The organism is Paenibacillus sp. CAA11 (assembly GCF_003060825.1).
Lineage (GTDB): Bacteria > Bacillota > Bacilli > Paenibacillales > Paenibacillaceae > Fontibacillus.
Map to the genome: position 1 here is coordinate 2,020,857 of NZ_CP028922.1, position 57,671 is coordinate 2,078,527.

Annotated in this window: 50 protein-coding genes (2 of these 50 cut by a window edge); 37 read left to right on the plus strand and 13 right to left on the minus strand. The window is 48.0% G+C overall.

Annotation, left to right across the window (positions count from 1 at the left end; all coding sequences use genetic code 11):
• The 4 genes from DCC85_RS09535 to mmsB all read left to right on the plus strand — a co-directional run.
• On the plus strand, positions 1–1,130 hold the 3' portion of the coding sequence (locus DCC85_RS09535; protein WP_108465380.1) for a response regulator transcription factor. 94 nt of this gene lie to the left of the window's left edge; only the last 1,130 of its 1,224 coding nucleotides appear in the window; its start codon lies beyond the left edge, outside the window; it ends in the stop codon at positions 1,128–1,130.
• A gap of 219 nt (positions 1,131–1,349) precedes the next feature.
• Entirely contained in the window at positions 1,350–2,435 is a 1,086-nt protein-coding gene (gene chvE / locus DCC85_RS09540; RefSeq protein WP_108465381.1) for a multiple monosaccharide ABC transporter substrate-binding protein, read from the plus strand.
• 34 nt (positions 2,436–2,469) lie between these two features.
• On the plus strand, positions 2,470–4,002 hold the full coding sequence (gene mmsA / locus DCC85_RS09545) for a multiple monosaccharide ABC transporter ATP-binding protein (RefSeq protein WP_108467791.1): 1,533 nt from the start codon (positions 2,470–2,472) through the stop codon (positions 4,000–4,002).
• A 1-nt stretch (position 4,003) separates the two neighbouring features.
• Positions 4,004–5,167 (plus strand): multiple monosaccharide ABC transporter permease, encoded by a 1,164-nt coding sequence (gene mmsB, locus DCC85_RS09550; RefSeq protein WP_108465382.1) that lies wholly within the window; start codon positions 4,004–4,006, stop codon positions 5,165–5,167.
• A gap of 96 nt (positions 5,168–5,263) precedes the next feature.
• On the opposite strand, the gene DCC85_RS09555 is transcribed toward mmsB, so the two are convergent.
• Genes DCC85_RS09555 through DCC85_RS09565 form a run of 3 tightly spaced genes read right to left on the minus strand, consistent with a single transcriptional unit; the run spans position 5,264 to position 7,969 of the window.
• Positions 5,264–6,166, minus strand: a complete 903-nt coding sequence (locus tag DCC85_RS09555) for an ABC transporter substrate-binding protein (protein WP_108465383.1) — start codon at positions 6,164–6,166, stop codon at positions 5,264–5,266.
• 16 nt (positions 6,167–6,182) lie between these two features.
• A complete protein-coding gene (locus tag DCC85_RS09560; RefSeq protein ID WP_108465384.1) occupies positions 6,183–6,839 on the minus strand; it encodes an ABC transporter permease in 657 nt (218 codons plus the stop codon).
• On the minus strand, positions 6,836–7,969 hold the full coding sequence (locus DCC85_RS09565; protein ID WP_108465385.1) for an ABC transporter ATP-binding protein: 1,134 nt from the start codon (positions 7,967–7,969) through the stop codon (positions 6,836–6,838). The genes DCC85_RS09560 and DCC85_RS09565 overlap by 4 nt, the downstream gene beginning before the upstream one ends.
• Before the next feature lie 315 nt (positions 7,970–8,284).
• Between DCC85_RS09565 and DCC85_RS09570 the strand changes: the two genes are divergently transcribed.
• Together DCC85_RS09570 and DCC85_RS09575 are read left to right on the plus strand one after the other, a co-directional pair.
• Positions 8,285–9,247 carry a tyrosine-type recombinase/integrase gene (locus DCC85_RS09570; protein ID WP_108465386.1) on the plus strand — a complete coding sequence of 321 codons (963 nt, stop codon included), beginning with the start codon at positions 8,285–8,287 and terminating at the stop codon, positions 9,245–9,247.
• Between the two features lie 276 nt (positions 9,248–9,523).
• Positions 9,524–10,138 (plus strand): HD-GYP domain-containing protein, encoded by a 615-nt coding sequence (locus DCC85_RS09575; protein WP_234414400.1) that lies wholly within the window; start codon positions 9,524–9,526, stop codon positions 10,136–10,138.
• 77 nt (positions 10,139–10,215) lie between these two features.
• Here DCC85_RS09575 and DCC85_RS09580 read toward each other — a convergent pair whose 3' ends face one another.
• The gene (locus DCC85_RS09580) at positions 10,216–10,773 is read right to left on the minus strand and encodes a PadR family transcriptional regulator (RefSeq protein ID WP_159081831.1); all 558 of its coding nucleotides are present in this window, start codon (positions 10,771–10,773) and stop codon (positions 10,216–10,218) included.
• Positions 10,774–11,064: 291 nt separating this feature from the next.
• On the opposite strand from DCC85_RS09580, the gene DCC85_RS09585 reads away from it, so the two are divergent.
• From DCC85_RS09585 to DCC85_RS09635, 11 genes are all read left to right on the plus strand, one after another.
• On the plus strand, positions 11,065–11,907 hold the full coding sequence (locus DCC85_RS09585; RefSeq protein ID WP_159081832.1) for an aldo/keto reductase: 843 nt from the start codon (positions 11,065–11,067) through the stop codon (positions 11,905–11,907).
• 266 nt (positions 11,908–12,173) lie between these two features.
• Complete coding sequence (locus tag DCC85_RS09590) at positions 12,174–12,716, plus strand: GNAT family N-acetyltransferase (protein WP_108465388.1); 543 nt, start codon at positions 12,174–12,176, stop codon at positions 12,714–12,716.
• A 59-nt stretch (positions 12,717–12,775) separates the two neighbouring features.
• The gene (locus DCC85_RS09595; RefSeq protein ID WP_108465389.1) at positions 12,776–14,011 is read left to right on the plus strand and encodes a spinster family MFS transporter; all 1,236 of its coding nucleotides are present in this window, start codon (positions 12,776–12,778) and stop codon (positions 14,009–14,011) included.
• A 49-nt stretch (positions 14,012–14,060) separates the two neighbouring features.
• Complete coding sequence (locus tag DCC85_RS09600) at positions 14,061–14,459, plus strand: hypothetical protein (RefSeq protein ID WP_108465390.1); 399 nt, start codon at positions 14,061–14,063, stop codon at positions 14,457–14,459.
• 37 nt (positions 14,460–14,496) lie between these two features.
• Positions 14,497–15,003, plus strand: a complete 507-nt coding sequence (locus tag DCC85_RS09605) for a GNAT family N-acetyltransferase (protein ID WP_234414401.1) — start codon at positions 14,497–14,499, stop codon at positions 15,001–15,003.
• Positions 15,004–15,029: 26 nt separating this feature from the next.
• Positions 15,030–15,776 carry an SDR family NAD(P)-dependent oxidoreductase gene (locus DCC85_RS09610; RefSeq protein WP_108465391.1) on the plus strand — a complete coding sequence of 249 codons (747 nt, stop codon included), beginning with the start codon at positions 15,030–15,032 and terminating at the stop codon, positions 15,774–15,776.
• Positions 15,777–15,792: 16 nt separating this feature from the next.
• A complete protein-coding gene (locus DCC85_RS09615; protein ID WP_234414402.1) occupies positions 15,793–16,722 on the plus strand; it encodes a Gfo/Idh/MocA family protein in 930 nt (309 codons plus the stop codon).
• A 20-nt stretch (positions 16,723–16,742) separates the two neighbouring features.
• Positions 16,743–17,669: a coiled-coil domain-containing protein gene (locus tag DCC85_RS09620; protein WP_108465392.1), complete on the plus strand. Its 927-nt coding sequence runs from the start codon at positions 16,743–16,745 to the stop codon at positions 17,667–17,669.
• A gap of 247 nt (positions 17,670–17,916) precedes the next feature.
• Positions 17,917–19,614 (plus strand): glycoside hydrolase family 13 protein, encoded by a 1,698-nt coding sequence (locus DCC85_RS09625; protein ID WP_108465393.1) that lies wholly within the window; start codon positions 17,917–17,919, stop codon positions 19,612–19,614.
• Between the two features lie 308 nt (positions 19,615–19,922).
• Entirely contained in the window at positions 19,923–20,834 is a 912-nt protein-coding gene (locus DCC85_RS09630; RefSeq protein ID WP_108465394.1) for an NAD(P)/FAD-dependent oxidoreductase, read from the plus strand.
• A gap of 160 nt (positions 20,835–20,994) precedes the next feature.
• Positions 20,995–21,678 (plus strand): PsbP-related protein, encoded by a 684-nt coding sequence (locus tag DCC85_RS09635; protein ID WP_108465395.1) that lies wholly within the window; start codon positions 20,995–20,997, stop codon positions 21,676–21,678.
• Between the two features lie 61 nt (positions 21,679–21,739).
• Here the strand turns inward: DCC85_RS09635 and DCC85_RS09640 are convergent, their stop codons facing one another.
• Positions 21,740–21,934 (minus strand): hypothetical protein, encoded by a 195-nt coding sequence (locus DCC85_RS09640; protein WP_108465396.1) that lies wholly within the window; start codon positions 21,932–21,934, stop codon positions 21,740–21,742.
• Between the two features lie 166 nt (positions 21,935–22,100).
• Between DCC85_RS09640 and DCC85_RS09645 the strand changes: the two genes are divergently transcribed.
• Positions 22,101–22,610 carry a GNAT family N-acetyltransferase gene (locus DCC85_RS09645; protein ID WP_108465397.1) on the plus strand — a complete coding sequence of 170 codons (510 nt, stop codon included), beginning with the start codon at positions 22,101–22,103 and terminating at the stop codon, positions 22,608–22,610.
• A 189-nt stretch (positions 22,611–22,799) separates the two neighbouring features.
• The gene (locus DCC85_RS09650) at positions 22,800–24,128 is read left to right on the plus strand and encodes a hemolysin family protein (protein WP_108465398.1); all 1,329 of its coding nucleotides are present in this window, start codon (positions 22,800–22,802) and stop codon (positions 24,126–24,128) included.
• A gap of 77 nt (positions 24,129–24,205) precedes the next feature.
• Here the strand turns inward: DCC85_RS09650 and DCC85_RS09655 are convergent, their stop codons facing one another.
• Both DCC85_RS09655 and DCC85_RS09660 read right to left on the minus strand, forming a co-directional pair.
• Positions 24,206–25,186, minus strand: coding sequence for a TIGR03943 family putative permease subunit (locus DCC85_RS09655; protein WP_108465399.1), 981 nt, complete (start codon positions 25,184–25,186; stop codon positions 24,206–24,208).
• A gap of 38 nt (positions 25,187–25,224) precedes the next feature.
• The gene (locus DCC85_RS09660; RefSeq protein ID WP_108465400.1) at positions 25,225–26,220 is read right to left on the minus strand and encodes a permease; all 996 of its coding nucleotides are present in this window, start codon (positions 26,218–26,220) and stop codon (positions 25,225–25,227) included.
• A 311-nt stretch (positions 26,221–26,531) separates the two neighbouring features.
• Between DCC85_RS09660 and DCC85_RS09665 the strand changes: the two genes are divergently transcribed.
• The 9 genes from DCC85_RS09665 to pulA all read left to right on the plus strand — a co-directional run bounded on the left by DCC85_RS09665 (position 26,532) and on the right by pulA (position 38,667).
• Positions 26,532–27,665, plus strand: a complete 1,134-nt coding sequence (locus DCC85_RS09665; RefSeq protein WP_108465401.1) for a glucose-1-phosphate adenylyltransferase — start codon at positions 26,532–26,534, stop codon at positions 27,663–27,665.
• Between the two features lie 2 nt (positions 27,666–27,667).
• Positions 27,668–28,771: a glucose-1-phosphate adenylyltransferase subunit GlgD gene (glgD, locus tag DCC85_RS09670; protein WP_108465402.1), complete on the plus strand. Its 1,104-nt coding sequence runs from the start codon at positions 27,668–27,670 to the stop codon at positions 28,769–28,771.
• Positions 28,772–28,798: 27 nt separating this feature from the next.
• Positions 28,799–31,237: a glycogen/starch/alpha-glucan phosphorylase gene (locus DCC85_RS09675; RefSeq protein ID WP_108465403.1), complete on the plus strand. Its 2,439-nt coding sequence runs from the start codon at positions 28,799–28,801 to the stop codon at positions 31,235–31,237.
• A gap of 162 nt (positions 31,238–31,399) precedes the next feature.
• Entirely contained in the window at positions 31,400–32,467 is a 1,068-nt protein-coding gene (locus tag DCC85_RS09680; protein WP_108467796.1) for a FecCD family ABC transporter permease, read from the plus strand.
• The gene (locus tag DCC85_RS09685) at positions 32,464–33,498 is read left to right on the plus strand and encodes a FecCD family ABC transporter permease (RefSeq protein ID WP_108465404.1); all 1,035 of its coding nucleotides are present in this window, start codon (positions 32,464–32,466) and stop codon (positions 33,496–33,498) included. Before DCC85_RS09680 ends, DCC85_RS09685 begins: the two co-directional genes overlap by 4 nt.
• Positions 33,499–33,619: 121 nt before the next feature.
• Entirely contained in the window at positions 33,620–35,341 is a 1,722-nt protein-coding gene (locus tag DCC85_RS09690) for an ABC transporter ATP-binding protein (protein ID WP_108465405.1), read from the plus strand.
• 143 nt (positions 35,342–35,484) lie between these two features.
• Complete coding sequence (locus tag DCC85_RS09695; RefSeq protein WP_108467797.1) at positions 35,485–36,198, plus strand: TIGR00266 family protein; 714 nt, start codon at positions 35,485–35,487, stop codon at positions 36,196–36,198.
• A 241-nt stretch (positions 36,199–36,439) separates the two neighbouring features.
• Positions 36,440–36,661, plus strand: a complete 222-nt coding sequence (locus DCC85_RS09700; RefSeq protein WP_108465406.1) for a DUF2188 domain-containing protein — start codon at positions 36,440–36,442, stop codon at positions 36,659–36,661.
• Between the two features lie 35 nt (positions 36,662–36,696).
• Positions 36,697–38,667, plus strand: a complete 1,971-nt coding sequence (gene pulA, locus DCC85_RS09705) for a type I pullulanase (RefSeq protein WP_108465407.1) — start codon at positions 36,697–36,699, stop codon at positions 38,665–38,667.
• A gap of 79 nt (positions 38,668–38,746) precedes the next feature.
• Here pulA and DCC85_RS09710 read toward each other — a convergent pair whose 3' ends face one another.
• On the minus strand, positions 38,747–39,439 hold the full coding sequence (locus DCC85_RS09710) for a metal-dependent hydrolase (protein WP_108465408.1): 693 nt from the start codon (positions 39,437–39,439) through the stop codon (positions 38,747–38,749).
• A 108-nt stretch (positions 39,440–39,547) separates the two neighbouring features.
• Between DCC85_RS09710 and DCC85_RS09715 the strand changes: the two genes are divergently transcribed.
• Entirely contained in the window at positions 39,548–40,495 is a 948-nt protein-coding gene (locus DCC85_RS09715) for an MsnO8 family LLM class oxidoreductase (RefSeq protein WP_108465409.1), read from the plus strand.
• 49 nt (positions 40,496–40,544) lie between these two features.
• On the opposite strand, the gene DCC85_RS09720 is transcribed toward DCC85_RS09715, so the two are convergent.
• Positions 40,545–41,618 (minus strand): chymotrypsin family serine protease, encoded by a 1,074-nt coding sequence (locus DCC85_RS09720; protein ID WP_108465410.1) that lies wholly within the window; start codon positions 41,616–41,618, stop codon positions 40,545–40,547.
• A 135-nt stretch (positions 41,619–41,753) separates the two neighbouring features.
• Positions 41,754–42,011: a hypothetical protein gene (locus DCC85_RS09725; protein WP_234414404.1), complete on the minus strand. Its 258-nt coding sequence runs from the start codon at positions 42,009–42,011 to the stop codon at positions 41,754–41,756.
• Positions 42,012–42,301: 290 nt separating this feature from the next.
• Between DCC85_RS09725 and DCC85_RS09730 the strand changes: the two genes are divergently transcribed.
• From DCC85_RS09730 to rpoD, 3 genes are all read left to right on the plus strand, one after another.
• Positions 42,302–43,606 (plus strand): hemolysin family protein, encoded by a 1,305-nt coding sequence (locus DCC85_RS09730; RefSeq protein WP_108465412.1) that lies wholly within the window; start codon positions 42,302–42,304, stop codon positions 43,604–43,606.
• 282 nt (positions 43,607–43,888) lie between these two features.
• Complete coding sequence (locus DCC85_RS09735) at positions 43,889–48,793, plus strand: HAMP domain-containing protein (protein WP_108465413.1); 4,905 nt, start codon at positions 43,889–43,891, stop codon at positions 48,791–48,793.
• A 323-nt stretch (positions 48,794–49,116) separates the two neighbouring features.
• Positions 49,117–50,226, plus strand: coding sequence for an RNA polymerase sigma factor RpoD (gene rpoD / locus DCC85_RS09740; RefSeq protein ID WP_108465414.1), 1,110 nt, complete (start codon positions 49,117–49,119; stop codon positions 50,224–50,226).
• Between the two features lie 57 nt (positions 50,227–50,283).
• On the opposite strand, the gene DCC85_RS09745 is transcribed toward rpoD, so the two are convergent.
• Complete coding sequence (locus DCC85_RS09745; RefSeq protein WP_159081834.1) at positions 50,284–51,702, minus strand: sensor histidine kinase; 1,419 nt, start codon at positions 51,700–51,702, stop codon at positions 50,284–50,286.
• Positions 51,692–52,366, minus strand: a complete 675-nt coding sequence (locus tag DCC85_RS09750; protein WP_108465416.1) for a response regulator transcription factor — start codon at positions 52,364–52,366, stop codon at positions 51,692–51,694. Before DCC85_RS09750 ends, DCC85_RS09745 begins: the two co-directional genes overlap by 11 nt.
• Positions 52,367–52,543: 177 nt before the next feature.
• Between DCC85_RS09750 and DCC85_RS09755 the strand changes: the two genes are divergently transcribed.
• The 3 genes from DCC85_RS09755 to DCC85_RS09765 are packed head-to-tail and all read left to right on the plus strand — an operon-like array spanning position 52,544 to position 54,401.
• Complete coding sequence (locus DCC85_RS09755) at positions 52,544–52,861, plus strand: hypothetical protein (RefSeq protein ID WP_108465417.1); 318 nt, start codon at positions 52,544–52,546, stop codon at positions 52,859–52,861.
• 35 nt (positions 52,862–52,896) lie between these two features.
• A complete protein-coding gene (locus DCC85_RS09760; RefSeq protein ID WP_108465418.1) occupies positions 52,897–53,826 on the plus strand; it encodes an FAD:protein FMN transferase in 930 nt (309 codons plus the stop codon).
• Positions 53,823–54,401, plus strand: coding sequence for a ferric reductase-like transmembrane domain-containing protein (locus DCC85_RS09765; protein ID WP_159081835.1), 579 nt, complete (start codon positions 53,823–53,825; stop codon positions 54,399–54,401). The genes DCC85_RS09760 and DCC85_RS09765 overlap by 4 nt, the downstream gene beginning before the upstream one ends.
• 43 nt (positions 54,402–54,444) lie before the next feature.
• Here the strand turns inward: DCC85_RS09765 and DCC85_RS09770 are convergent, their stop codons facing one another.
• A complete protein-coding gene (locus DCC85_RS09770) occupies positions 54,445–55,632 on the minus strand; it encodes an AI-2E family transporter (RefSeq protein ID WP_108465420.1) in 1,188 nt (395 codons plus the stop codon).
• 219 nt (positions 55,633–55,851) lie between these two features.
• On the opposite strand from DCC85_RS09770, the gene DCC85_RS09775 reads away from it, so the two are divergent.
• Together DCC85_RS09775 and DCC85_RS09780 are read left to right on the plus strand one after the other, a co-directional pair.
• A complete protein-coding gene (locus tag DCC85_RS09775) occupies positions 55,852–56,259 on the plus strand; it encodes a NusG domain II-containing protein (RefSeq protein WP_108465421.1) in 408 nt (135 codons plus the stop codon).
• 183 nt (positions 56,260–56,442) lie between these two features.
• On the plus strand, positions 56,443–57,671 hold the 5' portion of the coding sequence (locus DCC85_RS09780) for a methyl-accepting chemotaxis protein (RefSeq protein ID WP_108465422.1). 823 nt of this gene lie beyond the right edge of the window; 1,229 of the gene's 2,052 nt are visible here — the first part of the coding sequence; the start codon lies at positions 56,443–56,445; its stop codon lies beyond the right edge, outside the window.

A 57,671-nucleotide genomic window follows, 5' to 3' on the forward strand; every position in this document is an offset into this window, starting at 1 on the left:
GTATGGAGGTGATCCATGAAGCTGAGGATGGAGAGGAAGCGCTGGAGCTGGCAGTTCAAAGCAAAATTGATGTGCTGCTGGTAGATATGAACATGCCATTTCTGGACGGGATCGGCCTGATGAAGCGGCTGCGGATTGAGCTGCCGGACTGCCGCTTCGTTATTATCACCGGACATGATGAGTTTGCGTACGCACAGGAAGCAATTCGGCTTGGGGTTGAGGATTATATTCTAAAGCCGGTTAATGCGGATCATCTATGGCAGGTGTTGTTCCATGTGAAGGAGGAACTCGATAATCTTCAGCGCCAACATGAATATTTAGAGAAGGCCTCCGAACAGTTAACTCGGAATATACCGCTGCTGCGTGACCGTTTTTGCAAGGACTGGGTTGAGGGACAGCTATCGCCCGATGAGATCAGGGAGCAACTTGAATTTCTGAAGCTCCCGGTCACCTGCCCACAGCAGCTTGGGGTCATCCGCTGGCCGGAGATGACAGCCACGCAGACGCTGACAACAGAGGGAGATCGGCAGCTGTTCCTATTTGCGATTGAGAATATCGCAGAGGAGCTGCTGCAGCCGAACCAGCACGTTATGTTCCGTGATCGGCAAGACATGATATGCTTCGTTCTGTGGGAAGCGGCTCCGGAGGAGACCGTTGTAGAAATAGAACGGAATGTCCAGCAGTATATGAAGGTAACCGTACAGGCCCATTTGCAGCGGATTCAACAAGGGTTATCATCATTAGTGGATGTCTACAGGTCATGCCGTGAGCATGTTTGCCGCGAGTCTCAGCTCTCTCCGCTGGCCCGGCGTGCAAGACAGGTGCTGCAGGAATATTACAATAATCCTGATCTTACCTTGGAGGGCCTGGCCGCAGCGCTTCAGGTATCGCCTGTTCACCTTAGCCGGGTGCTGAAGAAGGAGCTGGGCGCTTCTTTTGTTAACTTTTTGACCCAAATGCGGATTCGAAAGGCCATTCAGCTGCTGAATGCTACCAACGCCACCATTCATGAGATTGCAGAGCAGGTGGGGTATGAGAGCCAGCATTATTTCAGCACGGCTTTCAAGAAAGTGGTAGGGGTTTCTCCTAACCAATACCGCAAGGGAGCAGCCTTTCAAGCTGAAGAGTAACCTAAAGATAAGAATAAGTCCTTTAATAACGGATGCCTAAGTTTGTGCGGCGTCCGTTTTTTTGTATCAAAGAAAAGATAAAATTTTATAAAAAAAGTTGTTTTCCTGCAAAGACTGGGAATGTAAGCGGTGTTATTCTGTTGTCGTAACGATAAGTTAACGGATTGCGGCACAGTCGCCGTATTCCTACAGAAAATAATCGCGAAAAGGGGATAGCGCATGAGAAGAGGATTTATGTTTGTCTTAGTGCTTGCCTTGTTGTTCGCTCTGACGGCTTGCAATTTGGCCGAGAACAAAACGGGTAGCGCGGAGAAAGGCTACATCGGCCTGGCCATGCCGACCAAATCTTCAGAGCGATGGGTCGCGGATGGGCAGAACATGGCTCGTCTATTCCAAGAAAAGGGTTATAAGGTAGATCTACAGTTCGCCGAGGATGTTGTGGAGAATCAGATCTCGCAAATTGAGAACATGATTACGAAGGGGGTAGACGTTATTGTCATCGCCTCTATTGATGGGAACACGCTGACAGATGTGATTGCTAAGGCGCATGCCCAGGGGATTAAGGTGATCTCATATGACCGCTTGATCCGCAATACGCCTTACCTGAGCTACTATGCTACCTTTGATAATTTCAAAGTTGGGGTCCTTCAGGCATCTTACATTGAGAAAAAGCTGGGGCTGAAGGAAGGCAAAGGGCCGTTCAACATCGAGCTGTTCGGCGGATCACCAGATGATAACAATGCATACTTCTTCTACAACGGAGCCATGTCGGTGCTTAAGCCTTACATCGACTCAGGCAAGCTGGTGGTGCGAAGCAATCAGACCACTATGGCACAGATCGCAACACTTCGCTGGGATGGAGCGCTTGCTCAAGCCCGGATGGATAATCTGCTGAGCGCCCACTATTCCAGTGAGAACCTGGATGCGGTGCTGTCGCCATACGACGGTATCAGTATCGGGATTATTTCCTCCCTGAAAGGGATCGGCTATGGCACTAAGAATAAGCCGCTGCCCGTGATCACTGGGCAGGATGCGGAGCTGGCCTCCATTAAATCCATTGTAGCCGGGGAGCAGACCCAGACCGTATTTAAGGATACACGCAAGCTGGCGGCTCAGACAGTGAAAATGGCTGAGAGTATTCTGAACAATGAGCCTGCTGAAGTTAACGATACTAAATCTTATAACAATGGATTGATGGTTGTTCCGTCATATTTGCTTGACCCTGTTTCTGTAGACGCTTCCAATGTTGAGCAGGAAATTGTTGAGCAGCAGTATTACACGAAGGAAGAGATTGGGCTTAAATAAGCTGACTGCGAAAGCGGGGAAAGGAGCGAAAGCCATGTCAGAATTTATTCTGGAGATGAGAGGAATTACGAAGACGTTTCCCGGAGTTAAGGCGCTGGAGAACGTAAATCTCAAGGTACGAAAAGGCGAAATTCACTCCCTGTGCGGGGAGAATGGCGCAGGTAAATCGACGCTGATGAAGGTGCTGAGCGGCGTGTACCCGCATGGCAGCTACGATGGGCAGATTTTGTTTGAGGGTCAGGAGTGCCAATTCAAAAGCATCAAACAGAGTGAGGAACTAGGAATTGTCATCATCCATCAAGAGCTGGCGCTAATCCCTTATCTGTCCATTGCGGAGAATATCTACCTCGGCAATGAGCGTACTAAAGGTGGGGTTATCGACTGGAACGAGACTTTTGTCGGTACCCAGGAGCTACTTAGCAAGGTAGGGCTTAAGGAGAATCCTAATACGCTGGTCACTAATATTGGGGTCGGCAAGCAGCAGCTGGTCGAAATTGCGAAAGCGCTTTCCAAAAAGGTTAAGCTGTTGATTCTCGATGAACCGACGGCGGCGCTTAATGAGGATGATAGTGAAAATCTGCTGGAACTGATGCTGGAGTTTAAACGTCAAGGCATTTCCTGCATTCTGATCTCTCACAAGCTGAATGAGGTGTCTAAGGTATCGGATTCGGTGACCATTTTGCGCGACGGCAAAACGATTGAGACACTCGATATGAAGCGGGATGCAGTGAATGAAGACCGGATTATAAGCGGCATGGTCGGCCGGGATATGACCAGCCGCTATCCGGAACGCCATGCAGAGGTTGGTGATACGGTCTTGGAGGTTAAGAACTGGACTGTCTATCACGAGCATCATGCTGACCGCAAGGCGCTGGACAATATCAATATGTATATCCGCCATGGTGAAATCGTAGGAATTGCAGGGCTTATGGGCGCAGGACGTACCGAGCTGGCTATGAGTATTTTCGGCAAGAGCTATGGCCGGAATATCACGGGACAATTAATTAAGGATGGTAAGGAAATTAGCAACAATACAATCACTGCAGCTATTGATAACGGCTTCGCTTATGTTACCGAGGACCGTAAGGAATATGGGCTGATCCTGATGGATGATATCAAGCGCAATATTTCGCTCACCGGCCTTGGCAAGCTGACCCGTGGTACGGTGGTCAATGAACGAGAGGAAGTCTTAGTCGCTGAAGACATGCGAAAGCGGATGAATATCAAGGCACCTTCCATTCTTCAGAAAACCGGCAATTTGAGCGGCGGTAACCAGCAGAAGGTGGTGCTGAGCAAATGGATCTATGCCGAACCGGACATTCTGATCCTTGATGAGCCAACCCGCGGGATTGATGTGGGAGCGAAATTCGAGATTTATACCATTATTCACGAGCTGGCAGCCCAGGGCAAAGGGGTGCTGGTGATTTCCTCCGAGCTGCCGGAAGTCATTGGACTGTGCGACCGGATTTATGTGATGAATGCGGGGCGGATAACCGGTGAAGTAAACCGCGAGGAAGCCACGCAGGAAACGCTGATGAGATATATGACCAAGTCGGGAGGGGCCTAATATGGATACAATCTCAAAACTGTTTAAAAACAATATTCGGCAGTACGGAATGATCATTGCTTTAGTAGTTATTATGCTGCTGTTCGAAGTGTTGACCGGCGGCCTACTGCTCAAGCCGATTAACATTACGAACCTTATTCTGCAGAACAGCTATATCTTGGTGCTCGCGATCGGGATGGTGCTCATCATTATCACGGGGCATATTGACTTGTCGGTCGGCTCCATTGCGGCTTTTGTCGGTGCCATAGCCGCCATTATGATGGTGGATTGGGGTCTTCCAACCTGGGTTGCAGTGATCGCGGCACTGGTGATGGGCGGTCTGATTGGAGCCTGGCAGGGCTTCTGGGTGGCGTATGTTCGCATTCCTGCATTTATCGTGACACTGGCCGGGATGCTGTTGTTCCGCGGCCTGACGATGATCGTGCTGGAGGGGCAATCGATCTCGCCATTCCCTTCCGGTTTTCAGAAGATCAGCTCGGGCTTTATCCCCGACTTTGGCAGCTTCGGTACGAATATGGTTGCCGTTCTGGCAGGAATTGTACTCTCGGTAGTATATATTATCAATGAGCTTCGCCATCGCAAGGCACAGCAGAAATATAACTTCAAAGTCATTCCGCAAGGGCTCTTCTTGTTGAAGCTGGTACTGCTCGTGGCGGTGATCAATGTGTTTACCTTTATGCTCGCAAGCTACTCAGGAATCCCTAACATTCTGATTCTGCTGTTTGTCCTGATCGTGATTTACTCCTTTGTCATGAATAAGACGGTGATGGGCCGTCACATTTATGCTCTGGGTGGCAACGAGAAAGCGGCAGGCTTGTCCGGGGTAAAAACGAAAAAAGTTTCGTTCTGGGTGTTCGTGAACATGGGCGTACTGGCTGCTATTTCCGGCTTAATCTTCGCCGCACGTCTGAATGCAGCGACGCCAAGAGCTGGTACGAACTTTGAGCTGGACGCGATAGCTGCCTGCTTCATAGGCGGAGCTTCTGCCTCCGGCGGAATTGGCAACGTGTTTGGCGCGATCATCGGCGGTCTGGTCATGGGCGTTCTGAACAACGGCATGTCGCTGGTTGGTCTCGGAATCGACTGGCAGCAGGGGATCAAGGGTTTAGTGCTGCTGCTTGCGGTCGCGTTCGATATTTATAACAAGAATAAACGGTCGGCTTAAGCGGATAAGCGTCTCAGATTGGGAAGCCGGCTGTCCCTATAACGGTGAGAACCCCTATCTTTTTGAGACAGGGGTTCTTTTTTAGTCAGCATAGGCTTAACGAATTAATCCCTTTTGTTTAAGAAAGTCTGCGGCGATCTGCTCGGCCTTATATCCTTCGTCCACTTTGGCATTCATCTCCTGCATTTCCTTCTCACTGATCTGGTTGTGCAGTGTATTTAAGACTTCGGCAAGCTGCGGATATTGATTAAGAGTGTCTTGCCGTACAAGGGGCCCTGCATCATAAGGAGGGAAGAACGAGCGATCATCCACCAGCAGCTTAAGCTTGTTAATGCTGACCTGACCGTCCGTTGTGTAGGCGGTAACCACATCGGTATCCCTTTGTGCGATAAGACGGTACATAATTCCTGTGTCCATACCTTTGACTTTGCGGAAATTTAAGTTGTAGGCGTCGCGAAGCCCGGGGTATCCGTCAGGCCGGTCAACAAACTCAAAAGGGCAGCTAAGAGATAGCTTTGGAGCTACCTTGGCTACATCACTATAAGTCTGCAAGTTGAACTTCTGGGCGGTCTCTTGTTGAACCGCCAAAGTATAAGAGTTGTTGAATCCGAATGGAGATAGGAAAGCAAGCTTGTCTTGGTTTAGAAGCTTTCTTGTTATGGACAAGGTCTCCTCGGGAGATCCAGTCTTCGACTGATAGTAATTTTGCACAATAGTTCCCGTATATTCCGGGTATATTTGAATGGAGCCTTTCCGCAGGGCGGTCCAAGCAATGTTGGAACCCCCGAGGTTTGTTTTAAGCTTCACGTGAATATCTGTCTTATCCTCTATGACCAATGCCATTAGGTTGGCGAGTACAATGTTCTCCGTAAAGTTCTTGGAACCAATAATCAGATCTCCCCCAGCTTTGCCGGGAGCCGAAGGATTCTTCCCGCAGCTTGATAGGCAGAGCAGGGAGAAGATCACAGCAATGCAGACTGTTGTTTTCCTAAGATCCATAGCTTGGCCTCTCCTGTCATGATGGTTTTAGACCTGGAGGAGTGGTTCGTCTCTCAAGTGCTCCCAGCAGTAAGTCGAGTACAAGAGCGAGCATAGCTGCAGGCAGGGCACCGAGCAAAATCAACGCATCCAAATTACGAGATATCCCCAGGAAAATGAAATCTCCTAAGCCTCCGGCTCCAATAAAAGCAGCTAGTGTTGCTGTTCCTACATTAATTACAGTTGCTGTCCGGATGCCGGCCATGATGAAGGACAGGGCTAGCGGCAGTTCGACCTTGAACAGAATCTGCCTGCGTGTCAGCCCCATTCCGACAGCTGCTTCGATAATAGAAGCATTAACGTCCTTGATTCCTGTATAGGTATTGCGAATAATAGGGAGCAAGGAGTATAGAAATAATGCCGTAATGGCAGTGACTGGTCCAATCCCCAGCAAGGGGATGAGCAGCCCAAGAAGAGCCAGACTGGGGACAGTCTGCAAAATATTGGCGATGCCAAGCACGGTTCCTTTGAAGGCTTGATAGCGTGCGATTAATATTCCAGCAGGAATCCCGATAACCATGGCAGCTAGCATGGAGAAAAATACAAGCTCAATATGCTGCCCAATCGCTGATAGCAGATCACCCCATCGTAGAGACACCTGAGTAACAAATTGGTCCCAGAACGATCCTGTCATGCTTCTTCATCTCCTTCCCCTGCCCAATGACTGGCAAATACCGTAAGCAGTGTTCCCCTCGTTACAACACCTATCACCCGCTGATATTGATCTACAACAGGAATAACTCCATGCTTAGCTTCCGTAATAGCCATTAACGCATCCTTAGCCGTTGCTGTATTGGGAAGAATGGGGTGGACGGGGTGGACAATGGACTCGACCGTTAACTCATCCTTCAACCGAGTTTGAACTTCGTAAGCCGAAATAATCCCAACGAGTTTTCCTTGGTCGTTACTGACCAGCAGTGTGTCCGTTTTACGCTGCCGCATTATCGTTATAGCCTTCACTAATGAACGGGAAGGGGAGATTGTGGCTGGATTTTCCCTCATAATCTCAGTAACAGGGATAAACTCGGGATTTTGAAATATCCTCTTCTTCCCGATAAACTCCTCGACAAAGCCATGTGCCGGCTCACGCAACAGCATCTCCGGCGTATCAAACTGCAGCAATGAACCGCTCTTCATCACTGCAATGCGATCTCCAAGCTTCAATGCCTCGTCCATATCATGGGTTACAAAAACAATAGTTTTCTTCATTTCCTGCTGTAGACGCAGCAGCTCGTCTTGAATTTGTTCCCGTGTTAAGGGGTCCAATGCGCCGAAAGGTTCGTCCATCAAAATGATGTCGGGATCAGCGGCAAGGGCTCTGGCCACACCGACTCTTTGCTGTTGTCCGCCTGAGAGTTCCTTAGGATATCTTGTGGCATATTGGGAAGGTTCTAGCCCAACCATTACCATTAGTTCTTCCACACGCCGCTTTATTTTTGCGGGTTCCCATCCTTTTAGATCTGGAAGAAGGCTGATGTTTTGTTCAATAGTGTAATGGGGGAACAGCCCTGTCTGTTGGATGACGTAGCCGATGTTCCGCCGAAGGCGTACCGGGTCGATTTGGTTAATATTCTTACCTTGTAGGGTGATAACCCCTTCCGTATGACGTTCCAAACGATTGATCATCTTCATGGTTGTTGTTTTTCCGCAGCCACTTGGGCCAATAAGAACAATAAACTCACCGGCATGGATTTCAAAATTCAAATCTTTGACCGCTTGATAACCGTCTGAATAGGTTTTTCCAACTTGATCGAATTTAAGCAAGCCATACCCCACCTTTTCTTAAGGTAAGGTAAGTATGCCCGTAAAATTGGCATTTTATGTACGAACAAATAGTGCAATTTCAAAATAAATAGAGTCTTTTTACCTAGGGAAAAAGACTCTGGAGTACAATTGAAGTATAATGGTGTTATCCAAGTTTTGTAATTAGGATTTTGTTAAACCCTTTAATAACACGATTTTTGTGGATAAAATTGGGGGTTTAGAGTGATTTAACACACAACAAATAAGGCGAATTAATGAACGGTGGAGGATGTCGTACAATAACACTTATACGACACTTCAAGGAGGATACATCAAATGTACAACGAGAATACATCAAACGAGCAAATTTTAGTTCTAAAGACTCAAGGCAAAGTCTTTAATGATGAACAGATCGTTCAAATGTTTTTGACTACCACCTGTAGAACCTCAAACACTCAGAGGAATTATTTCCGGGCGATTGGGCATTTTCGTTCATTTATTAATTACAAACCATTAAATGAAGTCTCATGGAGGGATATTGAAGCCTATAAATTAAGCCTTTCTCAGGGGAGCTTTTCAATAACTAATAAATCATTGGCCCCTGCAAGCGTGGCAGCATCCATTGCACCTCTTAAATCATTTTTTAAATGGGGAAGTGACCCGAATATCGGATTTTTCTCAAACAATCCTACTTCAAGTGTTCGGATTCCACAGATTCCGGTCACAAGTCGTAAACATTTTTTAACTAAGAAGGAAGTGGGGCGTCTACTTCATACTCTGCACAAACAAAGCATGCGCAATTACTTGATAGGATTGTCTCTTGTACTCTTGGGATTGAGAGTTTCAGAAGCAGCGTCAATACGCTGGGAGAACTTCCAAAGTGATGCAGCGGAAACTTCAGTATGGCTAGAGCTTCAGCATACAAAAGGGGGGAAATCAAGAGAAATTAAGGTTCCTCGCAACCTGTGGGAAGTATTTGAAGAATATTTGAGCATAAGCCAAAAACGGAGTGATTTCAGCTTCAAGGACTTGGTATTCCCAATCTCAACTCGGCAAATAGAACGAATTATTCAAACCGCTGGAGAGCAAGCTGGCATTCAAAAAAAGCTGACTCCGCACTGGCTGAGACATACAAATGCCACATTGGCATTGTTAAGCGGGGCTTCACTACAGCAGGTTCAGGAAAGCTTGGGACATTCACATATTAATACGACGCAGCGCTATCTACATACGGTGGAACTCATGAAGAAGGGTGCACCAGATTTTGTACATGACTATATTCAAGAATATATAAAATAAATGTCGATAGGACTATAAACCCATTTGAAAATATAGTATTTTTCGCCTATAATGAATCGTAACTCCTGTTTTATATTTTTTGATATTATGTTAATTCTTGTCTCGAAGTGTCGTATAAGTGTTATTGTACGACATCGTAAGTTGACTTGTATTTTAATGCAAAAAATAGTCAAAATTATTTTTTGATAGATTCAAAGCAAAGTGACTAAGGGAGATGCTGCCTAACACCATAATCATCGTTGTGGAGTGACGCTTGACGAAGGAGGAAGCAGATAAGTGAATGCTATTAGCTTATCCCGCAGTAAAGAAAATATGCCTATACTTGGAGCCTTTGAAGCTGCAGATTGGATGTGCAGTCTTCGCAAAAAACATGAAGAGACGTATGCGCACTGTGTCAGAGTAGCCATGCTCGCAGAGAAATTAGCGGATCAAATAGAGCTTTCGGAGAAAGAGAAGAAAAGCTTGATGCGAGGCTGTTTCTTGCATGATATTGGTAAGATTATGATTCCAACTGAAATTTTGGATCATAAGGGCAAATTGAATGATACGCAATGGAAAATTATGAAGCTCCATCCGGTTCTGGGAAGTGAAATTGTTGGGGCTCATCCAGGAATTGAGGAAGAAATTGTGCTGACGGTGCTTCATCATCACGAGAGATGGGACGGAATGGGGTATCCGTACAATCTTCGGGGTGAAGAAATCCCCTTCTTCTCACGGGTCTGTGCAGTGGTGGATGCCTTTGATTCGATGCTTTCGGATCGTCCGTACAAGAAGCGCAAAACCATAGAGGATGCAAAGGCGGAGCTTAAGAAAGGGATGGCAAGCCAGTTTGATGCGTCTTTGGTGGATATCTTTCTCGATATGCCAAACGAGGTTCTGGATATTTATTAATTGTAGCAGTTGTACATAAAAATAATAAAAGGTCCGAATGCTGGAATTTACGCTCCTTCCATATTCGGACCTTTTCACTATTTATCGGATTTAATCGCTGGCTGCAGCTCTTCCAAAATAGAATTTACATCCTCTTTGAACTGAGCGATAGCCGTTTGAAACCGTGCCCAGTGACTTGGATGTCCCACGGTTGCTTTTTCTGTCTTGCTCACGAGAAGCATAAGCCCTGCCAGTTCTTCTTTGAAGGCTTTTCCATGCCCTTCACGTTCAAGTCTATATTTCTCGGCGCGATAGGCTGCAGCACCATATTCTTCTTGAATCGGTTTGCTCTTGAGAAACTGTCTGCCGGCCTCTTGAATCGTATATACTTTCTTGCCGTCCAGCATCTCCGATTGTATCAGGTTCCGCTGTTCCAGGGTTCGCAGCGTCGGGTAGATCGAACCGGCACTGGGAATATAAATCCCACCCGAGTTGTCGCCTAAAGCCTTAATGATCTGATACCCATATTTGGAGCCTTGTTCCAGCTGCTCTAATATGGCGTATTTAACACCGCCTCTTCCATAAAAGCGAGTTCGGCGTTCTCCTTTTTCAACGGTATTCGATTTTACCATCCTATTTTGATGTTGGTCGCTCACTTTAAATCCCCCTAACAAACATAGGCTACTCATATTATACGGTATATTAAATAGTATGAATAATCATGACGTTATCTCCTATATAGAATGAACTAAAGAAATGAATGTTATAGGGCCGTATTAGGTGTTAAATATAGAAAAGTCAATGTAAAACTTTAGTTCAACCTATATAGATATATCGGTTAGAGGAGGGGTTCTTTTTAATGGTATCAAAAAAGTGCGTACTTTTAATTATAAATGCCATCCGGCATAATAATAATGAAAACCAACCCAGAATGAGGAGGATTACACGTGGCACAAACATTACAGGACACAGTTAAACTTAACAACGGAGTTGAAATGCCTTGGTTCGGGCTTGGAGTATGGCAGGTAGAGGATGGAAGCGAGGTTATCAACTCCGTAAAGTGGGCCATCAAGCATGGTTACCGCAGTATTGATACAGCCGCTGTATATAAGAACGAAGAAGGCGTTGGACAGGCCATTGCCGAAGCTATGAAGGAAGAGGGCGTTAGCCGGGATCAGCTATTCATTACCTCAAAGGTATGGAATTCCGATCAAGGCTACGAGTCTACACTGGAGGCTTTTGAAGCAAGCTTAAAGCGTCTTGGTCTGGAATATCTGGATCTGTATTTGATTCACTGGCCGGTGAAAGGGAAGTATAAAGAGACGTGGAAGGCTCTTGAGAAGCTGTACAAAGAAGGAAAGGTACGTGCAATTGGGGTAAGTAACTTCCATGTTCATCATTTGGAGGATCTGCTGGGGGATGCAGAGGTTGTGCCTGCTGTTGATCAGGTCGAGCTTCATCCTTATTTAAGTCAATTAGAGCTTCGTAAGTTTGCGGAAAGCAAGGGTATCCAGATTGAGGCTTGGTCTCCGCTAGCTAACGGCCAAATCATTAAAGATGAGACGATTAGCAAAATTGCAGAGAAATACGGCAAGACTTCGGCACAAATCGTGCTTCGTTGGGATCTGCAAAGTAAAATTGTAACCATTCCAAAATCAGTGAAGGAGCAGCGCATTATCGAGAACTCCTCTGTTTTTGATTTTGAGCTGAGTGCTGAGGATATGGCTGCGATCGACGCTTTGAATAAGAATGAACGTACAGGTGCAGACCCAGACAATTTTAATTTCTAATAAGCAGCCAATAGGTGCAGTTCATGATAAAGGGCCGAGGAGATTTCTCCCGGCTCTTTTTTTGTACGATACTGTCTGTTCAAGTGATATCCTCATATGGCATGATAGTAATCATAGTAAAAGACGAAAGGAGGTTAAGGATATAAGAGCTAGTACATATCAGAGACGCTCTAATTTGGTAGATCAAATGCTCCCTGAAGCATTTCAACTCTTGTGAATTTCTGCTCACCTAGAAATAAATCAATAGCAGATCAGGAGGAATGAATATGCAAATTAGAGAAATGGGAATACATGAGGTTGGTAAATTAAAGGAAATAGATCGTTCTGAGCATATTTCCAAGGTATATCGGATGGGCAGCTTAGGGATTCAGGCTGAAGAGGCTAATCATGAATGCGGTTCCTGGAGTCCCTTAATGCTTCAGGAATTACAAGATCGGTTCGTAGACGAGCTACAGCACGGCGGAATTGCTTATGGTGCCTATGCTGGAGAGGACTTGGCGGGCTTTGCCGTCTTAGCTCATCGTTGGCTGGGCAAGCGAGAAGACGGCCTTCAAGTGGACCTGATGTATGTATCCAGATCTTACCGCAGGCAGGGTGTAGGCAAAAGGTTGATGCATGAATTAAAGCTTGAGGCAAAGCGTAGGGGAGCGAAGTTTCTCTACATCTCTTCTACAGAGACCGAGTCCGCGGTGAATTTTTATCGTCATTGCGGAGGGGGACTGACCGAAGAAGTGGACGAACGGCTGTACGCCAAGGAACCAGAAGACATTCATATGGTGATTGATTTGCAAAATACTGAACCGGTTTAATCGGGGATAACATTCATCGAGTACAATGCAAGCAAAAAGATAAAAAAGGAGCTTGCTTGATGAACGCGAAGAAGGCTTTTATTCTGTTTTTGCTGCTTAATATTCTAAATTATCTAGATCGAAATGTGACTTCAGGTGTGCTCCCCTTATTGCAGAAGGATTTTGCAGTCAATGATGCCATGATCGGCCTCTTGGGCACAGCCTTTATGATTACTTATGCGGTAGCTGCCATTCCCTTGGGCATCTGGTCAGACCGATGGAAGCCCCATAAGGTTGCTGCTATAGGAACGGCCGTTTGGAGCCTTGCGACAATTGGTTCCGCACTCGCTTGGTCGTTCTCTTCTCTTTATTTGTTCCGGTCCCTGGTAGGGTTAGGTGAGGCCGCATTTGTAACGACCGGGGCCAGTATCTTGTCAGGATTGTTCCCTGAGGGTAAAAGAGCTAAGGTGCTAGGCCTGTTCAATTTGGGTCTTCCAATTGGCAGCGCATTAGGGGTTACGCTTGGAGGAGCCCTTGGATCGCAGCTGGGCTGGCCGGCTGCCTTCACGATCGTTGGTTTGCCGGGTCTGGTACTGGCCTATTTTACATGGAAGCTGCCATCCGGCTCGATGACCGAGAACTCTCAAGCAATAACTGAGAAGAAGCTGGTATTGCGGCGTAAGGATATGCTTTCGCTGTTCCGCAACGCTCCATTCCTGCTTGCTTCATTAGGATATGCGGGAATTTCCTTTGCATTTGGCGCGATTGCTTACTTTGGCCCTACCTTATTCCACCGAGCATTTGGCTATTCTGTAGGAGCTTCGGGAACCCTCTCGGGAGCGATGGTGGTGGTTGCAGGTTTGCTGGGAGCACCGCTTGGTGGGATTATTGCCGATTACTGGCTGAAGAAGAACCCCAGAGGAAGAATCTATACCGTGTCGATTGCGATGCTGTTATGCGCTGTTTTTTTGGCGCTGGGAATGCAGCTTCTAAGTCTGCCGCTGCTGTTTCTGTCAGTCTTTTTCTTAATGTGGCATGTCGGTATTGCGTCGGCCATTATTTTTGACGTATCGCCCAAATCGATCTGGAATACTTCTCAGGCAACAGCGCTTTTTATAATGCATCTACTTGGTGATGTGTTCAGCACTTATATTGTGGGAGAGATATCGGATCACAGCGGTTTGGTGTTCGCGATTCAGACCTTATCTATACCCGTACTGCTTGCTTCGGTCTTCTTCTTCCTAATGATCTGGTTCGTACCTGTGCGAGTCTACAAACGGGAAACCGTAGGTCAGACGGGCGAAATCCCATCCTAAACTATGGTAAACTATATTTATTCACTACCCGGATTAGGAGAAATGATAGATGAGATTAAACAAAGGATATTTCTACTTTTTGCTATGGATCGCGGGAGCGATCCTCCTTCTTTATTATGGGAACGATTGGATGGATTCAGTGAATGCCAACAGCAGCAAGAATAAGACAGATTATATCCGCATGGCGGGAATATTATACCCTGTAGTGCTCGGTGCTTATGTAAGCTTGCTGATCGGCATCCCCAACAAATGGCGGCCGCATAAACCGCTTTTGCTGGCTGTCTTTCTCCCGGCTTTTTTGCTGTTTGTGTATCCTACGGTGGGACAATATATCAAACTGCCGGAGCTTCCGCTATATACGGATGTTTTCAAATATCAGGGGAGGTTCTTGTTTGGTGTGGTTAGCGGGATGAGTTTGCTGCAAGGATTGTTTGAAGTTAGGCGGTAACTTACTCAATATTCATAAGGGTTGGAGGGCAGAAATCATGTTGATCAGACAAGCGTCGGAAGCGGATATTCAGGGAATTGCTGAAGTGAGCGTGGCAAGCTGGAAATCGACTTACCGGGGAATGGTTCCAGATTCCTACCTGGATAAGATCAGTATAGAACAACGTGCTAAGATTTGGGAAAAGGCGCTTTGTGATCCGCAGAGTACCACGATCGTTCTAGTGGCTGAGGATGACACCGGCCGTATCGTAGGTTTCTGCTCCGGTGGTCCGAATCGGGATGCAGCCTATAAGGCTGAAGGAGAACTGTATGCGATTTATTTGCTCCAGGAAGCTCAAAGGAATGGGCTCGGGACCCAATTGGTTCAGCAATTGCTGCGGTTGCTTCGGGGAGCGGGATACGGTTCTTGCCTGGTATGGGCGTTAAGTCAGAATACAGCAGTTTCCTTCTATGAAGGGCTTGGAGCAGTCCGGGTCGGCCAGGGAGAGCTGGAGATGGATGGAGTCAAGCTAATGGAAACAGCCTTGTGTTGGCAGTCTATCTAATACAGCTAATTGAGGAGGCATAAAGCATGTCATTTGAAGGGAAAGTTGTCATTGTGACTGGAGCAGCTCAGGGTATTGGACGTGGAGTGGCCGAAGCCTTTGCGGAGGCAGGTGCTTATGTTGTTCTGTCCGATTCGAATGAAGAACAAGGAGCAGCCACAGCCGCTTCCATCCGTCAGGAAGGGCGGAATGCGATGTTTATCCCATGTGATGTGAGGCTAGAGACAGAGATTCAGCAGCTCATGAAGCAGGCTGCCGATGAATTCGGGGCTATAGATATTCTGATCAATAATGCAGGGGTCTCCCGCTGGAAATCCCCGTACGAGCTGTCTCTTTCCGAATGGGACGACATTCTGAATACAAATGTGAGAAGCGTGTTCCTTGCCTCCCGTGAAGCTGCAGGCTATATGAAGCAGCGCGGAGGAGGGGCTATTGTAAATATGGCATCCACCCGGGCTATCATGTCTGAGCCTAATACGGAAGCCTATGCAGCTTCCAAAGGGGCAATTGTCGCCCTAACCCATGCGCTTGCCATCTCTCTTGGTCAGGATGGAATCCGTGTCAATTGCGTAAGCCCCGGCTGGATTGAGACAGGAAATTATGACGCGCTTAGGCCGGCAGATCATGAGCAGCATCCGGTAGGCCGGGTGGGATATCCGGGGGATATTGCTAGGGCCTGCATGTATCTGACGCATCCTGACAATACATTTGTAACCGGAACCCAACTGATAGTGGACGGGGGAATGACCCGCAAGATGATTTATGAGGAATAGAGGGGGCTAAGCTTATATGCTGCGCATCGGAATAATTGGTCTGGGCGGAATTGCCCAGAAGGCGTATTTGCCGGTTATTGGAGTAAGAAAGGGCGTAGAACTCATTTTTTGTACCCGGAATCAGTCAACTTTGAAGCAGCTTGTACAGAAATATCGTCCTGAAGCATCCGTGAACACGGTCGAAGAATTATTGGCACACCAGATTGATGCGGCTTTTGTGCATTCGGCTACAGAGAGTCATCCGCAAATCATTGAACAGCTGTTTTGTGCCGGGGTGCCTGTGTATGCAGACAAGCCAATTGCTTACCACTATGAGGATTCAGTTCGTTTGGTGGAGCTGGCTGAAGAGCTGGGTGTCATGCTTATGATCGGTTTTAACCGGAGATTTGCTCCTATGGTAGCTGATCTTAAGTCCAAGCCGGATCGGCGGATGATTCTCTTACAGAAACACCGTTTGCGAAGCCCGGATATTGCCCGCAGAGTTATAATGGATGATTTTATTCATGTTGTGGACACGCTTCGTTTTCTGCTGCCTGATCAAGTCCGGCATTCGGAGATATCTGTACTTCAACTGGATGGGCTGCTCTGTCAGGTTAGCTTGCAGCTTCAAGGGGATGGCTTTACAGGGATAGGCATGATGAACCGGGACAGCGGATTTAATGAAGAGCGCCTTGAAATCATTTCACCTTCAAATAAGTGGGTAGTCAATCAGCTGAATGAGACGCTGTGGATGAAGGACGGCAAGGAACACAGACAGGGATTTAGCGACTGGGATACGGTGCTTTACCGGAGAGGATTTGAGCCGATCATTGAACATTTTCTGACTTGTGTTCAGCAGGGAAGTGCTCCTTCAATTACAGCCAGAGACGCGCTGGAGAGTCACCTGCTATGTGAGGAGATTATTCGCTGTGCGGAAGCGAAAGGGGCTAAGGAGCTAACATCATAGTTATTAAGGGAGGGGAGAGCATGTTCGAACAATGGAATACCCGCATGCTTGATCTCAAGGAGCAAATCCAGCTTTATCATAAAGCTGAACAGAGGCTCAAAGCGCTTCAGAAGGATTTAGAGGAGCAGGAGCTTCTCCGGCGTCAATGGGAGCATAAACTTCAGGATGAAGAAGAGGATGTACAGCGGCTCGAGGGAACTTCCTTAACAGGTTTATTCCTCAAGCTGGTGGGGAGGAAGGCTGAGCGTCTTGAACGTGAACAGGTTGAGGTGCTTCAAGCACGAATGAAATACGAAGAAGCAGACCGTGCCGTCCAGGACCTAAAAGGTCAGATCAGTGCGCTTGTAAATAAGCTTGCGAATTTAGAAAGCGCTAAGCGGGAGCTAGATGAGATTATGGCGAGTAAAGAACGAGAGCTATTGGAGCAAAGCCCGCAGCTTCAAGAGCTGGCAGCCCTGCGATCCGATCTTAAGCTTCAGCATAAAGAGATGGATGAAGCTTACAGGGCTGGCCATAGAGTGATCTCCGACCTGGAATCAGCTGCGGAGGCCTTACATTCTGCGAAGAATTGGGGCACCTATGACATGCTTGGGGGCGGAATGATCTCTACCCATATTAAGCATGGGAAGATGGATGACGCTTCAAATTATCTTCAAAATGCCCAGGTAAGCATGCGCCGATTCGAGAAGGAATTAAATGATGTGAAGCTATCGCTGGGGAGTGAACTTGAGCTCGGCGATTTTATGCGGTTCGCGGACTATTTTTTTGACAGCTTTATTGTTGACTGGGCCGTTCAAGGCCGGATTGGCCGCTCACTGGATGAGGTTGAGGAGAAACTGAGCGAGATTAGGGTTATTGTTCGTGATCTGGAATCAGCAAAGCGTAAGCTTGAGTCAGAAGTTCGCAGGGCTGAGCAGCAATATCAACAGATGATTGAGCAAGCTTAAAGCGTAAATTTTGCCTATACTTGAGGTGATTTATTAAATACTTGATGACCGTTCCAGCGTAGGGCTTAGGGATGGTCCTTTTTTGTGTGAGGCAAGCAGACTTCCTTTCAACTCCATTTCACCGTTAAGAGCATTGTCCATCTGGGGTAAGAATATATGTAGGGCAGAGAGTAAATGGCTGCGGCTCTGTACAGCCTATAGAATGCAAAGAACGGCAGGCTTCTGCCGGGTGTAGGGAGGCGGAATAATGAAGCCAACATGGTGGAAGGAAAGTGTAGTCTATCAGATTTATCCGATTAGTTTTAAGGATGCCAACGGTGATGGCATTGGCGATTTGCGCGGCATTATCTCGAAGCTGGATTACTTGAAGGAGCTCGGAGTAGACGTCATATGGGTCTGCCCCATTTATAAATCGCCCAATCATGATAATGGATACGATATTAGCGACTATTGTGATATCATGTCGGAATTTGGAACGATGGAGGATTTTGACCGTATGCTTCGTGATATTCATGAGCGCGGGATGAAGCTGATGATGGATCTCGTATTGAACCACACATCGGACGAGCATCCATGGTTCATTGAATCCAAGTCTTCTGTGGATAATCCGAAGCGGGACTTTTACATTTGGCGTAAGGGTAAAGATGGAAGGCCGCCGAATAACTGGGAATCGTATTTCAGTGGGACTGTCTGGGAATACGATGAGGCAACAGAGGAATATTACTTGCATCTGTATTCCAAGCACCAGCCGGATTTGAACTGGGAGAATGACACGGTAATCGACAAGCTGCACGAGATGGTGCATTGGTGGCTTAAGAAGGGGGTAGACGGCTTCCGCTTCGATGCCATTGCGCATATTGTAAAAACCCAGGGATTTCCCAATGCAGACAACCCGCATCAGACACCTACTGTGCGTGCCTATGAAATGTTCTCGAACCTGGATAAGGTTCATACACTTCTTCAGAATTTAAATGATCAGGTGCTTTATTTCTACGATATCATGACGGTTGGAGAAACCTCAGGCTTAGGTCCCGAGCAAGCTTTGGATTATGTGGGCGATACCCGCAGAGAACTCAATATGGTCTTTCAGTTCGAGCACATGTTCCTAGATGCCAAGTCTGCAGGCAGCGGGAAATGGGATGTGAAGCCATGGAGCCTGCTTGAATTAAAAGAGGTGATGAGCAGGTGGCAAACCGTGCTGCACAATCGCGGCTGGAACGCAAATTATTTCAACAATCACGACCAGCCTAGATCTGTTTCCCGTTTCGGGGACGATGTGACCTGCCGGGTACCCTCTGCTAAAATGCTGGCCACCTTTATTCATATGCTGGAGGGGACACCGTATATTTATCAAGGTGAGGAAATCGGGATGACCAATGCCAGATTTGAATCCATTGAGGATTACAGGGATGTGGAGACCTTGAATTTCTATCAAGAATCCAGAGGGAAAGGAATTTCTGAAGAAGAAATTATGAAGGCCATCCGTAAAAAAAGCAGAGATAATTCTCGCACACCTATGCAGTGGGACAATACGGAGAATGCTGGATTCACCAAGGGAACCCCGTGGATTAAAGTGAATGCGGATTACATGGAAGTCAATGTAGCGGCCGCTCTGAAGGACCCTGATTCCATCTTTCACTATTACAAGCAGCTGATCGCACTCCGCAAACAACATAAGGTTATCGTATATGGTGAATACAAGCTGCTGCTTCCGGAGCATCCGGAAATCTATGCTTTCTCAAGAGAACTGGAAGATGAACGAATCTTAGTGATTCTTAATTTCTTTGGCAAAGAGCCTCTCTTCGAAATGCCGGAGGGTTGGCGAGAAGACAAGTTGGAACTGCTGATATCCAATTATAAGCCCCGTTCAGACGAAGATGTTCGAGCCTTGAAGCTTCGTCCTTATGAGGCGAGAGTGTACAAATCATTAGGGTCTGTACGATAAAAAGTCGAATTCTCAGGCTGTTGCTACAAGCTGAAAAGGCTGGTAGGCGGCCTGTTTGTCTATATTTGGCAGAGGCAAACGAAGGGGTCTGGGCATGCGATTCGAACGAATCAGCGACCACCAGTTAACGGATGACCGGCTGATTCTCGGTTGAATAGTCCTAAGATCGGCTGCAAGAAATGCAGCCGGTCTTTTATAATGCGAACCGACCTAGCTAGCGTTTAAGATCGAGGCATTTGTTTAAATATAAGTCTGTAACCATGTTTGTCACAGCCTTGTTTTGTGGATAGAGAGAGGAGAGAACGACCATGACTTATGATTGCTTAATCATTGGAGGAGGTATTGCCGGTCTTCAAGCAGCCATCCAATTAGGACGTTATTCAGCACACAAGGTTGCCGTTATAGATTCAGGCCACGGCCGTTCCTCCCTTTGCAGACAATATCACAATCTACTGGGCTGGCCGGAGGGGGTATCAGGCCCCGAGCTGCGAAAGAGAGGGCGGGATCAAGCGAAGGCCGTTGGTATCGAATTTATCGATGATGAGATTAAGAAAGCGGACAAGCACGAAGGGGAATTTATGTTGGAAGGAAGAGATGGAACAGCCTATCGCTCCAGAACGCTGCTGCTCGCAACAGGTCTGCTGGACCGTTATCCCCATATTCCAGGACTAGAGGATACGCTCGGCCAGAGTGTCTATGTATGCCCGGATTGTGACGGTTATGAGATTCAGGACCGGAAGACAATTATGTTCGGGTCAGGAGAAGCAGGGGCCGAAATGTCGCTGCTGCTGTCCGAGCGCACTCAGGAATTAACCTATATTAATCATGAGAAGCAGCCGGTCGACCATTCTACGCTGAGACACCTTGAACAAGCCGGAGTGAGTTATGTTGAGCAGCCGGTTCGGGAAATTCTCTGTCAAGAAGAAGGCATGATTACAGAGGCGATATTGGAAGATGGCACAAGGCTTGCAGCAGAGAGAGGGTTTATTGCCTTTGGCGGCAATCATGTCAGATCCGAGCTGGCAGAGCAGCTTGGCGTGAAGCTGCATCACAACAGGCATGTAGAAGCAGATCCCCGTTCGAAGATGACGAATGTACAGAATGTCTGGGTAGCTGGTGATCTGGGCGTTCACGCAGAGCAAGTCACGGTGGCTATGGGGGACGGAGCAACAGCCGCTATCTGGATTCATAAAGTATTGAGGAAAATGGATAGAAGTTAGCAGCTGTAAGGTAATAATATAGCATCCAGATAGTTCCTTTTGCATACACACAATAAGACTTTGGATTCATTTTTTGGTAAAAACCTTGTTTCAAGTAGGTTATTTAAGGATAATGGGTACTATTGTTACCTAAATAATACCACTTGGAGGGTCATGAACAATGAATTTGAAAGATTCAAAGAAGTTATTATGGATTGCCCCACTTACGCTTGCACTGCTGCTCTCTGCTTGCGGCAAATCAGACGATAGCAGCAAGGCTAGCGACGACAGTAAGAACAAAACGGCAGCTACCACGAATGAAACTAAGGACAGCAACAAGACAGACAGCAAGAATAGCTCCACCAGCAGCTCTAATACGGATAAAAAAGACACAGATAAAGCAGCGGCTGGGGATATGAAGGATTATGAGAATGCAGCCAACGGAATCAGCATCAAATATCCTAGCGACTGGCAGCTTCAAGAGGGCGCATCTGGTTCTCTCGCAGCATTCTTGAGTCCTGCGGAAGGAAGCGATGATGTTTTCCAAGAGAATGTATCTTTAACCGTACAAGATCTTAGCGCACAGCCGATGAACTTGAAGCAATATGTTGAGTTGTCCGAGAACCAAGTTAAGAATATGTTGAAAGGCACTTTGGAGAAAAATGAAGCAACCAAGCTCGGAGATCTGGACGCCCATGAATTCGTGTATTCTGCGACGCAGAACGACTACAACTTGAAGTTCCGTCAGGTTTTCGCAGTAAAGAATAACAAAGCTTACGTAGCAACTTACGCAGCATTGGAAGATTCTTACGATAAATTCCTTGACAAAGCTACGCAAACGATGGATAGCTTGCAAATTAAATAGTCTTCGCACCAATAAAGAAGAAGCCAATCCCCTGCTTGACAGTGGATTGGCTTTTTTTAATCTATATTTGGCGGTTCTCCTGATCCTTCAGCTGATTTTGCTGATCAGGCTCGCCCCGGTCCTGTGCTGCAAACTGCTGGCTTGGTTCTGGCGGGGCATCATCACTGACACTGCGCACAAAGTTTGCGAATTCAGCCTTTTGCTGATCCATTTTGTGTTTGTTGTTAAGCAGTTCTTTAGGATCTTGGGTAGGCATGGTGCATCTCCTCCTTAGTTAGGATAAGGCTGTATTCCCATTATTACCCTTCGAGGCGGTAGACAAACGCAATTATTAAATTTTGTGGTATATTGTTTTTACTCATCTATCTATTTACAGCATAAGCAGGGCCGGCACTGCCGAGTTACCGAAATGGGGGAGACCAATGTCCGAACAAGAGTATATCATTGAGGATGCAACGCTGAATGATTTGGAACGCATTGTAGAGATTTATAATTCAACCATATCCAGCAGGAAAGTCACAGCAGATCTGGAGCCAATCTCTGTAGAGAGCCGCGTGCCATGGTTTAGAGAGCATACGCCGGGGGAACGGCCGCTGTGGGTGCTGCGTAAAGATGGAGTCATTGCGGCCTGGCTGAGCTTTCAATCCTTCTACGGCCGTCCAGCGTACTCGGGAACGGCAGAGATCAGCATCTACATTGCGGAAGAATATCGTTCGCAAGGGTATGGGGGTATCCTGATGCGCCGAGCAATTGAGGCATGCCGTAAGCTTCGAGTGCACACTTTGCTCGGATTTGTGTTTGCTCACAATGAGCCAAGCCTTGGACTCTTGAAGAAGTATGGTTTTGCAGAATGGGGCTACCTCCCTAAGGTTGCCAATATGGCTGGGGTCGAACGGGATCTGGTCATTGTTGGCCGGAGGGTCTATCCCTAGGGCAAAGGTAACTGAATAGCCGATAAATGAAGCACAGTCCGCTAAGAGATTTCGTCTCTTGCCCAGGGCTGTGTTTTTTATACTGTAAATTAATTATTTGTACGGAAAAAGGTTAATCTATTAAGAAGAGACAGACAGAATAGATGGGAGGTGTCCTTTATCCGCCAGGTGGGCGCATAAAGGGATGGAATGGACATAGTCAAGCTATCGACCGTACTCTTGCTGATTTTGCTGACCGCATACTTTGTAGCTTCTGAATACTCTATTATTCGTGTAAGAATATCTAAGATAGATCAGCTTGCGGCAGCAGGAAATAAGAAGGCTCAAGCCGTGCAGAATATTCTATCCCGGCTGGACGAATATTTATCGGCTTGCCAGCTGGGGAACACACTAACTGCATTAGCACTTGGGTGGCTGGGGGAATCGACCATTGAACATCTGTTGTCACCGCTTTTTGAGCTTATGCACATCCCAAGCTCCGTGGAGAGCATCCTCTCCTTCCTGATTGCATTCCTGCTGCTGACATATTTAGAGGTAGTCATTGGTGAGCTGGTCCCTAAATCCTTTGCGATTCAGGTCGCGGAGCCGATGGCCATGTTTTTCAGCCGGCCTTTGATTGTATTTTACCGTGTTACGTTTCCTTTCAACTGGTTCCTCAGCCGGTCTTCGCGGTTGATCACCGGCTTGTTTGGACTGAAATCGGCCAATGAGCATGAGGTGGTTCAGACCGAGGCAGAGCTGCGCTTGGCATTATCCGAAGGATACAAGAGTGGACAGATTAATCCATTCGAATACCGGTATCTGAACAATATATTTGAACTTGACAAGCTTGCCGTACAAGGCATCATGGTACCCAGAACACAGATCAAGGCAGTCTCAGAGAAGGAGAGGGTGGATCAATTCCTGAAAATAATTGGAGACACGCCTTTTGATCTGTATCCGGTAACCCGAAACCATGATAAAGATCAAATTGTAGGGATGATTCATACAAAGCAGCTGCTTACGCAGTATGTTAGAGGACTGGTAACACCGGATGAAGCCGTAGCCAAGCATATGACCCCGGTTATTAAGGTTATTGATACGATTAGAGCACAGCACTTGCTCTTGAAGATGCAGAAGGAGGGCATTAAGATGGCGGTGCTTCAGGATGAATTTGGCGGGACAACAGGGGTCGTTACTATAGAGGATATCGTAGAGAGTATAGTAGGAGAAATTGATGATGAACCGGCTGAGCCTGAGGAGGAAGCAGCAGATATTATTGCGCTGGGGGATGATAGATACCGTATTCATGCAAGGGCTCCGTTTCATGAGGTCAACAGCATTCTGCATGCGGGATTACAGACAGGTGAGGCCTTTACACTGGGCGGATGGCTGCTGTCCCGTAAGTACGATATTCGCCAAGGGGAGTCGATCTCCTATCGGAGTTATACGTTTAGGGTTACTGAGATGAAGCAGGAGAGAATCGAATGGATTGAAGTCCAGAAGGTGAAGCCTCCTGCAGAAAGCAGCGGAGAATAAAGCTAGAAGCAGCACAGTAGACGAAACCAGGCTGTACCCCGTGGCAAAGCAACTTGCCAGGAGGACAGCCTGGTTTTTTAAGGTGTACGGAGCGCATTTGCCCTTTGGAAGGCAGCAACAGAGTCTGCGTTAGGGTACACGTAGGCTATCGGAGGCTGATCCACTTTGCGGATCTCGGCTGCATCAATACGCAGCACCTCTTGGTCTTGGACTTGTGCGGTGCCGATCATGCCTTCAATTTGCACCCATGTATCATTTGGGAGGTTTGAAGGCTCCGAAGTATGAACCAGTACGCCGAAGGGCAGTGCATCTGCCGTACAGCACAGCACCAGAAAGCGCCCAATCGCAAAGCTTCCTGCTGTGGATTCCATCTGGGGGTCCTTATATACAAACCCTGTTAGAGAGATTCGTTTGCCGATGAAATCCTTCTTATACAGTTCGATGGCTCCGATCGTTTCGGAGAAAATATCTGGCGACACCTGGATCACGGGCTGCTCATACAACAATCCGGCCAAGGAAGCAAATTCCTCATTATAAGCATCTGGTGCGATAAATGTCTTACTGGCAGAGCTGGATGAACTCCTTGCTGTAGAAGCAGGGAGGCCAGCAGATGTCTCGATCTTTTTCTGCATGAACTGCTGCGTAGAGGAAGTCCCCCCACCAGCATTCTCTTTGTAGAGTTCGGTCTGTAAAGGGGAAGAGAGAGAGAATCCCTTCTTAATCGCAGCGCTGGTTCCCAGAACACGATCTGGGAGCAGGAATCCAAGGGTCAGCGGCAGCAGAAACAATCCGTAAATCAGCAGATTTTTGATGACAGAAGAAGAGATCGGATGCTCGCAACCGCAATTGGCCTCGTCTTCGGGAGAGATAGCCCGATACAATAAAAACACAGCCATAAAGCCTAAGGCTACGGGACACCAATAAATCCAAATTTCCATGCGGGGCGCGAGATAATAATGTAGAGAGTCTGTTTTCACTAGAGAAGCTATATACCAAGCGAACCCGATTAAGATGGCAGCGCGGAACACGTCATGTGCACGAAGAGAGGGGCTGTACATACGCTAAGCTAAGCCTCCTTCTAGGTTTGAACCTTTAGTTAATGGGGCAGGAGCCATTGTTCTGTTAGTACAGAGCCTATAAGCACCAGTGAGATAATGAGCAGGGATAGCTGTACAACCAGCTTGGTTCGGAAGACGGACAAAAGCATGAGCAGGTTTTTAAAATCAAGCATGGGGCCCATGACTAAAAAAGCAAGGATCGGCCCGGGTGAGAAGGTGTGGAGGAAGGTAGCGGCCACAAAGGCATCTGATGTGGAACAGAGCGAGAGTACAAATCCCAGCCCCATCATAAAGGGATATGCACCTAGCGGGCCTTCCCCCAATGAAGTGAGTGCCGAATGGGATGTAAAGGTCTGAATCACAGCGGTGATAAGACATCCGGCGATTAAGTATTTACCGGCCTCGAAGAAGTCATCCGATGCGTGCTGGAAGAATGAGGCGATTCGCCCGCGGCGGAGCCCCGTGTGTTCATGATTGGCGGCGGAGCTGACGGTATGCTTAAGCGGATTCCCGCGAATCGTACGATATAAGATCAGCCCAATTACAGCGGATACTAAGGCCGCCAGTCCCAGTCTGGCATAGACCAGTTCGGAATGCCCGCGAAGCGCTAGCAACGTGGCGCTGAAGACGACCGGATTGACAATTGGACCGGATAACAGAAACACAATGGCGATATAAGCAGGAGTTCCTTTTTGAATAAGGCGCCGGATCAAAGGAATCATGCCGCACTCGCATACTGGGAAGATCACGCCAAGCAGGCAGGCTAGCCCGACGCCGAGTATAGGATTCTTGGGCATCCAGCGTCCCAAAAGGTTCTCTGGCAGGATCAGATGGATAAAGGAAGAGAGCAAGGATCCAAGCAGCACAAAAGGTACAGCCTCAAGCAGTATCCCGAGGAAATGAATCTTAAATACGGCTGCATAACTGCTGTGAAGCAGGCTGACGCTTTGCGGCAGGAACAGGATGATCCAGACTAGAAGAAAGGCTGCTGGTGCTGCTAAAGTTAATATTTTAATGGACCTGGCGTATCTCATGTGACCTCACCCCACTTCGCGGGAACCCATAATTCTTGTCCTCTTTTTAATCTATGAGAGGGCTTATTTTATATGCCTGTTATCTCTCGGGTTGAGATTCCATAAGAAAGGGCTTTCAGATTAACAAGCAAGGATAAAGGTTAAACAATAGTGTCAGATTGCTGTGACTCAAGAACAATTTCAGGTACCTGGAGATAGTGCAGGGAGGTTCAGCATAGGCTTAGTTACATATGTTTTCCGTGGCGGCTTAAGAAGCGGAGCGGTTCACGCGGGGTGTTTGGAAGAATTAGAGGGTTAAAGGAGGTCTTGTCATGAGAAAAGAGGTTGTGGCTATGCTTCTGGCTGGAGGGCAGGGAAGACGGCTTAAAGGATTGACGAAGTCACTGGCGAAGCCAGCTGTTTATTTCGGAGGAACCTATCGGATAATTGATTTTCCACTAAGCAACTGCAGCAATTCCGGGATTGACACGGTGGGTGTACTGACCCAATATGAACCGCTGGTGCTGCATTCATATATTGGCGTTGGGAGCGATTGGGATCTTGATCGCAGAAACGGAGGAGTGTATGTGCTTCCTCCCCATGAGAAAGAAGACGGGAGCAGCTGGTATCAAGGGACCGCGGATGCGATCTATCGGAATATGAAATTTATTGAGCAGTACGATCCGGAACATGTCCTTATCCTGTCGGGCGACCATATTTACAAAATGAACTATGACAAAATGCTGCAGTACCATAAGGAGAAAAACGCGGATTGCACCATCTCGGTGATTGATGTCTCCTTGGAGGAAGCCAGCCGCTTTGGAATTCTGAATACCGATGAGAACCTGCGCATCTATGAGTTTGAAGAGAAGCCGGAACAACCCAGAAGCACACTGGCTTCGATGGGGATCTATCTCTTCAAGTGGGAGGTACTCAAGCGTCATCTGATTGAGGATGAGAAGCAGGCCTCCTCGAGCTATGACTTTGGCAAAGATATTATTCCGCTGATGCTCAATAACCAGAAGACGCTGTATGCCTATCCTTTTGAGGGGTATTGGAAGGATGTCGGGACCATTCAAAGCTTGTGGGAATCCAATATGGACCTGCTTTGTGATCAACCTGAGCTGGATTTGAACGACCCTGCCTGGAGGATTTATACACATAGTCCGAATCAACCAGCTGAATATATCGCCCCTGAAGCGAAGCTCCACAGCTGCATTGTGAATGAAGGCTGTGTCGTTCATGGGGAGGTTAGCCGCTCTGTTTTATTCTATGGTGTTGAGGTGGGTGAAGGCAGTGTGATTACGGATTCAGTTATTATGCCCAAGGTGAAAATCGGCCGGAATGTAACAATTCACAGGGCGATTATCAATGAGGACATGGTGATTGAGGATGGCGCTGTCATCGGACCGGAGCCAGGACGCGAGCAAGAGATCGTATTGATTAGCGAGGAAGGGAGCGGCTAAAAATGAACGATGTTATTGGTGTAATCAATTTGGATGATGAATTGGATCAATTAAGCGAGCTGACTTATTTCCGCTGTGGCGCAGCAGTTCCCTTTGCAGGACGCTATCGTCTGATCGACTTTGTTCTGTCGAATATGATGCATGCTGGGATGTCGGATATCGCCTTGTTTGTCCGGAGAAAATACCGCTCACTCATGGACCATTTGGGAGAAGGCAAACCATGGGATCTGGACCGGAATCACGGAGGACTGTTCATCCTTCCGCCGGACTGGAATGATCCTACGGATGTCTCTACGGGAGAGCTTCAGCATGTCCATAACAACCTCGATTTCTTTCGGCGAAGTTCCGGCAGGTATATGGTGCACTCCGGTTCCCGGCATGTAAGCAAGGTTGACCTGCGCGAGGCAGTTCGGTACCACAAGGAAAAGGGGGCTGATGTGACGCTGATCTACAAGCGAGTAGATGAGCTTCGGCCTGAGCACGAGTCCTGCATTCGCCTTGATGTGCAAGGGGATGGAGAAGTTACCGACATTCATCAGGAACGGGATCATCAGAATATCTATATGGAAATATTTATTATGGATAAATATTTATACTTGGAACGTGTCGAGCACAGTATTGCCCATGGTGAGAACCATTTCTTTCGGGATGTCCTCCAAAATAACCCGGCGGATTTAAAGATCTATGCCTATCCTTATGAAGGCTACCATGCTGTAATTAATTCCGTGGAGAGCTATTACGCGAACAGTATGGATCTATTGGATCAGCAGACCTACATGAAATTGTTCAAAGAAAAACCTGTGCGCACAAAAATCAAATATGAACCGCCTACAAGGTACTTGGAGAGCGCTGAGGTTACAGATTCTCTGGTTGCCAATGGCTGCATTGTGGGGGGCCGTGTTGATAACAGCATTTTATTCCGCGGAGTGCAAGTCAAAAAAGGTGCAGTCATATCGAATTCCATAATTATGCAGAAGTGTGTGATCGAGGAGAACGCAGTCATCGAAAATGTGATTATGGATAAGGATGTGCATATTTCCGCAGAGCGGACCTTGATCGGAGATATCAAGAAGCCATTTGTCATCGCGAAGAACAGCCATATTTAAGGAGACACCGTCAGGAGGAAACCAATCTTGTTCGAGAACAAAGAGGTATTCAAGGAAGCATTCCAGCGCCAATTGGTGCGGAAGCTGGGCAAACCGCTTGAAGAAGCTTCCGAGACCGATGTCTACAACATCTTAAGCGGTATGATTCGTGAGCATATCGGGAAGGATTGGGCGGAGACCAATACGGCTTATAAGCAACGGCAGGAGAAGCAGGTTTATTATTTCTCACTTGAGTTCCTGATCGGACGACTGCTGGGTAGTAATCTGCTGAATCTGGGTGTGCTGGAGCTCGTTCGGGATGGGCTGGCCGATTTAGGCTATTCTCTCGAGCAAATTGAAGAGCAGGAGGCCGATGCAGGGCTCGGCAATGGAGGCCTAGGCCGGCTTGCCGCCTGCTTCATGGATTCGCTTGCCTCCTTGCAATATGCAGGACACGGCAGCGGCATTCGCTATAAATATGGTTTATTTGAGCAGAAAATCATGGACGGCAATCAGGTAGAGCTGCCGGATTATTGGCTGCAAAAGGGATATGAGTGGGAGGTCCGCCGTCCTGATAAGCAGGTCGAGGTAAGATTCTGGGGGGAAGTGAAGACACGAGAAGACAACGGAAGACTGGTCTTCGAAACCGTGAATTATGAAGCCGTCAGAGCCGTACCCTATGACATTCCTATTATCGGATACTGCCATCCGCATGTGAATACACTTCGCATGTGGAGCGCCGAGTCGATGATGGACCCGGGACGGCAGCATCTTAACGGCTTCAACGGATCTTATCATCGGTACTTAGATTATAATCGTTCTGTTGAATCCATCTCTGAATTTCTGTATCCGGACGATTCCCAGTACGAAGGCAAATTACTCAGGCTAAAGCAGCAGTATTTCCTATGCAGTGCAGGTGTACAAAGTGCCTTGCGGACTTATGCCAAGCTGGGACTGCCGTATAACAGACTGGCTGAGAAGGTCGCCTTCCACATTAACGATACGCATCCGACATTGGTTATTCCTGAGCTTATGCGGATTCTGATTGATGAGCACGGCTTTGGCTGGGATGATGCCTGGAGCCTGACCACGCAGATCGTGGCTTATACTAACCACACCATCTTAAGTGAGGCCCTGGAGAAATGGCCTGTTTCCATGGTGCGGGAGCTCCTGCCGCGGATCTATCTTATTATTGAAGAGATCGACCGCAGGTTTAGACTTGAGCTGCACAGCCGGTTTCCCCAAGACCGGGAGCGAATCAGCCAGATGGCGATCATAGAGTACGGCCAGATCCGCATGGCCCATCTGGCTATTGTGGGCAGTCACAGTGTGAATGGTGTAGCAGCCCTTCATACGGAGATTTTGAAGGCGAGGGAGATGAAATCGTTCTACGAGGTATTCCCCACTCGTTTTAATAATAAGACCAATGGCATCACGCATCGCCGCTGGTTGATGCATGCGAATCCGAAGCTGGCCGAACTTGTCAGCTCGTGTATCGGCAAGCGCTGGATCAAGCATCCTCAGGAGCTGAATGAGCTGATCAAATGCTGCGAGGATAGCGGGTTCCAGGAAGCCTTTGGAGCGATTAAAAGGTATAATAAAGTGCGGCTGGCCCAGTATATTTACGAGGAGCAGGGAATTCACATCCATCCCGATTCAATCTTTGATGTACAGGTGAAACGGCTTCATGCCTATAAACGCCAGCTGCTGAACGTGCTGCATATCATGCATTTATACCAGCAGCTGAAAGAGAACCCGAATATGGATCGGGTTCCCCGCACTTTTATTTTCGGAGCGAAAGCAGCACCGAGCTATTACTTGGCTAAGCGAATTATCAAGCTGATCAACACGGTAGCGGATCGAGTGAACAATGATCCGGTGATTAGCAAGACCATGAAAGTCATCTTTCTAGAGAATTATTCGGTCTCCCTTGCCGAACGGATTATTCCAGCAGCGGATGTCAGCGAGCAGATCTCCACGGCGAGCAAGGAAGCTTCAGGCACCGGTAACATGAAATTCATGATGAATGGGGCTCTTACGCTCGGGACCATGGATGGAGCTAATGTGGAGATGTATGGGCTGCTCGGTTCAGAGAATATGTTTATCTTCGGGCTAAATGCAGATGAGGTGCAGAATTACTATCAAAATGGGGGCTATGGGGCCTGGGACATGTATCACAGTGACCCCAGAATCCGTGAGGTTATGGACCAGCTGGTAAAGCCCGGCCCATTCAGCCAGGTGGATGGAGAGTTTGCGGACATCTATCAATCCATTCTGGATCATAATGATGAGTACTTCGTTCTAAAGGACTTTGCAGATTACGTGGAAGCTCATTTGCGAATTGACTTGGCATACCGAAATGAGAGAGCCTGGCAGAAGAAGGCGATCCTAAATGTAGCGCATTCCGGTAAGTTCTCTAGTGACTGTACGATTCGCAATTATGCTTCAGAGATCTGGCGCATTCAACCGGTTCACCGATTCCCCTAACCGCCGTGCATAACCGCTTTTCTGCTGAAGAGCGGTTATGTGGTCTTTTGTTAACCCCGTGGTCTCCTTCATCTTCGGCAGAATATAAAAAAGGTTGACGCTGAGAATCGTTATCAATAAAATGGTTATTATGAGGTTTTACATACAGAGTGCCAAAGGATGATGAATGAAGTGGCTGACAAGGCAGAAGAGGAAGAACAAGCAAACCAATCGCTGCAGATCACCCGGCGGATTAGACCGGTCATCGGAATACTGGTTCTGCTGGCAGGTTTAGCCGCTTTGATTCTTGCATCAGGAGCATCTATTGCTATAGGTACTGCAGATATTCATGTAGCCACCGTATGGCAGGCTATATTTCATTTTGACCCGCATATCACGGCGCATCAGGTGATTCAGGAAGTGCGCCTGCCAAGGGTGATTGCCGGGATCTTTGTTGGGGCCAGCCTCGCTGTAGCCGGGGCGCTCATGCAGGGGATGACACGCAATCCCATTGCCGATTCCGGACTTCTTGGTTTAAATTCGGGGGCAGCTTTTGTCCTCGCGCTATGCTTTGCATTCGCGCCGAACTTACCTTATTTATCTATAATCCTTTATTCTTTCCTTGGCGCAGGGCTGGGGGCAGGGATCGTATTTGGAATCGGGTCTTTGTCCCGAAATGGACTAACTCCAATGAGGCTTGTGCTTGCCGGTGCTGCCGTAAGTGCGCTATTGGTGGCGCTCAGTCAAGGAATAGGTCTGTATTATGACATTGGACAAGATATGGCCTTCTGGTATGCAGGCGGTCTAGCCGGGATTCAGTGGACCCAGGTTAAGGCGCTTGCGCCTTGGATACTGGCCGCTCTTGCCGGAGCAATGGCGATTTCCCGTTCGATTACAGTGCTGAGTCTTGGCGACGAAGTCTCTGCAGGCTTGGGCCAGCGCAATGGGCTGGTTCGTGCAGGCGGGACCTTGATTGTCCTAGTTCTGGCAGGAGCCGCCGTCTCAGCTGTCGGGGTCGTAGGATTTGTGGGTCTAATTATCCCGCATATCGTTCGCTACTTGGTTGGCGTTGATTACCGGTGGGTTATTCCAGGCTCTGCGGTGTTTGGTGCCCTATTGGTTGTGGTTGCCGATACAGCGGCAAGGATGGTCAATCCTCCTTATGAGACTCCAATGGCCGCGCTAATCGCTGTGCTTGGGGTTCCTTTCTTCCTATACCTTGTACGAAGAGGGGGGAGAGAACTGAAATGAAGCATCCTGCGTTTGACTCCCATTTGCGCCAGCGCAGCAAGCGCTGGAAGCTTACAATGGGCATTTTGACTGTTCTAATCGTGATCTGTTTTTTGATTAGTATGAATTCAGGCTTTCTCCATCTGGCACCGCTTGACGTCCTGAAGACGATATTTGGCGGGGGAACGGATCAGCAGCGAGTGATCTTATTCGATCTGCGGCTGCCGCGGATTGTTATTTCTGTTCTGATTGGTGCCGGTCTGGCTGTATCTGGCTGCATCATGCAGGGGATTTCCCGCAACCCACTGGCAGAGCCGGGGATATTAGGCATTAATGCAGGCGCTGGCCTGGCTGTAATGATTTATGTAGCCTTCTATCCTGGAGAGTCCCAGCAGACGGCATTTATGATGCCGGTTTTCGCCCTGGGAGGTGCCGCCATTACTGCGGCGATCATCTATGTGCTTGCTTATAAAAAAAACGAAGGCATGTCCCCGACACGTCTGGTGCTGAACGGGATTGGGATTGCGTCCGGCATTGCCGCACTCATGATTGTGCTGTCCGTTCGGGTCTCCCCGGAGGAGTATAGGTCTGTCTACACCTGGCTAGCGGGAAGCATTAGCGGGACGACCTGGAAATATGTCATTTCGCTTCTTCCTTGGCTGATTATTCTGCTCCCTTTTGTTTTTTACAAGGCGAAGGTACTAAATGTGCTGACCCTAGGTGACCCGGCGGCGAGGGGAGTGGGTGCGCCTCTAGAAAAAGAACGCTTCGGTCTTCTGGCTGCAGCAGTTGGTTTGGCCGCATCCTGCGTAGCTGTGGGCGGGGGGATCAGCTTTGTCGGGTTGATTGGCCCCCACTTAGCCCGCCGCCTCGTTGGGCCGAACCATCAGCAGTTGCTTCCGACTTCTGCGCTGCTTGGCGGCTTGATGGTGCTGGTATCGGATACGATTGGCCGCTCGGTCTTAAGTTCAGGAGAGGTCCCGACAGGGATTGTCGTCGCCATTATTGGAGCGCCCTATTTCCTGTATCTGCTGGCGAAGGCCAGAGGCTAATGCGGCTTTATAATAACTAGGGGTTTTGACTACTAGAGGCTGTCCGTTCCAGGGATCGGGCGGCCTCTTCTTGCAAGAAAAAAAGTGTCTACATTAGCTACTAACGAAATGAGGTAAAGTTATGCTGCGTCGTTTTTTCTCTTATTATAGGCCATACAAAGGATTGTTCCTGCTTGATTTCACCTGTGCAATCTTCGCAGCGCTGCTTGAGTTAGGTTTCCCACTGGCAGTGAACAAGGTAGTAGACAAGCTGCTGCCGAGCGGGAATTGGCGCTGGATTCTTCTAGCTTGCCTGGGGCTGCTTATCGTATATATTCTGAATTCATTTATGCAGTTTGTCGTCACCTATTGGGGGCATAAGCTCGGGATTAATATTGAGACCGAAATGCGCAAGAAGCTGTTCGATCATCTGCAGAAGCTGTCTTTCCGTTTCTTCGATAATAACAAGACAGGCCACCTGCTTTCCCGTTTTACCACTGATTTGATGGAGATCGGGGAAGTCGCACACCATGGCCCTGAGGATTTGTTCATCGCCGTGATGACCTTGGTCGGCGCGTTTCTGCTAATGGTGTCGATCAATTGGAAGCTTGCAGTGCTTACCTTTGTCATTGTGCCAGTGATTATCTATTTCGCGCTTTTGTTCAACAAAAAGATGACCGCTGCATTCCGGCGCATGTATTCGGATATCGCTGACTTCAATGCCCGTCTGGAGGATAACGTGGGCGGTATCCGTGTGGTTCAGGCTTTCGCTAATGAAGAGCATGAGAAAAAGCTGTTTGCGGTCAACAACAAGCAGTTTCGCTTAACGAAGCTGTTGTCTTACAAAATTATGGCTTACAACACGTCCATCAGCTACATGCTAATGCGCCTCGTCTCCTTGTTCGTGCTGATCTGTGGCGCTTGGTTTGTCATTCAAGGGGAACTAACCTATGGGGAGTTTATCGGATTTCTGCTCTTATCTAATGTATTCTTTCGTCCGATCGAGAAGATTAACGCTGTCATCGAGACCTACCCGAAGGGAATCGCGGGCTTTAAGCGCTTTGTGGAGATTATGGATACAGAGCCGGACGTAGCTGATGCACCGGGTGCAAGAGCCGTGAATCATTTGGCTGGAGATATTGAATATAAGGGCGTATCCTTTGGCTATGAAAAAAACGACCCGGTGCTGCATAATATCAATCTTCGCATTCATGCTGGCGAGACCGTTGCCTTCGTAGGTCCTTCCGGCTCTGGCAAGACAACGCTCTGCAGTTTGCTTCCCCGCTTCTACGAGACGGATGAAGGCAGCATTTCGATTGACGGCATAGATATTCGCCAAATGAAGCTAACATCACTTCGCAGTCAAATCGGAATTGTCCAACAGGACGTGTTCTTGTTCTCGGGCTCGATCCGTGAGAATATCGCTTACGGGAAGCTTGATGCAAGCGATGAGGAGATCTGGAATGCTGCCCGTCACGCCCGGCTGGTAGAGTTCATTCAGGCCCAGCCTGAGGGCCTCGATACGATAATTGGTGAACGAGGGGTCAAGCTGTCCGGGGGTCAGAAGCAGCGCCTGTCCATTGCACGCATGTTCTTAAAGAACCCGCCGATTCTGATTCTGGATGAGGCTACATCTGCTCTGGATACGGAGACAGAAGCGGCCATCCAGCAATCGTTAGCAGAGCTGTCCGAAGGACGGACAACCTTGGTTATTGCACACAGGCTGGCAACCATCAAGAATGCGGACCGCATTGTCGTCGTCACCCCTGAAGGCATAGCGGAGCAGGGGGCGCATGAGGAGCTGCTTGCTGCTGGCGGACTATACAGCCGGCTTCATGCAGCACAGTTTGGCAGCGCAGTGTGATGGGAACGAAAATACGATTTCAAATCGAACGCGGGACCTGAATATTTCCCTGTATAGCCTCGTATGGTAGATTGGTTCTACATTTATGGAACAGGAATGGGGTGAGGGAATTGCGGTTTGTACATGAAATTGATTATGAAATTATGGGAAATGAAATGCAGTGTGTGGAGATCCGTCTTGATCCGGGAGAGAGCGTGGTAGCTGAAGCAGGCAGCATGATGATGATGGACTCGGATATTCGCATGCAGACAATCTTTGGCGATGGTTCATCAGGGAAGGGCGGCATGGTGGGCAAGCTTATGGGAGCCGGCAAGCGGCTGCTTACGGGGGAGAGCCTGTTTATGACCGTGTATACCAATGAGGGAAGCGGAAGAAGAGGAGTCACCTTTGCGGCACCTTATCCAGGAAAAATTCTTCCGCTTGATCTTCCCGCGCTCGGGGGCCAGGTCATCTGCCAGAAGCAATCGTTCCTATGCGCAGCTAAGGGAATCTCCATCAGTATTGATTTTCAGCGCAAGCTCGGCACTGGCTTCTTTGGCGGCGAGGGGTTTATCATGCAGCGGATCGAAGGGGATGGGTTTGCTTTTGTTCATTCGGGCGGCCATGTCATTGAGAAGACTCTATATGCTGGAGAGATGATTCGGCTGGACACAGGATGCCTCGTAGCGATGACGGATCAGGTTAAATATAACATTGAGTTTGTAAAAGGGATCAAAACGGCTATCTTTGGCGGCGAGGGGTTGTTTCTTGCAACACTGCGGGGGCCAGGCAAGGTTTGGGTTCAATCCCTTCCCTTCAGCCGCTTGGCGGAGCGGGTGATTGAATCGGCCGGACCCCTGTCCCGCCGGCGTGATTAAAGGCTCCTCTCAAAGGAGAGCCAAGAGATCGTATATCTAAATTCAAGCGTGTTATGGGATTACACTTCCCGTAACGCGCTTTTTTTATCAGGAGCATTAGGGAACCATTGAATATTAGCGGCGGTATGATTTTCTGGGAAGAGTGAAGGTTAATATATTAAAGCGAGTTTAGCTTTGAATTTGGCATAAGTTTACTTTCCATATGCTGAATACACCACTATAATAAGGGAGTGTGCAAACGATGCCACAAAATGATGTTCATACCACCCCTGATCATGGCGGAGGCTGGAAAGTTCAGCAAAATGGCCGGAAGCTTGAGCATTACGAGCGCAAGGCGGATGCCGAAGCCGCAGGTCGTAAGGAGGCGAGGAAGGATCAAACAGAGCATAAAATTCATAACTCGGACGGTAAAATTTCTGAGTCTCACAGTTACGGGCATGATCCTTTTCCACCCCGGGGTTAAGAGCGTGAAGTTCTCAATGAAGGAGGCAGAATAGCTTGTCTGTTCAGAAGGAAAGGGATATCGTAATTGATTATGGCGACCCGGTCATTACCGGAGGCATCAGCGTGTTCGACCCTGAGTTTGACAAGGCATATTACTATGACGGGAATGATCTTGGAGCAACTTATTCCCCTAAGCGGACACAGTTTCGGCTGTGGGCTCCTACAGCCAGCGAGGCATGGGTGTTTCTATATGACAGCTGGGACGATGATCGGCCTGACAAACGGCGCATGCGCCGGGATGTAAAGGGAACCTGGATTCTCTCTATCGATGAGGATTTGCAGAATCGTTATTATACTTACTGTGTGCATGTGGGAGAACAGATTAATGAGGCTGTGGACCCTTATGCCAAGGCAGTGGGGGTTAACGGAGATCGCGGGGCAATCATTGATTTGCAAAAGACCAACCCTGCTGGCTGGACAGAAGAGAAGCCACCGCTCGAATCCCCGCTTGACGCTATTATTTACGAAGTACATCTGCGCGACTTGTCTATTCATCCAGCAAGCGGAATTGAGCATAAAGGGAAGTACCTGGGCCTTGCCGAAGGCGGGACGAAAGGTCCGGGGGGAATTTCTACAGGTTTGGATCATATCTCGAACCTTGGCGTGACCCATGTTCAAATATTGCCATTCTATGATTACTCCACGGAGAGCGTTGATGAGACTAGATTGGATGAGCCTCAATACAACTGGGGGTACGATCCTAAGAACTATAATGTACCGGAAGGCTCTTACGCTACGGATCCTTACAAGCCCGCGGTGCGGATTGCTGAACTGAAGCAGATGATTCAAGCTTTGCATGACCGGGGGCTTCGCGTAGTCATGGATGTAGTTTACAATCATGTCTATGATGGTTATATTGTGAATTTCACACGGTTGGTTCCAGGCTACTATCTCCGTTATACACCTGACCATAAATTCTCGAATGGCTCGGGCTGCGGGAATGACGTAGCATCAGAACGGCGGATGGTCACCAAATTTATAGTAGATTCTGTACTGTATTGGGCGCGAGAGTATCATATCGACGGTTTTAGGTTTGATCTGATGGGTCTCCTGGACGTGAATACAATGAACGAGCTGCGGCGGCGTTTAGATGAAGTCGACCCGAGCATTCTTCTGTACGGAGAAGGCTGGATGATGGATACAGCCCTCCCCCCAAGGCAGAGAGCGAATCAGCAGCAGGCTGGGCGCATGCCGAAGATTGGCCATTTTAATGATGTGATTCGAAATGCTTTGAAAGGCCATGTGTTCGAGTATACGGCTCAGGGCTTTGTCACAGGGGGGAAGGGGCTTGAGGATGAGGTTCGTAAAGGCGTTGTTGGGGGAATCGCTTATAACGACGATATTGTCTCATTTGTGGAGGAACCGGTCCAATCCATCAACTATGTAGAATGCCATGATAACCATACCTTATGGGATAAAATCATGCTATCCACCGGAACGGACAGCAACTTGCTGCGGCCGGCGATGCATCGTCTTGCCTCGGCGATCATTCTAACCAGCCAAGGGATCCCGTTTATTCATGCCGGCCAAGAGTTCCTCCGGACTAAGGATGGGGTAGAGAACAGCTATAAATCAGAGGATCTGGTGAATCGGCTGGATTGGGATCGTTGTAACGTCCATCAGGAGGACGTCCAATTCATGAAAAGATTAATCGAACTGCGGAAGGAGCATGCAGCCTTTCGGCTAAGAGATGCAGATTCAATACGTAAGCATTTGGTTTTTGAGAAGAGTCCTAAACAGACTGTGGCTTTTACACTGCGCAATCATGCAGGCGGGGATCAAGACAAGCATTTATATGTGGCCTATAGCGCCTGTGTGAAAGGAGCTGAACTTGATTTGCCGCAGATAGGAACTTGGGAAATCCAGTTTGGAGAGGAGCTTGTTTCAAACTTTGGAGAAGAGCTGCAAGAAAAACGTTTGCAGATTAAGGGGATAGGTATGGTGGTTCTAGCTGTCAAAGCATAAAAGGATGTACAGCAAAGAAGAACGGCTCCTGCTAAGCGGGAGCCGTTCTTCTTTGCTTGTTATCATGTCATCCAAGGGTTTATAGGGAGCTCAGATCCAGGCTTTCTCCAGGCTTAAGCTCATGTCCTGTAATGCCGGACTTGGCAAGCTCGCGTACAAAAGCTGCCCCGTCTTGTCCGATGGGCGGGAAGGTATTGTAGTGTACGGGGAGCACATGCTTGGCCCCGATCCACTCGGCGGCGAGCAGGGCATCCTCAGGCCCCATCGTGTAGAAGTCGCCGATGGGCAGAATGGCCAGATCTACGCCCTTCCGGCGTCCAATGAGCTTCATATCGCTGAATAGGGCTGTGTCGCCTGCATGGTAAACTACCGTGCCATCTAGATCTATAAGAATGCCTGCAGCTACGCCAAGATAGACGTTGGTGCCATTCTCTACAATGGATGTACTATGTAGGGCAGGGGTGAATTCGACTCTGCCAAAAGGAAATTGCTTCGAGCCTCCAAGGTTCATTCCTACGGTCTCCAATCCTTTGGCCGCATAATAATCCGCAAGCTCAACCATTGCGATAATCGGTGCATTATTCTTGCGGGCAATAGCTTCGGCATCACCGATATGATCCGAATGGCCATGTGTCAGCAGAATAAAATCCGCTTCAATTGAATCAGCCTGACGCTCTGCAGAGGGATTTCCGGTTAAGAAGGGATCGATAATAAGTTTATACTTACCTGTATCGATGTAAACTGTTGAATGTCCTAAATAAGTAAGCTGCATACTTACACCTCCATAGGTTTATGTATCTACCAAATGATAGTAACATAATAAAGAATAGAATCAAAGAACTTGTCAGTAAAGGCGCTCAGCACACACTTGGAGGACAATATGACGAATATCAGTCTAGGAATATTGGATTTAGTGCCTCAGCCAACCGGCATGGCAGCAGAGCAAGCGGTTCAAGCAGCCGTTCGTCTCGCCAGGTCTGCTGAAGCATGGGGATACGCACGCTACTGGGCTGCAGAGCATCATGATCTGGAAGGATTGGCCTGCGCAGCTCCAGAAGTTCTGCTCGCCCATGTCGGAGCGGTCACTCGTACCATCAAACTGGGCACGGGTGCGCTGCTGCTGCCCCATTATAGCCCCCTTAAGGTCGCAGAAACTTTCCGCTTGCTGTCGGCTTTGATGCCTGGGCGTATTGAGCTGGGCTTAGGAAGAGCTCCAGGCGGGCCGGCTCATGCCTCTATGGCGCTTAGCGGCAATTTTCTGCAGCGCGTCGCTTCTATGGAAAGCTCACTTGAATCGCTTGTTGCCCTGCTTGAGGACAGGTATACCTATGAGGACCACCTGGTTCAGGCTCGTCCATTCTCTAAGGACACGCCTGAATTATGGCTTTTAGGCACGCATACGAAGAGTGCGGGCTTCGCCGCAAAGCTGGGGATGAGCTTTGTATTTGGCGGATTTATGAGCGATGATGATCCGGCAGCGGTGTTGGACAGTTATAGGGCGGCTTATGTGCCGCGAAGGGAAGGATTGGAGCCGCACGCCCAGATGGCGGTAACGGTATTCTGCGCCCACAGCAGAGCAGAAGCTGAGCGAATGGCCGAGAGCACTGCATGGAGGCAGAACCAGGAGCGAAGCACAAGTGGGGAATCTTCTTACAAAGCTGAAAGCGAGCTGATCGGATCACCCAGTGAAGTTGCAGAGCGCCTGCAGCATCTGAGCGAAAAGTATAACAATAACGATTTTCTGATCTTTAATCCTGTTACGGATCTGGCATGGCGCTTGGAGTCCTATCAATTGCTTGCCGAGCAATTTAGGCCTGCTTCCAGATAACCCCACCATTATTGTGAGGTTATCTGGCTGGCTGCCGCACACAGGCAGCCTATTTCCTGGAGCTTGCCTTCACTACGCGTACCTTGCCAAGTTCTTTGGCGGTGAGCGGCAGGGCGTAGCGCTGCTTGTCTCCGCGAATTTTCCGGGTCTTGACCCGGCCAGAAGCCGATCCGGGTTTGGCCACCCTGATGCCAAAGGCCTGCATCGCCCATTGCACCGGAAAGGAGATCGACAGCTTGCCGTCCGCAGAGCCGGCATAGTTGACCGCGGCGGCAAAATTTCCGCGGTTGGTCAGCCATACCGAGCCGGAGTCGCCGCTTAGAGAGACGGGTTTCTCTCCGCGAACGACCGTCTGGTTCTTGAAATTTACGATGCCTAGATTCCCATAATCCCCGTAGTCGACCTGAATATCGGTGTTCACTGACTCTACGGTGCCTTGGGTCAGTCCTGTCGTGCGCCCTACCTTCTTGAACTTATCCCCTACCTTATACGTATTCACATGTCCGGGGAGTGCTCCGAAGATGGCGTATCTGGGGGACAGAATCGATCTCCGAATGGGAACAGAAATTGCTGCATCCAAAAGATTGGTCCCTTTCTTTTTAAGCCGGACGAATCGGCTCAGCTGGCCGATCCGGTCTACTCTTGCTCTACCGTCATCAGCGCCTCCCGGCTGAATCGTCTCACTGTATCCTGATGTGTTGTTCTGATTTAGCACATGATTATTACTGAGTAGGTAGCGCGATTCCCCGCTTCCGGCAACAATCAGCCCGGCGGTGCCCGAAACCTGAGGTGTGCCAACACTATAGCCCGCTTGTACCGGACGGATGCGACGGGTGAACTGCTGTCGGGCCTTATAAGCATGTGCTTGAAATTTAGGTGTAACGAGAACACGAATGGGGACGGAGACCTTCTTGCCTCTGGAACGAATCGTAGCCTTCTTCTTAATTCCTAACCGATTAAGCGTTGTTGCTGTGACGGCACCTGTGTATACAATAATCGCGGCGCCTTTTCGCGGCTGCTTAGGGTTGTGCAAGCCCACACCAATCGCGTGAACTCCTCTTTTTTTTAACATTTGTCTGGACAGCCGTTCCTTGACGATATTGGCGTCTTTAAAGTTCACCAACGGGCATCACCTTTCTTCGGGTAGTATAGTTTATTGTATGAAAGGTATGGCCCTGGGTGTGCTCTTATAGGGATATAGCTGTATTTAATTATGTAACCGGAGCCTCTAGAGGCTCCGGGCATCAACCGGCATGTATTAGCCGATGATTGCGAAGGCTTCGTTGCCTTCTGGTACAGTGCGGACACGGAAGAGTACGCCGTTAGCATCAAATGTGCGGATGACGATGTTGCGGGTCGTAGGTGTGCCGATCCGGGAGAACTGAACTACACCGAAGCGATCAAACCGAGCTGCTTGAATCAAGCGGCCGCCGACAGTGGATGCTGTTGCAAAGAAGCCGGTGGTGTTGAATGGAACACCGTTGTTGTCTACCCATACAATTGTGAGACGTCTCAACCGTTGGGTTGGCTTTACCAGTTTGCTGTACTTTGCTACATTCAGTTTTTTTGCAGAACCGCCACGCGAAACTTTAGTAGGACGCTTTGCCATTGAACTACACCTCCTTGGTTTTGATAGTATAGAGAATGCAGGAAGACAAGAAATCGACTGTGTGAATTGACAAGATTATGAAAATTGGTGAGTTCATCTTGGGATAAATCGGTTAAAAGATGAGAGAGAGTGAAACCAAATGGCTTGCTTAGCCGTAAAAACTCCATATTTCATTTTTAAAAGGAGATGTTGTGTAAGTGGAAAGTGATAGGTACGTTTTAAATCTGGTTTTAGTGGCTTTATTAATCGGTTTATCTGCATTCTTCGTCGCGGTTGAATTTGCAGCCGTACGGCTGAGACAGAGCCGGGTGGACCAGCTGGTCGCAGAAGGCCGCAGGAATGCCATGGCGGTCAAGAAAGTGTTAAACAATCTTGACGGCTTTCTCTCTGCTTGTCAGCTGGGAATTACCATTACATCACTGGGTCTTGGATCTCTTGCTGAACCGACAGTTGAGAAAATCCTTCACCCTGTATTCGAGAAGATGCATTTGGCAGAATCCGTGTCCGGATTTCTATCCTACTTAATTGCTTTTGTAGTCATTACGTATCTTCATGTTGTGGTAGGGGAGCTTGCTCCAAAAACAATGGCTATTCGTAAGACAGAGATGGTCATGTTCCTAACTGCACGGCCGATCATTTGGTTCAGCAAAATTATGTATCCCTTTATTTGGCTCCTTAACGGTTCGGCGAACCAATTGGTCCGGTTGTTCGGAATTAAGCCTGCTTCTGAGCATGAAGAGGCACACTCCGAAGAAGAGCTTCAAATTATTCTTAGCGAGAGCTATGAGAGCGGTAAGATCAACCAATCGGAATACGGGTATGTCAGTCGAATTTTTGCCTTCGATAATTTATTAGCCCGGGAGATTATGGTCCCTCGTACCGATATGGTTTGTTTATATACAAATGTATCCAGGGAAGAGAATTTGAAGATTATCAAAGAGCAGCAGTATACGCGCTTTCCGGTTGTTCAGGACAGCAAGGACCACGTTATTGGGGTCATCAATACGAAGCAGTTCTTCCTAGCCTACGATGATCACCCGGATCTCGATGTGTCTACGCTTATTCAACCGGCTCTTTCCGTACCGGAAACGATGCCTGTGAATGATCTGCTTAAGAAGATGCAGAAGGAACGAACGCATATCGCTATCCTCGTCGACGAATATGGCGGCACTTCAGGGATGGTCACCATTGAAGATATTCTTGAAGAAATTGTGGGCGAGATTCGGGATGAATTTGATGGGGAGGAAGAAGAAGCGGTTCGCGTTCTAGGTCCGGATCATCTCGTGGTAGACGGCAAGCTGTCCTTGACACAGCTGGAGCGGCATATTTCCGTCGGTCTGAATCCGGATGAGTGGGATACCGTTGGCGGGTGGCTGTATGCCCAGAACGATGGCTTACAGGAAGGCGAAGGTCACCGTCAAGGCGACTTTATGTTTACAGTAGTTGAACGCGAGAATACTAGATATCTTAAGGTTGAAATTAAGGTGGTGCCTCAAGTATAGGAGGCGGCAAAGTTGACAGGCATAGTCTTTAGAACTATGTCTTTTTGCCGTATTTATGGGATGATCATAACGAATGGAATAAGCCCCTCGCGAGAAATGACAGAAATCTGTTTTCCATAGTAGAATAAAAAATGAGAGATTTTGTCATCCGAAATAATTATATAGAATGAACTAAGGTTTTACATTGATCTTTCTATATATAACGGCCAATACGCCCTATAACATTCATTTCTTTAGTTCACTCTATATAGGCCAATAAATATGTCGGGAGAGATAATGATCATGTCTGACCAAGAGCGTAATACCGGATTGCTGAATGATCATATGGATATTGGAGAACTTCTAAATGCATTAGTGGCTTTTAAGAAAGGTGACTTTTCTCATCGGCTGCCCTACGACCGTACAGGACTTGCGGGCAAGGTGGCCGATACGTTTAATGAAATTATGGATATGCAGGAGAAGCTTGTTGAGGAGATTTGCTCGGTTGCCAAAGTTGTCGGCAAGGAAGGGAAGCATACGCGCAGATTTGCTCATAAGAACACTGGAGGAGATTGGCAGCAGGTTATAGATTCGTTAAATGGTCTTGTGGTGGACTTGATTCAGCCTACAAGTGAAATGGTTAAGGTCATCAATGCTGTAGCACAGGGAGATCTGACTCAAAAGGTAGCTCTAGAATTTGAAGGGCGCGCATTGACTGGTGAATTCAAGCATGCGGCTACGAATATAAATATGATGGTGAATCAGCTCAGTCACTTCGCCTCCGAGGTGACCAGAGTGGCACGTGAGGTATCGACAGAAGGCAAGCTGGGCGGTCAGGCGAATGTTAAGGAGGTCTCCGGCATATGGAGGGACCTGACGGATAGTGTGAACTTTATGGCTGGTACATTAACTGATCAGGTGCGCAACATCGCTGAGGTAACCACAGCGGTAGCCAAGGGGGACTTGTCCAAACATATTACGGTCAACGCCAGAGGAGAGATTCTGGAGCTGAAGAACACGATCAATACAATGGTGGATCAGTTGTCTACCTTTGCTTCCGAGGTTACCCGGGTAGCTCGGGAAGTAGGGACGCTGGGGATGCTGGGCGGGCAAGCCCAGGTGAAGGGCGTGGCCGGCACATGGCGTGATTTGACGGAAAGCGTTAACTACATGGCCTCCAATTTAACCAATCAGGTGCGCAATATCGCTGTGGTGACCACAGCGGTCGCTAATGGAGATCTATCGAAGAAGATTACGGCCGATGTACAAGGAGAGATTCTAGAGCTGAAGAATACGATCAATACGATGGTGGATCAGCTGTCAACCTTTGCCTCAGAAGTTACCCGGGTCTCCAAAGAGGTAGGCAGTGAAGGAAAGCTGGGTGGACAGGCCGAGGTGAAGGGAGTTGGAGGCACCTGGAAGGATTTGACCGAAGGCGTGAACAGTATGGCCCGTAATTTGACGGATCAGGTGCGCAATATCGCTGAGGTTACAACCGCTGTCGCCAAAGGGGATCTCTCCAAGAAGATAACGGTAGACGTTCGAGGCGAGATCCTGGAGCTGAAGAATACGATTAATACGATGGTGGATCAGCTCAGCAACTTTGCCTCCGAGGTCACGAGGGTTGCCCGGGAAGTAGGTACAGAAGGGAAGCTTGGGGCACAGGCAGAAGTCAAGGATGTCTCGGGTACGTGGAAAGACTTGACGGATACGGTAAACTATATGGCCAGCAATCTGACGGTACAAATGCGTAATATTGCCGGCGTGACTACAGCGGTGGCCAATGGAGATTTATCGAAGAAGATTACAGTGGATGTGAAGGGCGAGCTCTTGGAGCTGAAGAACACGATCAATACGATGGTAGATCAGCTGAGTTCATTTGCTTCCGAAGTTACCCGTGTAGCCCGCGAAGTAGGAACGGATGGTAAGCTCGGGGGACAAGCCCAGGTGAACGGTGTAGGCGGCATCTGGAAGGACTTAACGGATAACGTTAATATTATGGCGACCAATTTGACAGACCAGGTTAGAGGCATCGCGAAAGTTGTTACTGCCGTAGCTAACGGTAACCTCAATCAGAAGCTGACTGTGGAAGCCGAAGGAGAAATCGCAGAGCTTACAGACACGATCAATAACATGATCGACACGCTGGCTACCTTTGCAGACCAAGTGACCACGGTGGCACGGGAGGTAGGAGCTGAAGGGAAGCTGGGCGGCCAGGCTAATGTTCCGGGAGCTGCGGGTACTTGGCGTGATCTAACCTATAACGTTAACTATATGGCGAGCACGCTGACTACGCAGGTCCGGGCGATTACCAATGTTGCAACGGCGGTGACGAAGGGAGACTTGTCGAGGACGATAGATGTTGCGGCCGCCGGTGAGGTTGCGGCTCTGAAGGACAATATCAACGAAATGATCCGGAATTTGAAGGAGACGACACGTATTAATACAGAGCAGGATTGGCTGAAAACCAATCTTGCTAAGTTCTCCAGGTTGCTGCAGGGTCAAAGGGATCTTATGGCCGTATCCCGGATGGTTTTGTCCGAGCTAGCTCCGCTGGTGTCCATGCAGCATGGTGTCTTGTACATTAATGAATCCGTGGATGGAGAACCTATGCTGAGGCTGTTTGCCAGCTATGCCTATCAGCAGCGCAAACACTTATCTAGTACGTACCGGGCAGGAGAAGGCCTTGTAGGCCAATGCTTGATTGAGAAACAGCGGATTCTCCTGACAAATGTGCCCAATGATTATGTCTTGATCTCATCCGGGCTTGGTGAAGCTCCGCCTCTGAACATTGTCCTGCTGCCGATTATTTTTGAAGAGCAGGTGCTGGCTGTCCTGGAGCTTGCTTCCTTCCGTGCGTTCAGTGAGATTGAGCTTGCCTTGCTTGATCAGCTGATGGAATCCATCGGCATCGTAATCAATACGGTGCAGGCTAACCAGCGAACAGAGGCCCTGCTCATGCAATCCCAATCTTTAACAGAGGAGCTGCAGAAGCAGCAGATGGAATTGAAGAATACGAACGAGGAGCTGGAAGACAAGGCCAAGCTGCTAGTGCTTCAGAAAGCGGAAGTTGAGAGCAAAAATAATGAGGTGGAGATCGCCAAGCAGATTCTGGAGGAGAAGGCGGAGCAGCTAGCGCTGACTTCAAGATACAAATCCGAGTTCCTGGCAAATATGTCTCATGAGCTGCGAACACCGCTTAATTCCTTGCTGCTCCTTGCAGAGCAGCTGGCAGAGAATCCCGATCGTAACCTGACTAGCAATCAGGTGAAGTTTGCGCAGACAATCCAAGATGCAGGAGTAGAGCTGCTGAATCTCATTAACGATATTCTGGACTTATCTAAGATTGAATCGGGTACGGTGTTCCCTGATTACAGCGAAGTCTCGCTTCCTGAATTAATGGACGGGCTGGACCGGTCCTTCCGCCATATGGTGGATGATGAGGCGCTGCAATATCGTCTGAAGATGGATGTGAATGTGCCGCTAGTCATCATGACGGACCAGAAGCGTCTTCAGCAGATCCTCAAAAATCTGCTCTCCAATGCCTTCAAATTCACCGAACAAGGAGAGGTTGAGCTCCATATCCGCGTGGCAGAGGACGGATGGAGTGAAGATCATTCCCGCCTGAATCAGGCTCCGAGGGTCATTTGTTTCTCCATTCGGGATATAGGAATCGGGATCCCTGAAGATAAGCAGCAGATCATATTCGAGGCGTTCCAGCAGGCGGATGGAGGCACCAGCCGCGTCTATGGAGGAACAGGACTTGGACTAGCTATTTCCAAAGAGATTGCATCCTTGCTTGGCGGGGAGATCACGCTGGTGAGTGTCGTGAACAAAGGCAGTGTATTTAACCTCTATCTTCCGATTGAGGGTCCGACTCATCAGCAGGAGCCGGAATCCGCTTATATTCCCGAAGTGATAGATATCACTCCAAGGGAGCTGACGCGTACCTTCTCCGCAAGACAGGAAGAGGAGAATTTTGAGGATGATCGTTCAGAGATTGGACCGAATGACAGGGTGTTTCTCATCATCGAGGACGATTGTAAGTTTAATGAAATATTGCTCGGCGTGCTGCATAAAAAAGGAATAAAGGCCGTAGTAAGCACCCGGGGAAGCGATGCGCTGGAGCTAGCGCGGCGGTATAAGCCTGCAGCAATTACGCTGGATTTGAGGCTTGGTGACATTAATGGCTGGATGATTATCGATCAGCTCAAGAACGACTTGAGCGTGCGTCACATCCCTATTTGTATTATCACGGTCGAGGAAGATGAGATTGCGTTGAAGCAAAAAGGGGTATATGAATATGTCTGCAAACCGGTTTCTCACGAAGAACTGGAGAATACCCTTGACCGCCTTAACAACTTTGCGGATCAATCCGTCCGTTCTTTGCTGGTCATTATGAAAGATGAGGAGGCACGCAAGCACCTTCTCGACATGATCCATGGCCCGGATCTTAGACTTACAGCAGTCACTAAGTTCCAGGAGGGGCTTGATCAGCTGCAGCAAACCTCGTTTGACTGCTTGCTCATTGATAACAGTGTGGACGACATGAGCGTTATCAACTTTTTGCGAGATATACACAGGTATCCTAGGCATAAGAATGTCCCTATGGTACTGTACCGGAGCCAGCGCTGGGAGCTAGAGCAAGAGAGTGAACTTGAGGAGCTTCTTAAGTCAGCGGTGATCAAAGAAGTAAAGGCATTGGTGCAAGCGATGGATGAGACAAGTATCTTCCTGCACCGTGAAGCCGGTAATCTGCCGAAAGACACCCATGATAAATTGATTAAGCTGCATCAGTCAGATGAGCTGATCAAATTCAAGAAGGTGCTGGTAGTTGATGATGACATACGGAACATCTTTGCATTAATGACGATTCTAGAGCGGCATAATATGAAGGTGATCTCGGCGGAGAATGGCCAGGAGGCGATTCAGGTTCTGAACGAAACACCTGATGTGGAGATTGTATTAATGGATATTATGATGCCGGTTATGGACGGATACGAGACTACCCGGTTGATTAGACAGGATTCAAGATTTGAGAAGCTTCCAATCATTGCTCTAACTGCGAAGGCCATGAAGGGTGATCGGGAAGCCTGCCTGATGGCTGGAGCCTCTGACTACATTACGAAGCCTGTGAACAGTGCACAACTGCTCGCCACAATCCGTCATTGGTTGGATATCACGGATACGAATCTTAAGACAAATTAATATCAACCGCCGCAGAACAGTTCTGCAATGTGCAGAATTGTTCCGCGGCTTATCACGTTAGCATAAAATAAAAAAGCCACCCTTAATCAGAGCGGCTTGTCAGTATTTAGAGTTGAAAAAAATAAAACAATATGATAAAATGACGGTTAGTGATTAAATTATGTAATAATAATTATATTTTCCATTATCATACCATTCTTTTATGGTAATGTCAAACAAGGATTTCTTGTGACCCGCATGCTTTGAACCGGGATAAATCGACGTTTTACAAGTGTTTAGCCCGATGAGAAGCATGTTTTAATTAGAGGGGGGGAGCTTTGCCTATGGCAAACGATCAGCATACAGAATCGGAATTTACGCTTGAACAGGTAAAGGAGCAACTTATTGAGCAGGGTAAATCGACCTCTTCGTTGACTTCCAAAGAAATTATTGAGAAATTAGCTCCCTTTGATCAAGAACCGGATCAGATTGATGAGTTCTTTGAGCAGTTAAGCGAAATGGGAATTGATGTTGGCAATGAATCGGATGATGAGCCAAGTGCTTTGTCACATTCGGAATCGGATGATTTTCGGGTAGACGATGATCTGACCCTGCCGCCAGGAATGAAGATTAACGATCCGGTGCGGATGTATCTTAAGGAAATTGGCCGTGTTCCGCTGTTATCGGCCAAAGAGGAGATCGAACTCGCCAAGCGGATTGAGGAAGGCGACGAAGAAGCGAAGAAGAGACTTGCTGAGGCGAATTTGCGCCTTGTAGTAAGTATTGCCCGCCGTTATGTGGGTCGGAGCATGCAGTTCCTTGACCTGATTCAAGAGGGGAACATGGGACTGATCAAGGCGGTCGAGAAATTCGACTATTCAAAGGGGTACAAATTCAGTACCTACGCCACCTGGTGGATTCGCCAAGCAATCACCCGCGCTATTGCCGACCAAGCGCGGACTATTCGGATTCCGGTTCATATGGTAGAGACCATTAATAAATTAATTCGTGTATCCCGCCAGCTGCTGCAGGATCTCGGACGCGAGCCTACACCGGAAGAAATCGCGAAGGAAATGGATTTGACGCCTGAGAAAGTTAGAGAGATCATGAAGGTTGCCCAAGAGCCAGTCTCTCTGGAGACTCCGATCGGAGAAGAGAATGATTCCAATCTTGGCGACTTTATTGAGGATTCTGATGCACCTGCGCCAGCAGATGCAGCTGCCTACGAGCTTCTTAAGGAGCAGCTTGAGGACGTACTGGATACACTGACCGAGCGTGAAGAGAATGTTCTTCGTTTACGTTTTGGTCTGGATGACGGACGTACTCGTACCCTGGAGGAAGTCGGTAAGGAATTCGGGGTTACCCGGGAGCGGATTCGTCAGATTGAGGCTAAAGCGCTGCGCAAGCTTAGACATCCTAGCCGCAGTAAGCGCCTGAAAGACTTCTTGGAATAGGAAGCTGTAGACTTCTACCATGAATTCAACCCATAGAATTGAACAAGCGGCCGTATTCTATACGGCCGCTTGTTTTTGTTGCAATAAGGGAATTCGCACTTCGAACCTGCTGCCCTTCCCGGGTTGACTGATAGCCTTGATTGTTCCATGATGAGCGTGAACAATGGCTTGGGCGATCGACAGCCCCAGGCCATGTCCGCCTTCTGCTCCTGTTTGCCGGGCTCTGGATTTCTCCACCCGGTAGAATCGGTCGAAAATTCGGTCCAGCGCGTCAGACGGAATACCGATCCCGGTGTCTTCTACGGCAATGCAGACGAAGTTTTGTTTTTTCTCCACAACCCGATAAACCGAAAGTGTGACCTCTCCGTTCTCCTGCGTATACTTCACCGCGTTATCAAGGAGGATAAGGAGCAGCTGGTGAAGTCGGCTCTTATCGCCTAACACTTGCAATTGGGCAGGCGTATTTACCTCCATTTTAAGGTGTTTAATCTGACCTAATGGTTTGACGATTTCAAATGTACTTGCTGCGAGGGCTGACAGATCAAGCTCCTCCTGATGAAGTGGAAGTGCAGATGCATCCGATCGAGCGAGTATAAGGAGGTCATGGGTTAACCCGGACATACGCTTTATCTCGTCTTTCATATTGGAGAGCACTCGGCGAGTAAAGGGTTCCTCCGTTAAGGTCTCCTCCATTTGCAGTGTGTCTATTGAAGATAACAGTACGCTTAGAGGAGTACGAAGCTCATGAGAGGCATCGGCTGCGAACTCACGCTGTCTTGTATAAGATTGAATAATGGGAACCATCGCACGTTTGGACATATGCCGGCTTATCAATAATGCAACTCCTACAAAGAGGATAGCTATGAGGAGCATAACGATAATCAGATTTTGCAAAATCTGAAGTGCGGAAGTGACATCCTTTCCTAAATAAAATGTACCGACCAGCTGTTCTCCAAGCCATAGGGGCTGAGCGGTGAACAAAAGGGTTCTTTCCTTGAAAGAAGCCGGACGGTGCTCATCAAAGTGGGCGTGCTCTGGGAGATCGGCCTTCACATATATATAATCTTTGCCTTCAGGCCAAGATTGAAGTTTGCTTAAGATTTGATCTTGAATTCCGCTTTTGGTTATATTATCGGTTCCCATCACCAGATTTTGGTTGGAGTCCAAGATGCAATAATAGGTGTCACCATCTCCGTTGGAAAAATTCCCAGCAAGCGCCCGTTTTAAATCGGTGTCTGAGTTATCGGCTACAATATAGTTCATGTATCTGGATTCCTGTTCCATGAATTCATGCAGGGCATGCTCTTGGTTCTGTGTGATGAGATATCTAAGAAATGTATAGACACAAAAGACAAATAACGATAGAAATATCGTCAGCATGATGCAATACTGAACCGTTAGCCGATTCTGTGTCTGCCTAAACAGAACATCCTCCTGAGGATTTTCGGCGGGTTTCTTTTTAAATTTAAATTTCAAGCTTATATCCAACCCCTCTAACGCTTTCGATAATATCTTCATGCTCGAATGGGCTTAACTTCTTCCGCAAAAGCTTGACCGTCGCATCGATCGTCTTCATATTTACCTCGGCCTCCAGTCCCCAAATCCTCTCCAGGATCACTTCACGACTTAGGACAAGCCCCTTGTTCCTGATAAGCAGATCCAGTAGCTGAAATTCTCTAGGAGTTAGCTGTACTTCTCCTTGCGAGAACAGAATCTTCTGGTGATTGCGGCTGAGGAGACCTTCGCCAAGATGGACTTCCTCCTCCTGAATTGGAGCATAATTTCTGCGTGATAAAGCCCGTATCCGAGCAAGCAGCTCGTCCAGCTCAAACGGTTTGACCAGATAATCATCAGCGCCTGCGTCGAGCCCTTCAATCCGGTCGGACAGGGTGTCCCTAGCCGTGAGCATCAGGATAGCTCCCATATAGCCTTCTTTTCTTAGCTCTTTGCAGACAAAGACTCCATCACCGTCAGGCATCATCCAATCCAGAATCAGCAGCTGATAGGCAGCGGAGAAAGCCTGCTCTAAGGCTTCGTTCCCAGTGGTCACCCAGTCAGTGTGGTAGCCGGCTTTTTTCTTAAGCATATGAACAATAAGTTCTCCTAAACGCACGTCATCTTCAGCGAGCAAAATGTTCATCCTTACATTTCCTTTCGGCTTATGTGCTAGTTTTACATTCAATCTATCATGCCAAGATGAAAAAATGGTGAATCTCTAATATTTTAGACAAAATTTTATCTTTTCACCGAATTTTCATTTTACTTGCCTATGATGCATTTATCGCTTCTTCGAACAAGAGAAAGGTGGAATCTAAAAATGGCACAACAAAAATGGATTAAATGGATGGTTGGTGTATCAAGCGCATTGTTCTTTACAGGATTTGTAGGTTATATCTCCAAAACGGATCAAGGAGCGACTGTAACGAGCGGAAATCAGACGGAATTGACACCGCTGGTTGGCACCCAAGATTCTTCTCAAGACGAAATCATGAATCAGTGGGAGGACAATTCACAAGAAGCTGGCGATAACTTCTATGAGCCGGGAGACCGCAGGGAGGGCTCCTTCCAAGGTGACGCTTCTACAGATCAGTCAAGCTCTGGAACGGAGGAAAGGGTCCGTTCCAGAGCCTCCTAGGCATCATTGTTATACGGTGAAAGGAAGGATTCGAGATGGCTATTCGGTTTAATGCGATGAACACGGATATTGCTTTATATGGTACGGACGAAACTGCGGGTCTTAGGGCAAGGTCATGGTTTTCCTTTGTGGAGAATACCCTCAGTCGGTTTAAGGAAGACAGTGAATTGACAAAATTGAACCGGGCAGGTGGCCGCATATATCTAGCTTCTCCCCTTCTTTACAAGGTTGCGGAGACCGCTGATTATTATTTCAGACAAACTTCAGGGTTGTTTAATCCTTATCTCGGAGCGAACCTGTCTGGCTGGGGGTACTCAGCAAGCTTTGAAAAGTTGGGGGAATTGTCCCGACCCAAGCCCTTCGTTCCATCCATAACACCAAAAAATGAGCTGGAGCCTGCGATATTTAATCCGGGACAGCGGAGTATCCAGCTGCAACCACAGATACAGATTGACTTGGGAGGCATCGCCAAGGGGTGGAGTGCTCATAAGCTCTCTGAGATGCTGAAGAAGGAGGGCTGGGATAGCGGCTTAATAGACGCAGGAGGAGATATTGCGAGTTGGTCCTCAGGTGGAGGGGTTCGTGAAATCGCGGTCGCTCATCCGCTAAAGGCTGATCTGGACATAGCTGTGCTGAAGCTGAACCGCTCTGCCGGTATAGCTACCAGCAGTACACAAAAGCGCAGATGGCTGGATCAGACAGGCCGAGAGCTTCATCATTTACTTGACCCGAGGACAGGAATGCCTAGTAAGTCCGATTTGATTCAGGTTACGGTAGTAGCCCGCAGTCTTCTTATTGCAGAAGTCTACGCGAAATGTCTGCTAATCCTGGGAACGGCAGGCAGCCGAGAATTGTTGAATCACCAGCTGACCGATTTGGGAATGATCGCAGTGACCCAGAGCGGGGAGATTCTGGTTCATGGCAATGTGGAAGGGGAATTATGCAAAGGGAGGGCTTCTTTATGATCACATGGTTTGAGAACCTTGGGGATTATCTAAATGTATGGAATACAGTTAGAGCGGCGGGAATTACATCTTACTTGCTGTTGTTCGTATCTATGATCGCAGGAATGATGCAGGGCACCCCTCTGGTTCAAGGGAAAAGAAAAGGGACGATCAATCTTATCCACCAGGCTTCAGGCTGGTTTGGCTTATTATTCGGAATGGTTCATGGCATGGTGCTCTATTTTGATCAGCACGTAGGGTATCAGCCGCTGGAAATACTAGTTCCGTTTATGTCACATAGCCATCCGATCCTGAACGGGCTGGGCACCTTGGTGATCTATCTAATGGCGCTGTTAATAATCAGCTCGGATCTGATGAAGTGTATTGGCCGTAAGGTATGGCGAAGCATCCATGTCTTAGCCTTCCCTGCTTTTGTCATGGCACTGGTTCACGGGCTGCTGCTTGGCTCAGATTCTTCTGACAAAGGAATTAGGCTTATGTATGCAGTCACCGGCGGGGCTACGGCAGCAATGTTTATATGGAGAATCTATGTGCAGAAGAAGCTGACTGCACGGAAGATGTCCGCACAGGGGTAACACAAAGAAGCCCAGCCTTCATAAGGCCGGGCTTCTTTGTGTTCTAAGATGAAGTTCGATCTGAGGAGGAGGGCTGGGCGTCTTCCACCGGCTTCGTATGAGATGCCTCCGCAGGAGAACTTCCCATTACGCTGAAGGGAGAGACAATGAACTCTTCCTGGGGCAGGCGGATCCAGCGCTGCAAGTACCCTTGCTGTATAAGCTCCTTAAGCAGAATCAGCAGAATTGGAGACAGGATTAAGCCCGCTACGCCAAATAATGACATGGAGACAATGGCGAAGGAGAGCATCAGAAAGGCAGAGGAGACGCCGATGGAATTTCCGGTAATTTTCGGTTCCAGGAGCTGCCTTACAACCAGCACGACGGCAAGAGTGATCAGGATTCCAACAGCCATCGCTGTTTTGCCGACAATGAACAGATAAATGATCCATGGAATCAGCACGGTAGATACACCAAGCAGAGGCAAAATGTCAAAAACAGCACTGATCAAGGCCATTGTAAGCTCATTTCCGGTTCCAACAATGAACAAGCCAATGAGAACCAAGACGAAAGTGATGGACATTAAGATCACCTGAGCCTTCAAGTAAGAGCCAATAGCGCGAAACACATGATTACGCAGGAATTGAAAAGCGATCTTTATCGTCTTCGGTGTTTTCTCATAAGCCGTTTTGCGCCAGTCTTTAATCTCCATGCTTAGGAAGAAGGCCAGAATGATGGCAATTCCGAAGTTCGCCATAAAGGAAGAGAAAGAACCCAGGATGCCAATAAGATATCCGAAAAAGGACTTCATCCATTTCGTCAGCAGGTTGGTTGCATCAGCAAAATATCCGTTCATCTTCTCTGTCACATTTTCCGGTAGAGCATCTAACTGGGTCTGAAGATATGTAGTGGTCTGGGCAAATTGATGCTGCAGCATATATGTGTAATCGGGCAAATTGTTCGAGAATCGTGTGATCTGGGTTACAATTAGCAAGCCTGCGCCAAATAGGATTCCCAGCAGCAGAACTAAGAACAAAATCACGGAGATTGCAGAAGCGAATGGCTTGGCCAACCCACGCCGATTCAGAAATCTGGCAAGGGGCTCAATCAGAATAAAGACGAAGAACGATAGGAAGACCGGCGCAGCCAGCTGATAGAGCTTACTGAAGAGGAACATGACCAGGTAGACAGTAAGCACAATCACGGCGATATCAAAAAAAGTGCGCCAGTATTTTTTATACAGGGGAAGCATAGGCGGGCAACGACTCCTTTTTAAATTCGACTAATATTTGTTAGTTCTATCATAATAGCAAGTTAGGTATTGAGCAATGCATGATTCAAGGGATACAGGGCGTTTCTCTTCGGACTCCCAAGTGTGAGGAAGCGAATTGACAGCACGAAAGCGAGCTGTATATAGTGAAATTAAATAGTGAAAATTAGTACAATTTTACTTGCTGAAGGAGATAACCCCATGTTTAAGCTGAAGCGCGCCGACTGGATTCTGGTTGTGGCTGTTCTTGTTATTGTTGGAGGAGTGCTGGGAGGAAGGGCACTGTTTTATAAAGCCGAGGCATTTACGCCTGGAGAGATGTCAGCGAAGATCATGCTGGATGGCGAACTGTACAAACTTGTTAAATTAACGAAAGAAGAGCAGGTTATTGAAATGTACACGGAGTATGGTCATGATACGCTCAAAGTATATAATGAAGGTATCCAAATGACGTATTCGGATACTCCTCGAAAAATAGGCGTGAAGATGGGGTTTATCTCCAAACCGGGTGAACGTATTATTTGCGTGCCACACCGCATTCTGGTAGATATCGTACATGATGGGGATACGCCTCCTACAGAAAATGAAGTGGATGCCGTGGTTAATTAACTCTTCACTCAAAATCAAAGCTAAAGTGTAAGCGAGAGATCCGGGAGATCTCTCGCTTTTTGGTGTTTGAGATGAGCAGTTGAACCAAAACTGGGAATTCATGAATATTCCAATCAAATTATATAAAAAGAAATCGAATTTTGTCGATAAAATAAATATATATACAAGTAGAGGAGAGCTAACATGAAGATCCGCAGCATAAGAACAAAAATACTTCTAACGATTTTACCTGTACTGATTGTAATTAATGTGGTTATATCCCTCATAGTGTTTATGTCGGCTCGCTCGCTGCTCCTTGATGAGACTCAAAAGGAACTCACTGCACAGCTGCAGCAGACCAGGGAGAGTATTGAGAAACGACTGATATCCCATGCTAGGCTTCCTGAAACAGTAGCCAAGGTTATTCCTAGTAATTACAAGGAGCTTACAATGGAGCAATATGATCAGTTGTTAAGCAGCACAGTTTCGCTCAATGCGGATACATTTGGAATCGGTGTGTATTTCAAGCCCTACGCATATGATTCGAACATTCAATATTTCTCCTCTTACGCTTATCATCAAGGGGATAAGGTACAGGTGACGCATGATTACAGTGATCCAGAGTATAATTATCCATCGCAAAATTTTTATAAAATAGCTCAAAATGAGCAAAAGACCACATTCTCTTCCCCTTATTACGATGAGAAAACAAAAACTACGATGATCACAACTTCGGTGCCAGTAACGGATGCCACAGGCCAGTTCATTGCTGTCGTAACTGCCGACATTGATCTGTCCAAGATTCAGGATGTAATCACGAATACTAAACTGGGTAAGACCGGTTGGGCTTTCATGATTTACGGAGATGGAACGTATCTTGCCGGGCCAGAAGCGGATCTCATTATGAAGCAGAAGCTGCAAGAGAATAAAGACCCAGAGCTGGCGACACTGGCTAGCACCATGCTGAAGAATGAGAAGGGAGAGACCGAGTACCAGAGCACTGACGGAGGACGGCATGTATATTATGCAAAACTTACTCAGGCGAATTGGGTGCTTGCTATGGTGCTGCCCGACCAAGAAGTCAACTCCAAGGTCAATGGCCTGATGATTAAAGTTGCTGTTATCAGCGTTGTGGGAATTGCCATTGTTGTGCTGCTCATCGTTCTGTTTACCCATTATTTGGCCAAGATGATTAAGCGGGTTAACCATATGACAGAGCGATTGGCGGAGGGAGATTTTACTTACCAGATTGAAGTTAACTCCATGGATGAGTTCGGGGCCATGACAGCGAGCTTAAATCAAACCAGTCGCAACTTGAATGATATGATTACAGAAGTGACAGGCCATGCGCTTCATGTTGCCGCCACCTCACAGCAGCTTGCTGCCAGTGCAGATCAGACGAGTAAGACGGCTGAAGAAATTGCTCTCACCAT

What these genes read in the sequence shown, in the direction of transcription:
- DCC85_RS09665 (WP_108465401.1), top strand. Translation starts at nt 26,532, where the DNA reads ATGAGAAAAGAGGTTGTGGCTATGCTTCTGGCTGGAGGGCAGGGAAGA.
- DCC85_RS09735 (WP_108465413.1), top strand. Translation starts at nt 43,889, where the DNA reads ATGTCTGACCAAGAGCGTAATACCGGATTGCTGAATGATCATATGGAT.
- DCC85_RS09690 (WP_108465405.1), top strand. Translation starts at nt 33,620, where the DNA reads ATGCTGCGTCGTTTTTTCTCTTATTATAGGCCATACAAAGGATTGTTC.
- DCC85_RS09770 (WP_108465420.1), bottom strand. Translation starts at nt 55,632, where the DNA reads ATGCTTCCCCTGTATAAAAAATACTGGCGCACTTTTTTTGATATCGCC.
- DCC85_RS09590 (WP_108465388.1), top strand. Translation starts at nt 12,174, where the DNA reads ATGCAAATTAGAGAAATGGGAATACATGAGGTTGGTAAATTAAAGGAA.
- DCC85_RS09680 (WP_108467796.1), top strand. Translation starts at nt 31,400, where the DNA reads ATGAATGAAGTGGCTGACAAGGCAGAAGAGGAAGAACAAGCAAACCAA.
- DCC85_RS09640 (WP_108465396.1), bottom strand. Translation starts at nt 21,934, where the DNA reads ATGCCTACCCAAGATCCTAAAGAACTGCTTAACAACAAACACAAAATG.
- DCC85_RS09620 (WP_108465392.1), top strand. Translation starts at nt 16,743, where the DNA reads ATGTTCGAACAATGGAATACCCGCATGCTTGATCTCAAGGAGCAAATC.
- DCC85_RS09765 (WP_159081835.1), top strand. Translation starts at nt 53,823, where the DNA reads ATGATCACATGGTTTGAGAACCTTGGGGATTATCTAAATGTATGGAAT.
- DCC85_RS09660 (WP_108465400.1), bottom strand. Translation starts at nt 26,220, where the DNA reads ATGAGATACGCCAGGTCCATTAAAATATTAACTTTAGCAGCACCAGCA.
- DCC85_RS09655 (WP_108465399.1), bottom strand. Translation starts at nt 25,186, where the DNA reads ATGTACAGCCCCTCTCTTCGTGCACATGACGTGTTCCGCGCTGCCATC.
- chvE (WP_108465381.1), top strand. Translation starts at nt 1,350, where the DNA reads ATGAGAAGAGGATTTATGTTTGTCTTAGTGCTTGCCTTGTTGTTCGCT.
- DCC85_RS09755 (WP_108465417.1), top strand. Translation starts at nt 52,544, where the DNA reads ATGGCACAACAAAAATGGATTAAATGGATGGTTGGTGTATCAAGCGCA.
- DCC85_RS09615 (WP_234414402.1), top strand. Translation starts at nt 15,793, where the DNA reads ATGCTGCGCATCGGAATAATTGGTCTGGGCGGAATTGCCCAGAAGGCG.
- DCC85_RS09650 (WP_108465398.1), top strand. Translation starts at nt 22,800, where the DNA reads ATGGACATAGTCAAGCTATCGACCGTACTCTTGCTGATTTTGCTGACC.
- DCC85_RS09775 (WP_108465421.1), top strand. Translation starts at nt 55,852, where the DNA reads ATGTTTAAGCTGAAGCGCGCCGACTGGATTCTGGTTGTGGCTGTTCTT.
- DCC85_RS09555 (WP_108465383.1), bottom strand. Translation starts at nt 6,166, where the DNA reads ATGGATCTTAGGAAAACAACAGTCTGCATTGCTGTGATCTTCTCCCTG.
- DCC85_RS09685 (WP_108465404.1), top strand. Translation starts at nt 32,464, where the DNA reads ATGAAGCATCCTGCGTTTGACTCCCATTTGCGCCAGCGCAGCAAGCGC.
- DCC85_RS09710 (WP_108465408.1), bottom strand. Translation starts at nt 39,439, where the DNA reads ATGCAGCTTACTTATTTAGGACATTCAACAGTTTACATCGATACAGGT.
- DCC85_RS09595 (WP_108465389.1), top strand. Translation starts at nt 12,776, where the DNA reads ATGAACGCGAAGAAGGCTTTTATTCTGTTTTTGCTGCTTAATATTCTA.
- DCC85_RS09645 (WP_108465397.1), top strand. Translation starts at nt 22,101, where the DNA reads ATGTCCGAACAAGAGTATATCATTGAGGATGCAACGCTGAATGATTTG.
- mmsA (WP_108467791.1), top strand. Translation starts at nt 2,470, where the DNA reads ATGTCAGAATTTATTCTGGAGATGAGAGGAATTACGAAGACGTTTCCC.
- DCC85_RS09610 (WP_108465391.1), top strand. Translation starts at nt 15,030, where the DNA reads ATGTCATTTGAAGGGAAAGTTGTCATTGTGACTGGAGCAGCTCAGGGT.
- DCC85_RS09760 (WP_108465418.1), top strand. Translation starts at nt 52,897, where the DNA reads ATGGCTATTCGGTTTAATGCGATGAACACGGATATTGCTTTATATGGT.
- DCC85_RS09635 (WP_108465395.1), top strand. Translation starts at nt 20,995, where the DNA reads ATGAATTTGAAAGATTCAAAGAAGTTATTATGGATTGCCCCACTTACG.
- DCC85_RS09700 (WP_108465406.1), top strand. Translation starts at nt 36,440, where the DNA reads ATGCCACAAAATGATGTTCATACCACCCCTGATCATGGCGGAGGCTGG.
- DCC85_RS09630 (WP_108465394.1), top strand. Translation starts at nt 19,923, where the DNA reads ATGACTTATGATTGCTTAATCATTGGAGGAGGTATTGCCGGTCTTCAA.
- DCC85_RS09570 (WP_108465386.1), top strand. Translation starts at nt 8,285, where the DNA reads ATGTACAACGAGAATACATCAAACGAGCAAATTTTAGTTCTAAAGACT.
- DCC85_RS09695 (WP_108467797.1), top strand. Translation starts at nt 35,485, where the DNA reads ATGGGAAATGAAATGCAGTGTGTGGAGATCCGTCTTGATCCGGGAGAG.
- DCC85_RS09560 (WP_108465384.1), bottom strand. Translation starts at nt 6,839, where the DNA reads ATGACAGGATCGTTCTGGGACCAATTTGTTACTCAGGTGTCTCTACGA.
- rpoD (WP_108465414.1), top strand. Translation starts at nt 49,117, where the DNA reads ATGGCAAACGATCAGCATACAGAATCGGAATTTACGCTTGAACAGGTA.
- DCC85_RS09715 (WP_108465409.1), top strand. Translation starts at nt 39,548, where the DNA reads ATGACGAATATCAGTCTAGGAATATTGGATTTAGTGCCTCAGCCAACC.
- mmsB (WP_108465382.1), top strand. Translation starts at nt 4,004, where the DNA reads ATGGATACAATCTCAAAACTGTTTAAAAACAATATTCGGCAGTACGGA.
- DCC85_RS09605 (WP_234414401.1), top strand. Translation starts at nt 14,497, where the DNA reads ATGTTGATCAGACAAGCGTCGGAAGCGGATATTCAGGGAATTGCTGAA.
- DCC85_RS09625 (WP_108465393.1), top strand. Translation starts at nt 17,917, where the DNA reads ATGAAGCCAACATGGTGGAAGGAAAGTGTAGTCTATCAGATTTATCCG.
- DCC85_RS09750 (WP_108465416.1), bottom strand. Translation starts at nt 52,366, where the DNA reads ATGAACATTTTGCTCGCTGAAGATGACGTGCGTTTAGGAGAACTTATT.
- DCC85_RS09600 (WP_108465390.1), top strand. Translation starts at nt 14,061, where the DNA reads ATGAGATTAAACAAAGGATATTTCTACTTTTTGCTATGGATCGCGGGA.
- glgD (WP_108465402.1), top strand. Translation starts at nt 27,668, where the DNA reads ATGAACGATGTTATTGGTGTAATCAATTTGGATGATGAATTGGATCAA.